At 71.2% G+C, this 57,199-nt stretch carries 49 protein-coding genes, 1 tRNA gene and 2 pseudogenes (1 of these 52 cut by a window edge); 24 read left to right on the top strand and 28 right to left on the bottom strand.

The window, feature by feature from the left end; translation table 11 throughout:
- Positions 1–53, top strand: the final stretch of a protein-coding gene (gene soxR, locus AQJ91_RS44495) for a redox-sensitive transcriptional activator SoxR (RefSeq protein WP_067034728.1). 424 nt of this gene lie to the left of the window's left edge; 53 of the gene's 477 nt are visible here — the last part of the coding sequence; the start codon falls outside the window, past its left edge; it ends in the stop codon at positions 51–53.
- Between the two features lie 248 nt (positions 54–301).
- Entirely contained in the window at positions 302–751 is a 450-nt protein-coding gene (locus AQJ91_RS51330) for a hypothetical protein (protein ID WP_234383409.1), read from the top strand.
- Here the strand turns inward: AQJ91_RS51330 and AQJ91_RS44485 are convergent.
- Positions 693–1,298, bottom strand: a complete 606-nt coding sequence (locus AQJ91_RS44485; RefSeq protein ID WP_067034722.1) for a hypothetical protein — start codon at positions 1,296–1,298, stop codon at positions 693–695. The two genes, AQJ91_RS51330 and AQJ91_RS44485, sit on opposite strands and share 59 nt — an antisense overlap.
- 221 nt (positions 1,299–1,519) lie before the next feature.
- Between AQJ91_RS44485 and AQJ91_RS44480 the strand changes: the two genes are divergently transcribed.
- Complete coding sequence (locus AQJ91_RS44480) at positions 1,520–4,303, top strand: penicillin acylase family protein (RefSeq protein ID WP_079085673.1); 2,784 nt, start codon at positions 1,520–1,522, stop codon at positions 4,301–4,303.
- 18 nt (positions 4,304–4,321) lie between these two features.
- On the opposite strand, the gene AQJ91_RS44475 is transcribed toward AQJ91_RS44480, so the two are convergent.
- Both AQJ91_RS44475 and AQJ91_RS44470 read right to left on the bottom strand, forming a co-directional pair.
- Positions 4,322–5,638, bottom strand: coding sequence for a serine-threonine protein kinase (locus AQJ91_RS44475; RefSeq protein ID WP_067034720.1), 1,317 nt, complete (start codon positions 5,636–5,638; stop codon positions 4,322–4,324).
- Between the two features lie 118 nt (positions 5,639–5,756).
- Positions 5,757–6,995, bottom strand: a complete 1,239-nt coding sequence (locus AQJ91_RS44470) for an exo-beta-N-acetylmuramidase NamZ family protein (protein ID WP_067034717.1) — start codon at positions 6,993–6,995, stop codon at positions 5,757–5,759.
- A 189-nt stretch (positions 6,996–7,184) separates the two neighbouring features.
- On the opposite strand from AQJ91_RS44470, the gene AQJ91_RS44465 reads away from it, so the two are divergent.
- From AQJ91_RS44465 to AQJ91_RS44455, 3 genes are read left to right on the top strand one after another with little or no spacing between them, the layout of a single operon-like run.
- Positions 7,185–7,958, top strand: coding sequence for an SDR family oxidoreductase (locus AQJ91_RS44465; RefSeq protein WP_067034714.1), 774 nt, complete (start codon positions 7,185–7,187; stop codon positions 7,956–7,958).
- Positions 7,955–9,625 carry a class I adenylate-forming enzyme family protein gene (locus AQJ91_RS44460; protein WP_067034737.1) on the top strand — a complete coding sequence of 557 codons (1,671 nt, stop codon included), beginning with the start codon at positions 7,955–7,957 and terminating at the stop codon, positions 9,623–9,625. Before AQJ91_RS44465 ends, AQJ91_RS44460 begins: the two co-directional genes overlap by 4 nt.
- 24 nt (positions 9,626–9,649) lie before the next feature.
- Positions 9,650–10,243, top strand: coding sequence for a TetR/AcrR family transcriptional regulator (locus tag AQJ91_RS44455; protein WP_067034711.1), 594 nt, complete (start codon positions 9,650–9,652; stop codon positions 10,241–10,243).
- 139 nt (positions 10,244–10,382) lie between these two features.
- Here the strand turns inward: AQJ91_RS44455 and AQJ91_RS44450 are convergent, their stop codons facing one another.
- From AQJ91_RS44450 to AQJ91_RS44440, 3 genes are all read right to left on the bottom strand, one after another.
- A complete protein-coding gene (locus AQJ91_RS44450; protein ID WP_067034709.1) occupies positions 10,383–11,633 on the bottom strand; it encodes an acyl-CoA dehydrogenase family protein in 1,251 nt (416 codons plus the stop codon).
- A gap of 5 nt (positions 11,634–11,638) precedes the next feature.
- Positions 11,639–12,673 carry a phosphotransferase family protein gene (locus AQJ91_RS44445; RefSeq protein WP_067034734.1) on the bottom strand — a complete coding sequence of 345 codons (1,035 nt, stop codon included), beginning with the start codon at positions 12,671–12,673 and terminating at the stop codon, positions 11,639–11,641.
- 186 nt (positions 12,674–12,859) lie between these two features.
- Positions 12,860–13,156 (bottom strand): hypothetical protein, encoded by a 297-nt coding sequence (locus AQJ91_RS44440; protein ID WP_067034706.1) that lies wholly within the window; start codon positions 13,154–13,156, stop codon positions 12,860–12,862.
- A gap of 113 nt (positions 13,157–13,269) precedes the next feature.
- On the opposite strand from AQJ91_RS44440, the gene AQJ91_RS44435 reads away from it, so the two are divergent.
- Positions 13,270–14,235, top strand: a complete 966-nt coding sequence (locus tag AQJ91_RS44435) for an NADP-dependent oxidoreductase (protein ID WP_067034705.1) — start codon at positions 13,270–13,272, stop codon at positions 14,233–14,235.
- Positions 14,236–14,332: 97 nt separating this feature from the next.
- Here the strand turns inward: AQJ91_RS44435 and AQJ91_RS44430 are convergent, their stop codons facing one another.
- The 4 genes from AQJ91_RS44430 to AQJ91_RS44415 all read right to left on the bottom strand — a co-directional run bounded on the left by AQJ91_RS44430 (position 14,333) and on the right by AQJ91_RS44415 (position 17,228).
- The gene (locus AQJ91_RS44430; protein ID WP_067034704.1) at positions 14,333–14,662 is read right to left on the bottom strand and encodes a DUF202 domain-containing protein; all 330 of its coding nucleotides are present in this window, start codon (positions 14,660–14,662) and stop codon (positions 14,333–14,335) included.
- Positions 14,659–15,051 carry a YidH family protein gene (locus AQJ91_RS44425; RefSeq protein ID WP_067034702.1) on the bottom strand — a complete coding sequence of 131 codons (393 nt, stop codon included), beginning with the start codon at positions 15,049–15,051 and terminating at the stop codon, positions 14,659–14,661. Before AQJ91_RS44425 ends, AQJ91_RS44430 begins: the two co-directional genes overlap by 4 nt.
- Before the next feature lie 466 nt (positions 15,052–15,517).
- On the bottom strand, positions 15,518–16,033 hold the full coding sequence (locus tag AQJ91_RS44420; RefSeq protein ID WP_067034699.1) for an NUDIX hydrolase: 516 nt from the start codon (positions 16,031–16,033) through the stop codon (positions 15,518–15,520).
- A gap of 280 nt (positions 16,034–16,313) precedes the next feature.
- Complete coding sequence (locus AQJ91_RS44415; RefSeq protein WP_199848190.1) at positions 16,314–17,228, bottom strand: DMT family transporter; 915 nt, start codon at positions 17,226–17,228, stop codon at positions 16,314–16,316.
- Positions 17,229–17,582: 354 nt separating this feature from the next.
- On the opposite strand from AQJ91_RS44415, the gene AQJ91_RS44410 reads away from it, so the two are divergent.
- The 4 genes from AQJ91_RS44410 (at position 17,583) to AQJ91_RS44395 (ending at position 21,544) form a co-directional block, all read left to right on the top strand.
- On the top strand, positions 17,583–18,533 hold the full coding sequence (locus AQJ91_RS44410) for a hypothetical protein (RefSeq protein ID WP_067034696.1): 951 nt from the start codon (positions 17,583–17,585) through the stop codon (positions 18,531–18,533).
- Between the two features lie 36 nt (positions 18,534–18,569).
- Entirely contained in the window at positions 18,570–20,123 is a 1,554-nt protein-coding gene (locus AQJ91_RS44405; protein WP_067034693.1) for an APC family permease, read from the top strand.
- 85 nt (positions 20,124–20,208) lie between these two features.
- The gene (locus AQJ91_RS44400; protein WP_067034691.1) at positions 20,209–20,934 is read left to right on the top strand and encodes a molybdopterin-dependent oxidoreductase; all 726 of its coding nucleotides are present in this window, start codon (positions 20,209–20,211) and stop codon (positions 20,932–20,934) included.
- Positions 20,918–21,544 carry a cytochrome b/b6 domain-containing protein gene (locus tag AQJ91_RS44395; protein ID WP_067034689.1) on the top strand — a complete coding sequence of 209 codons (627 nt, stop codon included), beginning with the start codon at positions 20,918–20,920 and terminating at the stop codon, positions 21,542–21,544. Before AQJ91_RS44400 ends, AQJ91_RS44395 begins: the two co-directional genes overlap by 17 nt.
- A 793-nt stretch (positions 21,545–22,337) precedes the next feature.
- On the opposite strand, the pseudogene AQJ91_RS44390 reads toward AQJ91_RS44395, so the two are convergent.
- Both AQJ91_RS44390 and AQJ91_RS44385 read right to left on the bottom strand, forming a co-directional pair.
- Positions 22,338–22,766, bottom strand: a pseudogene (locus AQJ91_RS44390) (zinc-binding dehydrogenase); the annotation flags it as partial.
- A gap of 226 nt (positions 22,767–22,992) precedes the next feature.
- Positions 22,993–23,583: a gluconokinase gene (locus AQJ91_RS44385; RefSeq protein ID WP_067034687.1), complete on the bottom strand. Its 591-nt coding sequence runs from the start codon at positions 23,581–23,583 to the stop codon at positions 22,993–22,995.
- A gap of 150 nt (positions 23,584–23,733) precedes the next feature.
- On the opposite strand from AQJ91_RS44385, the gene AQJ91_RS44380 reads away from it, so the two are divergent.
- Positions 23,734–24,435, top strand: coding sequence for a FadR/GntR family transcriptional regulator (locus AQJ91_RS44380; RefSeq protein ID WP_067034684.1), 702 nt, complete (start codon positions 23,734–23,736; stop codon positions 24,433–24,435).
- A gap of 7 nt (positions 24,436–24,442) precedes the next feature.
- Here the strand turns inward: AQJ91_RS44380 and AQJ91_RS44375 are convergent, their stop codons facing one another.
- The 4 genes from AQJ91_RS44375 to AQJ91_RS44360 form a co-directional block, all read right to left on the bottom strand.
- Complete coding sequence (locus AQJ91_RS44375) at positions 24,443–24,862, bottom strand: YchJ family protein (RefSeq protein WP_067034680.1); 420 nt, start codon at positions 24,860–24,862, stop codon at positions 24,443–24,445.
- Positions 24,863–24,866: 4 nt separating this feature from the next.
- Positions 24,867–26,210: a M1 family metallopeptidase gene (locus tag AQJ91_RS44370; RefSeq protein ID WP_067034677.1), complete on the bottom strand. Its 1,344-nt coding sequence runs from the start codon at positions 26,208–26,210 to the stop codon at positions 24,867–24,869.
- A gap of 74 nt (positions 26,211–26,284) precedes the next feature.
- Positions 26,285–30,139, bottom strand: a complete 3,855-nt coding sequence (locus AQJ91_RS44365) for a Pls/PosA family non-ribosomal peptide synthetase (RefSeq protein ID WP_067034674.1) — start codon at positions 30,137–30,139, stop codon at positions 26,285–26,287.
- Between the two features lie 271 nt (positions 30,140–30,410).
- Positions 30,411–30,495: transfer RNA gene (locus tag AQJ91_RS44360), tRNA-Leu, on the bottom strand.
- A gap of 190 nt (positions 30,496–30,685) precedes the next feature.
- On the opposite strand from AQJ91_RS44360, the gene AQJ91_RS44355 reads away from it, so the two are divergent.
- From AQJ91_RS44355 to AQJ91_RS44345, 3 genes are all read left to right on the top strand, one after another.
- Positions 30,686–32,011 (top strand): M20/M25/M40 family metallo-hydrolase, encoded by a 1,326-nt coding sequence (locus AQJ91_RS44355; RefSeq protein ID WP_067034672.1) that lies wholly within the window; start codon positions 30,686–30,688, stop codon positions 32,009–32,011.
- Positions 32,012–32,140: 129 nt separating this feature from the next.
- Positions 32,141–32,374 (top strand): chaplin ChpH, encoded by a 234-nt coding sequence (gene chpH, locus AQJ91_RS44350; RefSeq protein ID WP_067034670.1) that lies wholly within the window; start codon positions 32,141–32,143, stop codon positions 32,372–32,374.
- Between the two features lie 127 nt (positions 32,375–32,501).
- A complete protein-coding gene (locus AQJ91_RS44345; protein WP_067034668.1) occupies positions 32,502–33,428 on the top strand; it encodes a chaplin in 927 nt (308 codons plus the stop codon).
- A gap of 70 nt (positions 33,429–33,498) precedes the next feature.
- Here the strand turns inward: AQJ91_RS44345 and AQJ91_RS44340 are convergent, their stop codons facing one another.
- Entirely contained in the window at positions 33,499–33,687 is a 189-nt protein-coding gene (locus AQJ91_RS44340; protein ID WP_005485166.1) for a DUF5703 family protein, read from the bottom strand.
- A gap of 47 nt (positions 33,688–33,734) precedes the next feature.
- Here AQJ91_RS44340 and AQJ91_RS44335 point away from each other — a divergent pair, with 47 nt between their 5' ends.
- Complete coding sequence (locus AQJ91_RS44335) at positions 33,735–34,487, top strand: hypothetical protein (protein ID WP_067034663.1); 753 nt, start codon at positions 33,735–33,737, stop codon at positions 34,485–34,487.
- Positions 34,488–34,557: 70 nt separating this feature from the next.
- Here the strand turns inward: AQJ91_RS44335 and AQJ91_RS44330 are convergent, their stop codons facing one another.
- Positions 34,558–37,317 carry a helix-hairpin-helix domain-containing protein gene (locus AQJ91_RS44330; protein WP_234383408.1) on the bottom strand — a complete coding sequence of 920 codons (2,760 nt, stop codon included), beginning with the start codon at positions 37,315–37,317 and terminating at the stop codon, positions 34,558–34,560.
- On the bottom strand, positions 37,314–38,297 hold the full coding sequence (locus AQJ91_RS44325; RefSeq protein ID WP_067034661.1) for an aldo/keto reductase: 984 nt from the start codon (positions 38,295–38,297) through the stop codon (positions 37,314–37,316). The genes AQJ91_RS44330 and AQJ91_RS44325 overlap by 4 nt, the downstream gene beginning before the upstream one ends.
- Positions 38,298–38,465: 168 nt before the next feature.
- On the opposite strand from AQJ91_RS44325, the gene AQJ91_RS44320 reads away from it, so the two are divergent.
- Together AQJ91_RS44320 and AQJ91_RS44315 are read left to right on the top strand one after the other, a co-directional pair.
- The gene (locus AQJ91_RS44320) at positions 38,466–39,521 is read left to right on the top strand and encodes an LLM class F420-dependent oxidoreductase (protein WP_067034659.1); all 1,056 of its coding nucleotides are present in this window, start codon (positions 38,466–38,468) and stop codon (positions 39,519–39,521) included.
- 253 nt (positions 39,522–39,774) lie between these two features.
- A complete protein-coding gene (locus AQJ91_RS44315; RefSeq protein WP_067034657.1) occupies positions 39,775–40,563 on the top strand; it encodes a hypothetical protein in 789 nt (262 codons plus the stop codon).
- A gap of 2 nt (positions 40,564–40,565) precedes the next feature.
- Here AQJ91_RS44315 and AQJ91_RS44310 read toward each other — a convergent pair.
- Positions 40,566–41,528, bottom strand: a pseudogene (locus AQJ91_RS44310) (magnesium and cobalt transport protein CorA).
- A 62-nt stretch (positions 41,529–41,590) separates the two neighbouring features.
- Here AQJ91_RS44310 and AQJ91_RS44305 point away from each other — a divergent pair.
- The 4 genes from AQJ91_RS44305 (at position 41,591) to mshC (ending at position 45,071) form a co-directional block, all read left to right on the top strand.
- Positions 41,591–42,277, top strand: coding sequence for a histidine phosphatase family protein (locus AQJ91_RS44305; RefSeq protein ID WP_067034654.1), 687 nt, complete (start codon positions 41,591–41,593; stop codon positions 42,275–42,277).
- Between the two features lie 85 nt (positions 42,278–42,362).
- Positions 42,363–42,953: a DUF3090 domain-containing protein gene (locus AQJ91_RS44300; RefSeq protein ID WP_067034652.1), complete on the top strand. Its 591-nt coding sequence runs from the start codon at positions 42,363–42,365 to the stop codon at positions 42,951–42,953.
- The gene (locus tag AQJ91_RS44295; protein WP_199848189.1) at positions 42,917–43,747 is read left to right on the top strand and encodes an SCO1664 family protein; all 831 of its coding nucleotides are present in this window, start codon (positions 42,917–42,919) and stop codon (positions 43,745–43,747) included. The genes AQJ91_RS44300 and AQJ91_RS44295 overlap by 37 nt, the downstream gene beginning before the upstream one ends.
- Before the next feature lie 94 nt (positions 43,748–43,841).
- The gene (mshC, locus tag AQJ91_RS44290) at positions 43,842–45,071 is read left to right on the top strand and encodes a cysteine--1-D-myo-inosityl 2-amino-2-deoxy-alpha-D-glucopyranoside ligase (protein ID WP_067034639.1); all 1,230 of its coding nucleotides are present in this window, start codon (positions 43,842–43,844) and stop codon (positions 45,069–45,071) included.
- Positions 45,072–45,143: 72 nt separating this feature from the next.
- On the opposite strand, the gene AQJ91_RS44285 is transcribed toward mshC, so the two are convergent.
- Together AQJ91_RS44285 and AQJ91_RS44280 are read right to left on the bottom strand one after the other, a co-directional pair.
- Complete coding sequence (locus AQJ91_RS44285; protein ID WP_067034636.1) at positions 45,144–45,719, bottom strand: hypothetical protein; 576 nt, start codon at positions 45,717–45,719, stop codon at positions 45,144–45,146.
- Between the two features lie 35 nt (positions 45,720–45,754).
- Positions 45,755–47,485, bottom strand: coding sequence for a S8 family peptidase (locus tag AQJ91_RS44280; RefSeq protein ID WP_067034634.1), 1,731 nt, complete (start codon positions 47,483–47,485; stop codon positions 45,755–45,757).
- Between the two features lie 258 nt (positions 47,486–47,743).
- On the opposite strand from AQJ91_RS44280, the gene AQJ91_RS44275 reads away from it, so the two are divergent.
- A complete protein-coding gene (locus tag AQJ91_RS44275; protein ID WP_067034626.1) occupies positions 47,744–48,682 on the top strand; it encodes an SMP-30/gluconolactonase/LRE family protein in 939 nt (312 codons plus the stop codon).
- Between the two features lie 90 nt (positions 48,683–48,772).
- Here the strand turns inward: AQJ91_RS44275 and AQJ91_RS44270 are convergent, their stop codons facing one another.
- The 6 genes from AQJ91_RS44270 to AQJ91_RS44245 all read right to left on the bottom strand — a co-directional run bounded on the left by AQJ91_RS44270 (position 48,773) and on the right by AQJ91_RS44245 (position 55,899).
- A complete protein-coding gene (locus AQJ91_RS44270; RefSeq protein ID WP_067034623.1) occupies positions 48,773–49,765 on the bottom strand; it encodes a PAC2 family protein in 993 nt (330 codons plus the stop codon).
- Between the two features lie 177 nt (positions 49,766–49,942).
- Complete coding sequence (locus AQJ91_RS44265; protein WP_067034620.1) at positions 49,943–50,614, bottom strand: FadR/GntR family transcriptional regulator; 672 nt, start codon at positions 50,612–50,614, stop codon at positions 49,943–49,945.
- Positions 50,615–50,783: 169 nt separating this feature from the next.
- A complete protein-coding gene (locus AQJ91_RS44260; RefSeq protein WP_067034618.1) occupies positions 50,784–52,400 on the bottom strand; it encodes a glycerol-3-phosphate dehydrogenase/oxidase in 1,617 nt (538 codons plus the stop codon).
- 19 nt (positions 52,401–52,419) lie between these two features.
- Positions 52,420–53,979: a glycerol kinase GlpK gene (glpK, locus tag AQJ91_RS44255; RefSeq protein WP_067034615.1), complete on the bottom strand. Its 1,560-nt coding sequence runs from the start codon at positions 53,977–53,979 to the stop codon at positions 52,420–52,422.
- Between the two features lie 78 nt (positions 53,980–54,057).
- Positions 54,058–54,852, bottom strand: coding sequence for an MIP/aquaporin family protein (locus AQJ91_RS44250; protein WP_067034613.1), 795 nt, complete (start codon positions 54,850–54,852; stop codon positions 54,058–54,060).
- Between the two features lie 282 nt (positions 54,853–55,134).
- Positions 55,135–55,899 (bottom strand): IclR family transcriptional regulator, encoded by a 765-nt coding sequence (locus AQJ91_RS44245; RefSeq protein WP_067034611.1) that lies wholly within the window; start codon positions 55,897–55,899, stop codon positions 55,135–55,137.
- Positions 55,900–56,182: 283 nt separating this feature from the next.
- Here AQJ91_RS44245 and AQJ91_RS44240 point away from each other — a divergent pair.
- The coding region (locus AQJ91_RS44240) for a homocysteine S-methyltransferase family protein (protein ID WP_199848188.1) at positions 56,183–57,199 on the top strand (1,017 nt) is incomplete at its 3' end.

Genomic DNA, 57,199 nt, shown 5'->3' with positions numbered 1-57,199 from the left:
TCGCGGGCTCACGCCTGATGGTGGAACGGAAGGGGAGCGCGGGGAGGAGGTAGCCCGCGGACAGCCGGATCCGTCTGCCTGCGGGCGGTTGTGCCGTTTGGGGTGGCGCCCGTCCCAAGGAGAGGCGGCACCCCGTCAGCGCCGGGCTGCGTGCCCCCCGCACCACCACCGGGTACTGACAAACCCGGCCTCACTCGAACTCCGTCCCACCCTTCCGCGTCAGATACGCCGGACGCACGGCCTTGGCGACAGCCCTCCCCCCAGTCACCGGGTCCCCACCCACTTCGAGGACCACGCCGCCGTGATGCGCCGCCTGCTGCCGCAGACCGCACGGGCGATGGCGGACGGCAGCATGGAAGGCGTCGGCTCGGGCACCAACGGCCTGAGCCGCGTGGACTGGCGGGCGCGGCCCGCAGACCAGGCGGCCGCCGTCGAGACGTTCGTCCTCGCCTGGTGGCAGGACGTCCTCACGACACCCGAGCCGCCGTACCCAGTCCACGACGTGTTCGAGACGTGCGCCACGATCCTGGGAGACATGACCCCGCTGCTCGACCGCTTCGACGCGCATCCGGTGACGGACACGCATCTCGTGAGCTGCGCCGACACCTGGCTCTACGACCTGATCACCGACTGCTCGCAACGGCAGCGCCGACAAAGGGGGGTGCGGCATCCCCGGCGCACCCCCGTCGTACCTAGGCGGACACCAGCAGTCGCCGTCCGCGCCTGGACTCGGCCAGGGCCTCGGGCGTGAGCACCGGACGCGGTACCACGATTCCGCAGTCCGTGCAGACCGGGCCCGACGACGGTTCATGGGCCAGGTCGTACTTCCAGATCAGGCGCTCCCTGCCGCACACCGGGCACTCCGCACCCGGTTCGCGTTCCAAAGCGGAGATCAGCCGGCGCAGCACCTCGGCCAGTGGTTCATGGGGGTGGACACGCGGGTCGTCGCACCAGGCGACACCGAAACCGCCCCAGGTCAGGCGGTGCCAGTCGTCCACGCTGCCCGGCCTGCGCAGCCCGTCGTGCTTTTCCTTCCGGCGCCGCTCGGCGAACTCGACCTCGTAGGCCAGCCAGACCGAACGCGCCTCTTCCAGCTCGTCCAACGCGGCCACGAGCCGCGCAGGATCGGGGGACCGGTCCTCCGGACCGAACCCTGCCCGGGAACACAGATGGTCCCAGGTCGCCCTGTGCCCGTAAGGAGCGAACCGCTCAAGGCACTTGCGCAGTGAGTAGCGCCGCAGCGCCAGGTCGCACCGCGGATCTCGCACCTGTCTCGCCAGACTCCGGAAACCGGCCATCGCCCTGCACCTCCGTCACACCTGCACCTGCACTTCGGTCACTTCGGCGTCGTCGAACGGACGTCGCCGAATAGACGTATCGACAAGCGATTTGGCTCCATCCGATTTCCGATGACCTCCATAAGCCGGTCGCGGTGACTTCAAAAAGTGACGCATGTTCATCTTCAATCTCGGGGATACCGGCGGTAACGTCCGGCCCACCCCCGTCGGTAGGAGCTGCCATGCCACGGCGTCCCTCACGCACCGTCCTTGACAGACTGAGAACTCCCCGCGCAATCCCCGGGTTCCTGAAGACCGCATCCGTATGCGCACTCATGGCCGGTCTTTTGACTCCTGTTTCCCAAGTGGCGGCCGCGGCCGAGGTCACAGCCGCGAACGACTACTGCGGTAACCAGTGCTCCGACATCCTGCCGCCGGGCCAGAACGGCAACGCCACACTCGCCCAGATCCTCCTCAACCAGGCTTTCGGCACCCAGCCCGACCACGCCGGGGACCAGCTCGGCCCGTACGCCAACCTGGCCAAGGGCTACCCGACGCTCACCAACGCCACGATCAACACCTTCTTCAACGACGCCTCGTTCGGCGTCCCGTCCGATCAGGTCGCCTCCACCGTGAAGCCGGCCGGCCGCGGCGACGTGACGATCGTCCGGGACAAGAAGACAGGCGTGCCGCACATCACCGGCACCACCAGATACGGCACGGAGTTCGGTGCCGGGTATGCGGCGGCTGAGGACCGGCTGTGGCTGATGGACGTCTTCCGGCACGTCGGCCGCGGTCAGTTGACCCCCTTCGCCGGCGGCGACCCCTCCAACCAGGGCCTGGAACAGGAGTTCTGGCGCCACGCCCCGTACACCGAGGCCGATCTCCAGGCGCAGATCGACAACGCCGTCGCCACCAACGGCGAACGCGGCCGGCAGGCACTCGCCGACGTCAACGCCTACATCGACGGCATCAACGCCTACATCGACGCCTCCGACAGCGGCCGCTACTTCCCCGGCGAGTACGTCCTGACCGGCCACAAGGACTCCGTCACCAACGCAGGCACGATCGAGCGCTTCAAGCCCACCGACCTGGTAGCGCTGGCCTCGGTGATCGGCGCGCTGTTCGGCTCCGGCGGCGGGGGCGAGGTCAACAACGCGATCTCGCTGCTGGAGGCCCAGGAGAAGTACGGCGTGGCCGAGGGCACCAAGGTCTGGGAGTCGTTCCGCGAGCGCAACGACCCCGAGGCGGTCGTCACCGTCCACGACAAGAGCTTCCCGTATGCCTCGAAGCCCGACGACCCGCAGGGCGAGGCCCTGCCGGACGCCGGTTCGGTGGCCGAGGAACAGCTCGTCCACGACCGTACGGGCAGCGCGGCCGGTTCCGCCGCCGCGACCGCCTCGACGACGGCGACGAAGACGGCCATGTCCTCCGCGCGGCGCGGTATGTCCAACGCCCTCGTGGTGAGCGGCGAGCACACCGCCAGCGGCCACCCGGTCGCCGTCTTCGGCCCGCAGACCGGCTACTTCGCGCCGCAGCTGCTGATGCTCCAGGAGATCCAGGGACCGGGCCTCAGCGCCCGCGGCGCCTCCTTCGCCGGTCTGAGCATGTACGTCGAGCTCGGCCGCGGCCAGGACTACTCGTGGAGCGCGACGACCTCCGGCCAGGACATCATCGACACCTACGCCGTCGAGCTGTGCCAGGACGACTACCACTACCTGTACCGCGGCACCTGCACGGCGATGGAGAAGGTCGAGCAGAAGAACGCCTGGAAGCCGACCACGGCCGACGGCACCGCGGCGGGCTCGTACACGATGCGGGTCTGGCGCACGGAGTACGGCCCCGTCTCGCACCGCGCGACCGTCGACGGCAAGAAGGTCGCCTACACCACCTTGCGCTCGTCCTTCCTGCACGAGGCCGACTCGATCATCGGCTTCCAGATGCTCAACGACCCGGATTATGTGAAGGGACCGCAGGACTTCCAGAACGCGGTGCAGCACATCAACTACACCTTCAACTGGTTCTACGCCGACTCCGAGCACACCGCGTACTACAACAGCGGCGACAACCCGGTGCGGGCGACCGGCGTCGACGCCGAGTTCCCGGTGTGGGCGCGGCCGGCGTACGAGTGGCGGAACTGGAACCCGACGACGAACACCGCGCAGTACACCCCGGCGTCGGCCCACCCCAACTCCATCGACCAGGACTACTACATCTCCTGGAACAACAAGCAGGCCAAGGACTACACGACCGCGCCCTGGGGCGACGGGTCCGTGCACCGCGGCAACCTGCTCGAGGACCGGGTGAAGAAGCTGGTCGATGCGGGCGGCGTGACCCGGGCCTCGCTGGTGAAGGCGATGGCCGATGCGGGTCTCGCCGATCTGCGGGCGGAGGACGTACTGCCGGACCTCCTCAAGGTCGTCAACAGCACGCCGGTCACGGACTCCACGGCCGCGGCGGCGGTGAGCAGACTGCAGACCTGGCTGACGGCGGGCGCCAAGCGCACGGAGACGTCGGCGGGTTCGAAGAGGTACGCCGACGCCGACGCGATCCGGATCCTGGACGCGTGGTGGCCGCTGCTGGTGAAGGCCGAGTTCGAACCCGGCCTCGGCAGCGACCTGTACACGGCCATGACCGACAACCTGCCCATCGACGAGTCCCCGTCGGCCGCACACGGCCCGACCGGCTCCCATGCCGGAAGCTCCTTCCAGTACGGCTGGTGGAGCTATGTCGACAAGGACATCCGGGCGGTGCTCGGTGAGTCGGTGCAGGGACCGCTCGCCCAGAAGTACTGCGGCGGCGGCAGCCTGAGCGCCTGCCGGGACCTCCTGATCAGCACCCTGAAGGAGGCCGCCGGCAAGACCGCGGCGCAGGTCTACCCCGGTGACGAGCAGTGCTCGGCCGGCGACCAGTGGTGTGCCGACTCGATCGTCCAGCGCGAGCTGGGCGGCATCAAGCACGGCAAGATCAGCTGGCAGAACCGGCCGACGTACCAGCAGGTGGTGGAGTTCACGTCGCACAGGTGACGTACGGCTGGCGGCGGGTCAGCGGATGCGGCCCGCCGCCAGCACCACCCGTGCCAGCTCCCTGTGCACGATGTCGCTGTGCGCCCCGGCCGGCGGCCCACCGCGCTTCACCACCGCCGCCGCGTCGATGTTCACGCACCCCGACGCGGGCAGCTTCGCCGTCAGCGCCTCGGCCAGGGTGAACGCCCGCGTCCCCGGCACCGCCTGCACCCCGTCGTGCCCCATCGCCCCCCACTTGGCGCCCAGCGTCCGCCCGATGTCCAGGGCCATGACCCCGCGCGCGTCGCCCGCCATGCGCGAGGCCAGCGGATACATGGTGCTCAGCGCCGAGTCGTGGCGGGAGTAGCAGCACACCAAGGGGCCGTCGATGCGGTTCTGCTGGCCCTGCAGCACACCGCCCGCGCGCGGGTCGTGCGGCAGCCGGGCCGCGAACGCGTAGTGCGAGAAGGCCCCTTGGAGCAACGTCACCGACTTCACCGTGCGCACCCCCTCGGGCAGCCCGCGCAGCGCGAACGACACCAGTCGCCCGCCGAAGCTGTGCCCGACGAGGTGCACCCGCACCTTCGGTGCCCGCGTGGCGAGTTGCCCGACCACCCGGCCGAGCCCGCGCTCGCCGACCGTTCCGGCGCGCCGCTTCATCGCGTAGTACGTCGCCTGCCGCAGCAGCTCGTGCGCGCCGTCCCACGGGTTGGGCAGGCTGAACGAGGCCGCCCCGGCCGGGGCTTCGAAATGCGCCAGCGCCTGCGCGAACTCCTCGCACAGCGCCGCCGCGGACCCCGAGAACATGTCCGGCTCGTCCTGCGGCACGCCCTCCACCAGGGTGTCCGCGGTGAACAGCGCCTGCGGCCCCGGCGGTACGACGTCCACCAGCATCCGTACCAGCCGCCTGAACTCCTCCAGCTCCGACTCCTCGCGCGGCTGCTGGTCCAGCAGCCGCGCGATCTGGTCGATGACGGTCGCCCGCCCGGGGAACGTCTCCAGCAGCGCGTGCCGCGTGTCCTTGTCGAGCGCCGGCCGTCGGGGCGTCTCCGCCGCCACGGCCCGCGGGAAGTCCGGGATCGGCTCGTCGGAGAAACGCATCGACGGCCAGACCACGCCCACGTACCCGATCCTGGCGTCCGGAGCGAGTTCCGGGACCGGCGCGAAGAAGCGGTCGTAGAGCCGCGTCGCCCCCGAGCGGTCGTTGTTCCAGCCGTGCGCGAAGACCACCAGGTCATGGATGCCGCGTTCGGTGACCTCGGTCAGCAGCCGGTCCCGTCTCCCGCGGTCCGGGTCTCCGTCGGCGTCGAAGGTCAGCTCCCAGTAAGGAGTCACGCTCACTGCCGGATCCGCCATGACAGGCCCCCTCGTCCCCGTAGAGGTGCGATACGGGCGCATCGTCCTGCTACCGGGCGAGATTGGCCATACGTCGTCACTCATCCGGAGGAGTCACTGGGAGCAGTCACTTGGCGCGTCACTTGTAGAGGAGGTACTCCCTCCGTACCCGCCGGAACGCCGCCAGCTCCTCCTGCCAGCCCGCCACCACCTCGTCGGCACTCGCACCGGCGTCGATCATCGTGCGCACCCGGGTGGAGCCGGTGAGCTTGTCGATCCAGTGGTCGGAGCGCCAAGTGAAGCCGCTCCACACCTTCCTGGCGGTCACCAGCAGCGCGATCCCCGTGCGCACGGGGTCGTACGCGGCCCGGTCGTGCACATGGATCTGTACGCCCCCGATGGTCCTCCCCTGGAACTTCGAGAACGTGGGCGCGAAGTAGGCCTCCCTGAAGTGCACGCCGGGCAGCCCGAGTTGGTTGGCCTCGGCGGCCCAGCGCCCGTCGATGCCCTCGGCGCCGAGCAGTTCGAACGGCCGTGTCGTGCCGCGCCCCTCCGACAGGTTCGTGCCCTCGAAGAGACACGTCCCCGAGTACACCAACGCGGTGTCCGGCGTCGGCATGTTGGGGCTCGGCGGCACCCAGGGCAGCCCTGAGGCGTCGTAGAACTCCGACCGCTTCCACCCCGACATCAGTACGGTCTCCAGCGGCACCGGCGTGGTCAGGAACTCCCCGTTGAACAGCCGCGCCAGCTCCGCGACCGTCATGCCGTGCACCTGCGAGATGGGCTGCCGTCCGACGAAGGTCGCGAACTCCTTGTGCAGGACCGGGCCCTGGGCCGCGCGTCCGGTCACCGGGTTCGGGCGGTCCAGCACGACGAAGCGTTTGCCGGCCAGCTGGGCGGCCTCCATGCAGTCGTAGAGGGTCCAGATGTACGTGTAGAAGCGGGCGCCGACGTCCTGGATGTCGAAGACGACCGTGTCCACGCCGGACGCGGTGAAGATGTCGGCGAGGGGGCGGCCGCTCTTGAGGTACGTGTCGTAGACCGGGAGGCCGGTCGCCGGGTCGTCGTAGCGGCCCTCCGAGCCGCCTGCCTGGGCCGTGCCGCGGAAGCCGTGTTCGGGACCGAAGACGGCTCGTAGGTCTACTCGGTCGTCTGCGTGCATGGCGTCGACGATGTGGTGAGCGTCGCGGGTGATGCCGGTGGGGTTGGTGACGATACCGACGCGCCGGCCGTTGAGGAGTGCGTAGCCTTCGGCTGCCAGCCGCTCGAATCCGGTACGGGGTTTTCGGTGGCGTTCGGCCGTGGCCGCGGGGGGTGCTGCGGAGAGTGATGCTGCTGCCGTTGTCGCTGCGAGTAGGGCTCGTCTGGATAGGCGCATGGCGTGCACGGTATGCGCTCCCGCAGGTGGTGTGGAGGCCGCGGGTTGTCTGTGGCTGGTCGCGCTCACGCGGCGGAGCCGCAGATTGATACAGCCCCGCGCCCCTTGGGGCGCCATCTCATCCCTTTCCTGTTACATACCGACCGGTTAGTCTGGGCCTCGCAGGTGAGCCGCAGTCGAAGGAGACCGATGGTGGAAGCCGTTCAAGGTGCCGGTGTGGTCGTCACGGGGGCCGGGGGTGGCATCGGTGCCGCTCTGGCTCGTCGCTTTGCCGCCGAAGGGGCCCGGGTCGTCGTCAACGACCTGGACGCCCAGAGGGCCGAGGCCGTTGCCGGGGAGATCGGTGGGATCGCGATTCCCGGTGACGCCTCCGCCATCGTCGGCGACGCCCGCGAGGCGCTCGGCGGCACCGTCGACGTCTTCTGCGCCAACGCCGGCGTCGCCTTCGGCGGCCCGGACCCCGTCGAGCTGGCTGACCCCAAGGCCTGGGAGCTGTCCTGGGACGTCAATGTCATGGCACACGTGCGTGCCGCCCATGAACTGCTTCCCGGCTGGCTGGAGCGGGGCAGCGGCCGGTTCGTGTCCACCGTGTCCGCCGCCGGGCTGCTGACCATGATCGGCGCGGCGCCCTACAGCGTCACCAAGCACGGTGCGTACGCCTTCGCCGAGTGGTTGTCGCTGACGTACCGCCACCGCGGTGTCAAGGTGCACGCCATCTGTCCGCAGGGTGTCCGCACCGACATGCTGGCCAACACCGGCAGTGCCGGCGACCTGGTGCTCCAGCCGACCGCGATCGAGCCGGACGACGTCGCGGAGGCTCTGTTCAAGGGCATCGAGGAGGATCGGTTCCTGATCCTGCCGCACCCCGAGGTCGCCGAGTACTACCGGGTGCGGGCCGCCGAACCCGACCGCTGGCTCAGCAACATGAACCACATCCAGCAGAAGTGGGAGGCGAGCCGGTGACCGACTCCCGGTACGCGGCCAAGCCCTGGGTGGCGCTCCTCAGTGACGCGCAGCGGGCTCCGATCGACCCCGTAGACTCCCTGGTGCACGCCCTGCGCCGGGCCGTCGCCGAGACTCCGGACCGCACCTTCCTCGCCTACTTCGACGGGCGGCTCACCTACCGCGAGGTGGACGAGCTCAGCGACTCCGTCGCCGGGCATCTGGCCGCCCGCGGCCTGGAGCGCGGCGACCGGGTGGCCATCCTGCTGCAGAACTCCCCGCACTTCGTGCTCGCCCTTCTGGGGGCCTGGAAGGCGGGGGCGACGGTCGTGCCCGTCAACCCCATGTACAAGGCCGGCGAGGTCACCCACGTCCTGCGGGACGGCGAGGTGGCCGCGCTGATCTGCGCCGACCGGGCCTGGGAGTCGTATCTGCGCGAGACGGCCGCCGACTCGCGCGTGCGGATCGTGCTCACCGGGTGTGAGTTGGATTTCCAGACTCGTAACGACGCGCGCGTGCTCACCTTCGAGCGGCTGCCGCAGGCCGCCGACGCCGATGACCTCACGGCCGTGGCCCGCGCCGGTCACAAGGCGCCCGAGGGGCGGGATCCGGGCCCGTCCGACATCGCCCTGATCAGCTACACCTCGGGCACCAGTGGCGCCCCCAAGGGTGCCACCAACACGCACGGCAACATCATGTACAACGCCGAGCGGCAGCGGACCGGCCTGGGGCTGCCCGAGGCGCCCGTCTACTTCGCGCTGGCGCCGCTGTTCCACATCACCGGGATGGTGTGCCAGCTCGGCGCCTGTCTCGACAGCGCGGGCACACTGGTGCTGGCGTACCGGTTCGAGGCGGGTGTCGTCCTCGACGCGTTCGCCGAGCACGGCCCGCACTACACCGTCGGCCCGTCGACCGCCTTCATGGCGCTGGCCGCCCACCCGGCCGTCACCCGCGACCACTTCGCCTCCTTCCGGATGATCTCCTCCGGCGGCGCCCCGGTGCCGCCCGCCCTGGTGGAGAAGTTCCGGGCCGGCTTCGGGCCGTACATCCGCAACGGCTACGGACTGACCGAGTGCACCGCCCCCTGCGCCTCCGTCCCGCCCGGCCTGGAGGCGCCCGTGGACCCGGCCTCCGGGACGCTGGCCGTGGGGCTGCCCGGCCCCGACACGGTCGTACGGATCGTCGACGACCTGGGTGCGGAGGTGCCCTTCGGCGAGCAGGGCGAGATCGTCGTCCGCGGACCGCAGGTCGTCCCCGGCTACTGGCGCCGTCCCGACGCCACCGCCGAGACCTTCCCGGACGGCGAGCTGCGCACCGGCGACATCGGGTTCATGGACACCGAGGGCTGGCTGTACGTCGTCGACCGCAAGAAGGACATGATCAACGCGTCCGGTTTCAAGGTCTGGCCGCGCGAGGTCGAGGACGTGCTCTACACGCACCCGGCGGTGCGCGAGGCGGCCGTCGTCGGGGTGCCCGACGGGTACCGCGGGGAGACCGTCAAGGCGTACATCAGCCTCCGTCCGGGTGCCGAAGAGGACCCCGATGCGCTCGCCGCGTACTGCAGGGAGAGACTGGCCGCCTACAAATATCCGCGGCAGGTGGAGATCCTGCCCGACTTGCCGAAGACGGCGAGTGGGAAGATCCTCCGTCGGGAACTTCGTACGCACGCGCACGACAAGCAGAAGTGAAGCTGAAAGGCAGGTGGCGGCACAGTGCCCAGGACGACCGACGGAGACGGTGCGCCCGTCCCGCAGCGGCTGCTGGCCGCCGCCACCCGGCTCTTCGCCGAGCAGGGCTACGACCGCACCTCCGTGCAGGAGATCGTCGAGGCGGCGGGCGTCACCAAGGGGGCGCTGTACCACTACTTCGGCTCCAAGGACGACCTCCTGCACGAGGTGTACGCGCGCGTGCTGCGCGTCCAGCAGGAGCGCCTGGACGCCTTCGCGAACGCCGACGAGCCGATCGAGAAGCGGCTCAGAGGCGCCGCCGCCGACGTCGTCGTCACCACGATCGAGAACCTCGACGACGCGATGATCTTCTTCCGCTCCATGCACCACCTGAGCCCGGAGAAGAACAAACAGGTGCGCGCCGAGCGCCGCCGCTACCACGAGCGCTTCCGCGCGCTGATCGAGGAGGGCCAGGAGGCCGGCGTCTTCTCCAAGGCGACCCCGGCCGACCTGGTGGTCGACTACCACTTCGGCTCCGTGCACCACCTGTCCACCTGGTACCGCCCCGACGGCCCGCTCAGCCCTCAGGAGGTCGCCGACCATCTGGCGGACCTGCTGCTGCGGGCGCTGCGCCCGTAGTCGGTCGGTCCCGGGCGGCGGAGAAGCCCGCGCGGGCCCAGTGCCGCCTCGCGGTGACCAACGAAAGCTCGGCAGCGGCACCTCGGGGAACGGGGCCGGTGCGGGCGTGGGGGACGCCCGCACCGGCCCCGCACGCTGCCTACAGGTACTTCTTCAACTCCCGCCGCGCCAGCGACCGCTGGTGCACCTCGTCCGGCCCGTCGGCGATCATCAGCGTCCGCGCTCCGGCGTACAGCTCGGCCAGCGGGAAGTCCTGGCTGACACCGCCCGCGCCGTGCAGCTGGATCGCGCGGTCGATGATGCCGACGACGGTGCGGGGCGTGGCGATCTTGATGGCCTGGATCTCCGTGTGAGCGCCCCTGTTGCCGACGGTGTCCATCATCCAGGCCGTCTTCAGGACCAGCAGCCGCAGCTGCTCGACGGCCACGCGCGCGTCGGCGATCCAGTTGTGGACCACGCCCTGCTGGGCCAGCGCCTTGCCGAAGGCGTCGCGGGAGACCGCCCGCCGGCACATCAGCTCGATCGCCCGCTCGGCCATGCCGATCAGCCGCATGCAGTGGTGGATCCGGCCCGGACCGAGGCGGGCCTGGGCGATGGCGAAGCCGTCGCCCTCCTCGCCGATCAGGTTCGACGCCGGTACGCGCGCGTGGTCGAAGATCACCTCGGCGTGGCCGCCGTGGTAGTGGTCCTCGTAGCCGAAGACCTGCATCGCGCGCTTGACCGTCACGCCCGGGGTGTCGCGGGGGACCAGGATCATCGACTGCTGACGGCGGATGTCCGGGCCGTCCGGGTCCGTCTTGCCCATCACGATGAAGATCCCGCAGTCCGGGTTCATCGCCCCGGAGATGTACCACTTGCGGCCGGTGATGACGTACTCTCCCCCACTCTCGGCTCCGCTCGAGCGGGAGGTGCCCCCCTCGTCCCGCTCGATGAGGGTGGTGATGTTGGTGGCGTCGGACGAGGCCACCTCGGGCTCCGTCATGGCGAACGCCGAGCGGATCTCGCCCGCGAGCAAGGGCTCCAGCCACTGCTTCTTCTGCTGCTCGTCGCCGAACTGGGACAGCACCTCCATGTTGCCGGTGTCCGGTGCCGCGCAGTTCAGCGCCGTGGGCGCCAGCTGCGGGGAGCGGCCGGTGATCTCGGCGAGCGGCGCGTACTGGAGGTTGGTGAGTCCGGCGCCGTACTCGGAGTCCGGGAGGAAGAGGTTCCACAGGCCCTGCCTGCGCGCCTCCGCCTTGAGCTCCTCGACGACGGCCGGTGTGTCCCACGGGGAGGCCAGCTGGGCGCGTTGCTCCTCCGCCACGGCTTCGGCCGGACAGACGTACTCGTCCATGAAGGCGAGCAGCTTGGCGCGCAGTTCCTCGGTGTGTGCGTCGAACGCGAAGTCCATGCCGGTCAGCCTTCCTGGAGTCCTGCTTTGAGAGTGGTCAGGCCGTGCTCGATGAAGACGGGGACCAGGTCGCCGATGCGGTCGAAGCCGCGGCCGACCGTCTGGCCCAGCGTGTAGCGGTAGTGGATGCCCTCCAGGATCACGGCGAGCTTGAACCAGGCGAACGCCGTGTACCAGGAGACCGCGGAGACGTCCCGCCCCGAGCGTGCGGCGTACCGCTCGACCAGGTCGGCCGGATCAGGGTGTCCCGGGGCCTCGGCGGTCGTGGAGACGGGGGAGTCGGGCATGTCCAGCGGCATGCTGTACATCACCAGCAGACCCAGGTCGGTGAGCGGATCGCCGAGCGTCGACATCTCCCAGTCGAGGATCGCCTTGATCCGGTCATCGTCCCCGATCAGGACGTTGTCGAGGCGGTAGTCACCGTGCACGACGGCGGGCGCGGGAGACTGGGGCAGCTGTCGACCCAGCGCCGCGTGCAGCTCGTCGACGCCGTCCAGCTCGCGGTTGCGGGAGGCGTCCAACTGCTTGCCCCAGCGGCGCAGTTGGCGGTCCAGGAAGCCCTCGGGGCGGCCGAAGTCCGCGAGGCCCACCTCGGCGGGGTCCACCGCGTGCAGGTCGACGAGGGTGTCCACCAGCGACAGGACCGCGCCCCGGGTGCGCTCGGCGCCGAGCGGGGCGAGCTGGTCGGCCGTGCGGTACGGGATGCCCTCGACGAACTCCATGACGTAGAACGGCGACCCGAGCACCTCCTCGTTCTCGCACAGCAGCACCGGCCGCGGCACCGGCACGTCCGTCGGGTGCAGCGCGCTGATCACCCGGTGCTCGCGCTTCATGTCGTGCGCGGTGGCCAGGACATGGCCGAGCGGGGGACGCCGTACGACCCACTTCGAGGCGCCGTCGGAGACCGCGTAGGTGAGGTTCGACCGTCCACCCTCGATCAGCCGGCCGGTGAGGGGGCCGTGGACGAGGCCGGGCCGCTCGCGGTCGAGCAGTCCGCGCAGCCGGTCGAGATCGAGGCCGGGCGGATGGTCGGGGCTCATCATCGCTCCTACGGGCAGGTGAACGGGACTCGACTTATGATGCCGACCAGTCGGTATGCCGTCCAGTGTGCGGGGTGAACGTGATCTGAGCCACGATAGGCCGACAGCTCCCCGCGCCGGGCGGCGGGGAGCTGTCGGGGGTGACTCTCGGCCAGGGATGGCCGGTGCCGTACGGGCGGACCGGCGTCAGTGGTCGTCCCAGTGGCCTTCGTGCGCGGCGTGGCGGTGACCGTCGTGCAGGTAGTCGACGTGGTCGCCGTGCAGCACGCTCTGGTGCCCGCAGTCGGCGCCGTGCCGGTGCTCGTGGCCCTCGTGGGCGACGTGGTCGTCCTGCTCGCACTCGTCCCAGTGGCCGCCGTGCTCGCGGTGCAGATGCCCGTCGTGCGCGTAGTCGACGTGGTCCTCGTGCGGCACCTCGATGTGCCCGCAGTCCGGGCCGTGCGCGTGCCTGTGGGCGGGGTGTTCCACGTGGAGGGTGGTCATGGTGCTCACCTTCGGAGGTGCGGGTGAATGACGTCGGACAGGGTGCCACGCGAACGGCGCATATCCGGTCATTCGGCTTGCGTGGCGTCCGGGTACCCCGGAGGGTCGGAGCCATGAAGGGCATCAGCTACTCAAGCTACGGCGGTCCCGAGGTGCTCGCATACGGGGAGGTGCGCGACCCGAAGGTCGGCCCCGACTCGGTGCTGGTGAAGGTGCGGGCGGCGGCCGTGAACCCCGTCGACTGGAAGTGCCGCGAGGGGTATCTGGACGGGATCCTCGAGCCGGTGTTCCCGGTGGTCCCGGGCTGGGACGTCTCCGGGGTCGTGATCCGGCCGGGGGTGTCCGTCACGGAGTTCGGCGTCGGTGACGAGGTCATCGGGTACGTCCGCGAGGACCTCCTCTCTCGCGGCACCTTCGCCGAGTACGTCGCCGCTCCCCTGCGCACCCTCGCCCGCAAGCCGCGCAACCTGTCCTTCGAGGAGGCGGCCGGGCTGCCGCTGGTGGGACTGACCGCCTACCAGGTGCTCGTCAAGGTCCTCCAGATCAGACGCGGCGAGACCGTCCTCGTCCACGCGGCGGCAGGCGGGGTCGGGTCCATCGCCGTCCAGCTCGCCCGTCACCTCGGCGCCCGGGTCATCGGTACGGCGAGCCGGGCCAACCACGACTTCGTGCGCGGCCTGGGCGGTGAGCCCGTCGAATACGGCGAGGGTCTGGGCGAACGGGTGCGCGGGCTGGCGCCCGAAGGCGTGGACGCGGCGTTCGACACCGTCGGCGGCGAGTCGCTCAGGGTCTCGGCGAACCTGCTGGCGCCGGAGGGCCGGCTGGTGTCGATCGCCGACGCGGACGTCTTCGACTACGGCGGGCGGTACTACTTCGTGCGGCCCGACGCGGAGGATCTGCTGCGGGTGTCCGAGCTCGCGGAGCAGGGCGCGGTGTCCGTGCACGTGTCGGAGACGTTCCCGCTGGAGCGGGCGGCGGACGCGCACCGGCTGAGTGAGCAGGGGCGGACGCGGGGGAAGATCGTGGTGACGGTGGACTGGGAGACGGAGGGCGGGGGCGGGGGCGGCCAGGGGCGTTGACGTGCCGGCCGACCCCGAAGGCAACCGGCGGTGTACCGCAGGACGTCGCCGTGGCCGACCGACCGACCGACCGACCGACCGACCGCACCGCACCGCACTAGAACACGAGCGCCGCCGCGCACACCGCCAGGGCCACGATGCTCAGGACCGTCGCCGTGGCGTGCCGGGGCGCGAGTGCCGGGGGCTCGGGGGACGCGGCGAGGGTACGGATGCGGTGGTGGGCGATGCGGAGGAAGCCCAGCCACACGGCGATGCACAGGGCGCAGGCGATGATGCCGGCCGGTTCGGCGCCGCCGTTCAGCGTGGTCTTCACGGCGAGTACGGCGGCCACGGTGCTCGACAGTGTCGTACGCCGCCAGGCGAGCCGCGTCCGCTCGGGCTGCAGCCCCGGATCCCGGGCCGGTACCGGGGCGGTCTCGGCGCTCACCCCTCCCACCCGACGAGCACGACGACCACCATGGCGAGGGCCACGACCGCGACCACGACGCTCAGCAGCGCCGGGAACCGGGACACCGGCAGATCCTCGCCGCGGCGCATCGCCCGCTCGCAGCGCACCCAGTGATTGACGGCCCGCAGGGAGCACAGCACACCGGCCGCGAGCAGCGCGAGCGCCAGCCCGACGCGCCAGCCCCAGCGCAGGTCCGGCAGGAACTGGTCCACGGCGAAGCCGCCGCCGATCAGGGCGAGGGCGGTGCGCAGCCAGGCGAGAAAGGTGCGCTCGTTGGCCAGTGAGAACCGGTAGTCGGGGGTACTGCCGTCTTTCCGGACCTGCTCGGGCACGAACCACAGCCGGACGTTCCGTACGAATCCGATCACGCGTACGACCCTATCCGGCAGGCGATCCGGGGGCGCTGCCAGTGCCGCCCGCTACCTTCGGGGCGTGGATGTTCCCACGTCACTGGCCGCGTATGCGATGCCCGGACACGGCCTCGCCCCGGCCGAGCACCAGCTCGACCTGCCCGGGTTCTGGCCGGTGTACCGGATACCGCTGTGGGACGGGCAGATCCTGTGGGTGGTCCACCGGAACTTCCCGGACGACGCGGCGACGGACTACCTGCTGACCCACCCCGACCGCCCCCGGGAGACCCACCTCGCCTCGATCGACGGACACCACACCGGGCCGGGGCTGTCCTGGCCCGACCTGCTCGCCGCCGCAGCGGCCCCCGAGGCGGCCGAGCGCCTGCTGGGCAACCCTTCCGGGCGAGCCCCTTCTGGGATGCGCAGGGCGCCAGTCCGCTCAGTGGTGGCAGCGGCGACCCCGGCCCGGTCCGGGCGTCCGTGTTCAGCCCGCCGTCCGATACGCCCTGAGCCGCTCCCAGGCCGCCAGCCCGTCCGGCACCCACGCCCACTGCGCCAGCCGCCGCTCCACCTCGCCCTCCGGCAGGAAGTCGTGCCACGCGACCTCCTCCACCTGCGGATTCACCGGCAGCTCGCAGCGCACCTCGTACACCGCCGACCACCAGGTCTGCCCGGCGCCGTCGTCGTACAGGAACTTGAAGAGGAACTCGGGGCGGGGCAGACCGGTGACACCCAGTTCCTCCGACGCCTCGCGCAGCGCCGCGTCGTCGTAGGACTCACCCGCGCCGACGACACCACCGACGAACATGTCATAGAGGGAGGGGAAGACCAGCTTGGTCGGGGTGCGGCGATGGACGAAGACGTGGCCCTCGGCGTCCCGGGCCTGGATGAAGACGCAGCGATGGCACAGGCCCTCGGCGTACGCCCGGCCGCGTGGGGACTGCCCGATGACCTGGTCGTTCTCGTCGACGATGTCGAGGATTTCGTCAGCAGCGCTCATGGGGCCATCCAAGCAGGGACGCGGGCGGTCCCGTCGGCGCGGCCGCGTCCCGAAGCAGGTCGCGGTGCACGGGCGCGAGGACCCGGGCAAGTTCAAGCACGGCGGCTGGCGAATCGGGGATCACCACACCGGAGACAGGCCCGAAAAGCGACCGCCGGCGCCGACCGCATCGGGACACGCGGGCCACCGAATAGTCCGCGGCCGGCTGCCGGCCGGTCAGGACCTCCATGAGGCCGCCCTCGGCGAACCGCCGGCCGCTCACCCGCGCCGGCGCGGGCCGTCAGCGTGACTGCAGGGCCGGCGTCCGCCGCGCCTCCGTCGTCCCGCACGGCATCGCCGGATGCAGGCCGAGCAGGATGATGCCGATCACGACCGCCGCGAGCCCGGCCGCCTCCCAGGCCAGTGCTCCGGGGTCGGTGCGCAGCCGGTCGCCGAGGAAGCCCACTCCGCAGGCGATGCCGGCCAGCGGCTGGGCCGCGGTCAGGGCGGGCAGGGACATGCGCAGGGACGCTGTTTCGAACGCGCTCTGTACCAGGATCAGACCGGTGACGCCGAGTACCAGCACGGCGTACGGCTGCCAGCCGGTCAGGACCTCCATGAGGCCGCCCTCGGCGAACCGCTGGCCGCTCACCCGCGTCAGCGCGTCCTGCACGCCGTAGAGAAGACCGGCGGCAAGCGCCAGCAGGACCGGGCCGGAGCTGAGGCGCGAGCGTTTCGCGTACGTCGTCAGCAGCAGGGCCAGGCCGAGCATGGCGCCGATGATCAGCCAGGGGCGGAGTGGGTCGGCGACCGGGGTGCCGCCGCGCGGCTCGCCCGCCACGATGAACGCCGTCACCCCGCCCGCGAGCAGCGCGAGGCCCGCCCAGCCCTGGCGGCCCAGAGGTTGTTTGGTCTGGCGGCGGGAGAGGGCCAGCGCGAAGAGCAGGTTCGTTGCGAGCAGCGGCTCCACCAGGGAGATCTCACCCTGGCCCAGTGCCATCGCGCCCAGCGCCATGCCGACCGCCATCAGCCCGATGCCGCCCAGCCAGCGCGGCACCTTCACCAGGTCGAGGAGGATCCGGGGCGAGAGGAAGTCGTTCAGCGGGGCCCGCTGGGCTGCGTTCTGCTGGAGTACGAAGCCGAAGCCCAGGCAGCAGGCAGCGCTCACGGCGAGTATCAGAACCTGAACCGACACGCTGCGTACCTCGATGATCATCGGCGGGCCACGGGGTGCGTGAGGGCCGACTCTAGCGTGTCCGGGCCCGGCGTGGCTGTCCCGTAATGGTCCGCTGCCCACGCCGGCTGCGCCATGGCGTACGCCACATAAGCCATATATTCCCTCGTGGGCGAAGGTCCCAGGAGCCACAACTGTCCCTTTCGTAACGGAAGTTGACGCGTGTAACGCATCTGCGGCCCTTGACGGAAAGCGTTGGCTGCGGGTTTGCTGTGCGTGATCAACTGATGGCAGCGCGAATGCAGCCCGAACACCCGCCCCCCTTGCCGCCCCCTTGCGACCCCCTTTCCGCCCCCGTACCGACGACGAACCGCGTCGCGTGAGGAAGTCTCCGCGGTGTCCCCACCTCCGCCACCCTTGGGCCGTGGCCGCAGACGCGCGGCCCACACTCTGGACGCAGCACTCGACGACGGCGAACTCGCCGCCGCCCGCACCGCGTTGGCCCAGGGACGGTGGCAGACCACCCGCTCGTTACTCGCCCGCACCGGCGACGAATGGGACCGGCGGGGGCATCGGGTCACCGTCCTCGCCCTGGAGCCGCACGCCGCCGCCTGGGCCCGGGACTGGCTGCTCGCCGAACCCGACTCCGGCGACGCCGCCGCCCTGCTCGCCCTCGCCCAGGTGCAGCGCGCCTTACGCGGCAAGGAGAAACCGGTCCGGGCCCGCGAGGCCTGTCACGCCGCAGCCGCCCTCGCGCCCGCCGACCCCACACCATGGCTCGGGCTGCTCATGCTGGAGCGTGCCCTGGGCGCCGAGGAGGAGGTCTTCCGGCTCTTCGGAGAGGTCCGCGGCCGCTACGCCGACCACCATCACGCCCACCACCTGATGGTCGCCCGGCTCGCCGAGCGTCACGCCGACGCCGGCCCGGACCCGCTGCACGAGGTGTACGACTTCGCCAACGGCGCCGCCGACCGCGCCCCCGCCGACTCCCCGCTCGCCATCCTGCCGGTCGTCGCGCACGCCGAGCGCTACCGCGTCCTCGCCGCCACCGGGCACGAACCCGCCGACCCCGCCGTCTCCGGACACTGGACCGGGCGCCGGGCCCGGCAGGTGATGAAGGCCGCCTTCGACTGGTGGCTGGAATGGGAGCACGAAGGACACCCGCGCCGCCTGGTCGACCTCAACTTCCTCGCCCACGCCAAGGTCTGCGAGGGCCGCGGAGCCGAGGCCGCCGCCCTGTTCCACCGCATCGGCGGACATGTCACGCCGGTGCCCTGGTCGTACCCGGACCGCGACCCCTACCCCGCCTTCCGTACCGCCCGCGCCGGAGCACTCGGCACGGCCTGAACGCCCCCCGGAAACCCTACGAAGGACGGTCTTGCGATGACGACGGGCAGTTCCAGCACGAGCAGAGTCACCGCCGACGGCGGCGGCATCAGTACGTTCAAGGGGCAGGAACGGGCTCTGCGCGCCGATCGCCTCGGCACCGGGGGGCTGCTGCTCTCCGTTCTCGCCGCGACCGCCCCCCTCATGGTCGTCGCGGGTGTCATGCCCACCACATTCGCGGTGATGGGCATCGTCGGACAGCCCCTCCTCTTCGTGGTCCTCGGCATCGTCCTCGCCCTGTTCAGCGTCGGCTACGCCGAGATGAGCCGGCACGTCCACAACGCCGGCGCCTTCTACGCGTACATCTCCCGCGGCCTCGGCGGCACCGCCGGCGCCGGTGCCGCCCTGGTCGCGCTCGTCGCCTACAACGCGCTCCAGGTCGGCATCTACGGCATCTTCGGCTTCGAGGTGTCCGGTCTGTTCGCCACCTATCTCGAGGTCGAGATCGCCTGGTGGGTTCCGGCGCTCGTGGCCGTGCTCGCCGTCGGGCTGCTCGGCTGGCTGAAGATCGACCTCAACGCGCGCGTGCTCGGCGTACTGCTGCTCATCGAGGTCGCCCTGGTGGTCATCTTCGACGTGGCCGCCGTGTCCGACCCCGGCCCTGAGGGCCTCTCGCTGCACGCCTTCAACCCGGACACCCTTTCCGGCGCGGGCATCGGCACCGCCCTGTGCTTCTGCGTCGCCGCCTTCCTCGGCTTCGAGCAGGCCCCCGTCTACGCCGAGGAGACCAGCCGCCCGCACGTCCTCGTACCCCGGGTGATGTTCCTGGCCATCGGCGGCATCGCCGTCTTCTACACGCTCACCTGCTGGGCGATCACCGTCGCCACCGGGCCCTCGGCCGTCATCGGCACCTCGCAGGAGCAGAGCGCCGGGCTGCTCTTCTTCCTCACCGGCGACCTGCTCGGCGGCACCTTCACGGACGTCCTGCACATCCTGTTCGTGACCGGCATGTTCGCGGCCATGCTCAGCTTCCACAACGTCGTCGCCCGCTACGCCTTCGCCATGGGCCGCGAGGGCCTGCTGCCCGCCGCCTTCGGCCGCACCAGCAGCGCCAGCGGCGCCCCCGGCACCGGCTCCCTGCTCCAGACCGGGATCTCCCTGCTGGTCGTCGCCGCGTTCGCGCTCACCGACGACAAGCCGGCCGGCGACCCGACCGCGCCCGTCCTGCACCTGTTCACCTGGATGGGCAACATCGGCGCCCTCGGCGTCACCCTGCTGATGGCCGTCGCCTCGGTCTCCGTCATCGCTTTCTTCGTCCGCCGCGGAGCCGCCGGCGCCCAGTTCTGGCGGCTGGCCGCCGCCGGGCTTGCCACCCTCGCCCTGCTGTTCATCATCGGCTACACGGTGAAGGACTTCGACGTCCTCGTCGGCGCGGGCCCCGGCTCGTCCCTCAGCTGGATCCTGCCCGGCATCATCGGACTCGCCCTGGTCGTAGGCCTGCTCCAGGGCCTGGTCCTGCGCTCCCGCGCCCCCCACGTGCACGCCCGCATCGGCCTCGGCAACGAGGCGTTCCAGCTGGAGAAGGCGGCGGCCGGACCGAAAACCCCATGAGAACCGCGTAAGAAGTGGTTACGGAACCCTGACGAGCACCCTCGACCCCTGGTCCCGCACGGGTCGAGGGTGCTCGAATGAACAGGTGAACGACGAATCGGCAGAGGAACGCGGCAAGCCCATCGGCCGCCGCGTCCTCCTCGGCACCCTCGGCCTGGGCGCCCTCGGCGTGGTCACCGCGCCCACCCTGCAGCGCGGCCTGGAGTCCTTCCTCGCGAGCGCCGCCGACACGGACCCCACCGGCCTGACCGAACTGCTGCCCAACGGCGGCGGCTTCCGCTACTACTCGGTCGCGTCGTCCGTACCCCACAAGAACGCCACCAGCTACCGCCTCAAGATCGACGGCCTGGTCGACCGCCCCCGGACCTACACCCTGGCGGACCTCCGCGCCCTGCCGCAGACCCGGATGGTCCGCGACGTCCAGTGCGTCACCGGCTGGCGGGTCCCCGACACCCCGTTCGAGGGGGTGCGCCTGTCCCGGCTCCTCGACGCCGCGGGAGTGCGCCAAGAGGCCGGGGCGGTGCGCTTCACCTGCTTCGACGGCACCTACACCGAGAGCCTCACCCTCGACCAGGCCCGCCGCTCCGACGTCCTGGTCGCCCTGCGCATGCAGGACAAGAACATCGGCCACAGCCACGGCGGCCCCGTCCGCCTCTATGTGGCGCCCATGTACTTCTACAAGTCCGCCAAGTGGCTCTCCGGCATCACCGTCACCGAGGACGTCCGCCCGGGCTACTGGGAGGAGCGCGGCTACGACGTCGACGCCTGGGTGGGCCGCTCGAACGGACGCGACGATGAGCCTACGAGCTGACACCCCCGCGCCCGCGACGACCGGGATCCGCCGCTTCAGCCGCGCCGAACGCTGGGTGCACCGCACGACGGCCGCGCTGATGGGCATCTGCGTGCTGACCGCCGCCTGCCTCTACGTCCCCCAGCTCGCCGAACTAGTCGGCCGCCGCGAACTGGTGGTCCGCGTCCACGAATGGGCCGGACTCGCCCTGCCCGTACCGGTACTGGCGGGCCTCGTCTCCCGCGCCTTCCGCTCCGACCTGCGCTTCCTCAACCGCTTCGGCCCGCACGACCGCCGCTGGCTGCGCGCCGCCCTGCACCGCGACAAGCGCCCCGCGTCCCGGCCGGCGGGCAAGTTCAACGCCGGGCAGAAGATCTACGCCGCCTGGATCGCCGGCGCGACGCTGGTCATGCTCGGCACCGGCCTGCTGATGTGGTTCACCCACCTCACACCTCTCCAGTGGCGCACCAGCGCCACCTTCGTCCACGACTGGCTGGCCCTGACGATCGGCATCGTCCTCGCCGGTCACATCGGGATGGCGCTGGGGGACCCGGAGGCACGGCGGGGCATGCGGACGGGGTCGGTGAGCCGGGAGTGGGCGGAACGGGAGCATCCGCTGTGGCGTCCCTGACCTGACTACGGGCACTCCTCGGATGCCTCAAGTCCCCTCATGACGGGCCTGTCCGGCCCGTCCGGGAAGCGGTGTCGCCCAGGCTCACGTGTTTCCAGCCATGGTCACAGGTCCTCTCATGCGTCCCATCTGACCCGCTGTCAGCTCCCTTCGCATCCCGGGGGAACCTCGCGGTGAGCCGGAAGCTGCCGCTGGGTGGGGGCGAGACGGCCCGCACCGCCTGTGCCCGTGGTCTGCTGCGTACGGGCGTGGTGGAGAAAACAGGCCGGACACTGTCGACGGCTGCGCTGGCGCAGCGGGTGGACTGGGCTGCCCGTCTGGTCTCCGGCATGCCCGCCGATCTGCTGGCCGTGCACTGGAATGCCGCCGATGTGGACGCGCTCGCCTCCGGCGTGGACGCTGAGGGACGGACACTGCCGTCGAACGCGTGGATGGCCCTACGCCGGCTGGGCTGGACCGTCGCCTCGGCCGAGGGTGGCTCTACCGGCTCTACCGGCTCTACCGGCTCTACCGGCTCTACCGGCTCTACCGGCCCCTGCGGGCCAGCGTCCGGAGGGTCACGCACCCACGGGCCGGAGACGGCTGCCCCGCGCAGCCCACCGGCACCAGGCGTGACAACGATCAGCACACCCACCAACCGGCACAAGCCACGAGGAGCGGCACGGGGCGCAGGATTCCACCTGCACGCCCATGCCACCCCTCCACGGTGGACAGAACCCACACCAGACACCATGTCTCACATGGGATCACTTAGCTGATCAGAGACGCTGCGGAGGCAGTGGCCAAAGGTTGCTCAAGAGGCGAAGTCCAGCAGCACCTTGCAGGCCCGGCTTCTCCGGTCCGCGGCCAGCGCGAAGGCCGACTCGGCCTGCCGCACCGGCACCACCGCACTCACCAGCCCGCCGAACAGCGCCTCGCCCGCCGGGAGTTCCAGCGCGTCGTCGAACTCCCCGTCGAACCGGAACGCCCCCCGCAGCTCGATCTCCCGGCTGACGACGAGGTTCCCGGCGAAGGGCGACTGCCCCGGCGGCAGCATCCCGAGCTGCACGACCACACCCCCGCGCCGTACCAGCCGCAGACAGGTGTCCAGCCCGGCGGCCACTCCCGACGCCTCGACCGCCACGTCCACCTCCGACGGCCACCCGGCGTCGTCCGGATCACCGGCCTGTACGGTGGTGTCGGCGCGGGTCCGTCGCCCTGCACGCCGTGCGGCGGGCCGGAGAGGTCGCAGGCTTGCAGGGCTCTGGGTGGGCCGGGGTAGCGTCAGCGTGATGGTTCAGGGCTTCCCCGTCGCCTCTGGCCGCATCCACAGGCCAGGTCGTGAGGGACTCCGCCCGCCCGCCCGGCTCGGACCACGGACGCGATCCGTGTCGCCGCCCGGGATGCGAAAGCGGACGACCAGTGCGCCCAAGACCGTTCGGGGCGCGCCAGTGGGCGAACTCACCCGCTCACTGCCCCGGAACGGTTCCCTTGCAGGTACGGGCAGAGAGCCCGGGGTCACCAAGTGGCCCCGGGGGGCTCTGTGGGGTCGGCTCGGGGAGGGCCGTCACGGCCCGATGGGTGATCTCCTCGGGGCTGCCCGCGACGTCCACGACGACGCCCGCCTCGTCCGGCTCCAGCGGCTGGAGCGCGGCGAACTGGGAGTCGAGCAGCGCCGTCGGCATGAAGTGCCCCTGCCGGTGCGCCATCCGGTCCTCGATGAGCGCGCGGTCGCCCGCGAGATGCACGAAGACCACGCCGGGCGCGGCGGCCCGCAGCCGGTCGCGGTACGACCGCTTCAGTGCCGAGCAGCTGACCACTCCGCCGAGCCCCGCCCGCCCGTGGGCCCAGCTGCCGATGGCGTCCAGCCAGGGCCACCGGTCCTCGTCGCCGAGCGGGGTGCCGGCCGACATCTTGGTGATGTTGGCCTGCGGGTGGAAGTCGTCGCCCTCGGCGTACGGAACGCCGAGCCGGGCCGCGAGCAGGGGACCGATGGTGGTCTTGCCGGTGCCCGCGACGCCCATGACCACGACGACATGGGGGGTGCGCAGCTGCTGCATCGTGCTCTCACTGTCTGCTGTCTCCGTCGACACAACGTGGCGCCGTGGGGCGCCGACGCAACTGAAACCGATTAGGTACGACTAATTCAAGCCCCTGTGGCAAATAAGTCAGACTTTTTGTTCCCGTGATGTGCCGCGTACGCTGAGTGCATGAGCACACCGGGTCGGGGGCTGCACGGCCATGTACTGGAATCCCTCGGTCCCGCGATCACCGCGGGCGAGTACCCGCCGGGCAGCGTCCTGCGCACGGACGAGCTGGCGCAGCGCTTCGATGTGTCACGCTCGGTGATGCGTGAGGCGGTCCGGGTCCTGGAGTCCATGCACCTGGTCGAGTCCCGCCGCCGGGTGGGCGTGACGGTCCGTCCCAAGTCCGAGTGGAACGTCTACGATCCGCAGGTCATCCGCTGGCGCCTGGCCGGCGCCGACCGCCCCCAGCAGCTGCGCTCGCTGACCGTGCTCCGCTCGGCGATCGAGCCGGTCGCGGCGGGCCTGGCCGCCAAGCACGCCACGGCCGACCAGTGCGCCGAACTCACCGAGTGCGCCCTGGGCATGGTGGCCAACTCCCGCGGCCACCAGCTCGAGGGGTACCTCGTGCACGACGTCACCTTCCACCGCGTGATCCTCAACGCCTCCGGCAACGAGATGTTCGCCCGCCTCGGTGACGTCGTCGCCGAGGTCCTCGCCGGCCGCACCCACCACGAGGTCATGTTCGAGGACCCCGACCCGGCCGCGGTCACCCTGCACGTCCAGGTCGCGGAGGCCGTGCGCGCGGGCGACGCGGTGCGCGCGGAGCACCTGACCCGCGAGATCACGGTCGGCGCCCTCCAGGAGCTGGACATCCTGGCGCCGTAGGGACCGGCTAGCTCAGGAAGTCCCCGTCCACGTACACCCACGCCCCGTCCACGCGCTCGAACCGGCTCCGCTCGTGCAGCGACCCGCCCCGGAACGACGCCCGGAAGGTCACGGTCCCCGTGGAGTGGAACGCGGACCCGTCGCTCGTACCGAGGATCTCAAGACCGGTCCACCGCATCCCCGGATCGAAGTCCACCCGCGCCGGCCGCGTCCGCGGATGCCAGGTCCGCAGCAGATACGCCTCGTCCCGCTGCACGAAGGCGCAGTAGCGGGACCGCATGAGCGCCTCGGCGGTCGGCGCGGCGGCGGCACCGATGGGGGTCCCCCCGGTCGAGCTTGTTCGAGACTGGGGGAGATAGCGGCCGCAGCACTTGGCGTACGCCTCGGGCAGCCCGCACGGGCAGGAACGCGTGGTCATGGCGCCCATTCTGCTAGACGGCCGCCCGCGTCTCCGGCATGGGCAGCGGCGGCAAGGCCGTTCCGTACACCCACGCCTCGAACAGGTCGTCCAGCGGCTCGGGCGCGAACCGGCCCACGTACGCGGTGAACGACGTGGTCGTCACCGCCCCGCCCCGGTGCAGCCCCGCCCAGCCACGCAGCATGCGGAAGAACGCGATGTCGCCCAGCGCGCACCGCACCGCGTGCAGGGTGAGGCCGCCGCGCTCGTAGAGCCGGTCGTCGAACATCGACTTGCGCCCGGGGTCGGCCAGCCGCAGATCCTGCGGCAGCGACGACAGCAACCGGTGTGCGGCGGCCGCCAGTTGCTGCGCGCTGCGCCCGCCCGACCGCTCCGACCACAGCCACTCCGCGTACTTCGCGAACCCCTCGTTCAGCCAGATGTGCCGCCAGTCCGCGATGGACACGCTGTTGCCGAACCACTGGTGCGCCAGCTCGTGCGCCACCAGCCGCTCCGAACCCCGCGCGCCGTCCACGTGGTTGGCGCCGAACAGCGACAACCCCTGAGCCTCGACGGGCACATCGAGCTCCTCCTCGGTGACGACGACCGCGTACTCGTCGAAGGGGTACGGGCCGAACAGCTCCTGGAAGAGGTCCATCATGGCGGGCTGACGTGCGAAGTCCCGTGAGAACCGGGGGAGCAGATCCGCCGGGATGTGCCCGTGCTGCGGTACGCCGCCCAGGCCCGGGTCGCCCAGCAGCACCGTCTGGTACTTGCCGATCGACAACCCGACCAGATAGCTGGACGTCGGCGCCGCCTGCTCGTACACCCAGGTGGTCGTCGAGGCCTTCGTCGTCCGGGTCAGCAGCCGCCCGCCCGCCACCACCGCGTACGACGACGGTGTGGTGACCGAGATCTGGTACGACGCCTTGTCCGCGGGCCGGTCGTTGCACGGGTACCAGGACGGCGCCCCGATCGGCTGGCTCGCCACCAGCGCCCCGTCCTCCAGCTCCTCCCAGCCCAGCCCGCCCCACGGGCTGTTCACCGGCTTGGGATTGCCCGACCAGTGCACCTCGACCGTGAAGGCGGCCCCGGCCCGGACCGGCTTCCCGGGGCGGATCCGCAGCCTGCCGCCGCGGTGCGTGTAGTGCGGCTGGCGGCCGTCCACCCGCACCCGCCCGATCTTGAAGTCGCCGAGGTTCAGCACGAACTCGGTGAGCGGGGAACGTCCCGCTATGGCGTTGATGCGGGCCGTCCCCGACAGGCGGTTCGGGCCCGGGCGGTAGTCCAGCGCGAGCTCGTAACGGTGCACCCGGTAGCGGGGGTCACCGTGGTCCGGGAAGTACGGGTCCGTGCCCGCCGCCTGCTGAACTGCCACTGCCGCGTCTGCTCCCTGCGCTGTGCTGCCACTCCGTGCCGGTGCCCCGCCCGCCGACGCCGGGTGACCGCCGCTCAGGGGCGCCATGACTCGATCGGGTTGCCGAGCCAACGGGTGTCGTCGGGGACGGACTCCGCGGCCATGACGAGCGATGCGGGACCCAGTGTCGTGCGGGCCCCGATCGTGCTGCCCGGCAGCACGATCCCGCCAGGACCCAGCGTCGCGCCCTCACGGAGGACCACAGTATCCGTCCGCAAGATCCGGTCGTGGAAGAGGTGCGTCTGGAGCACACAGCCCCGGTTCACGGTGGCGGCGTCCTCCAGGGTCACCAGATCCGTCTCCGGCAGCCAGTAGCTCTCCACCCACACGCCCTTGCCGATCCGCGCGCCCAGCCCCCGCAGCCACGCCGTCAGCACCGGCGTACCCGGCACCGCCCCGGCCAGCCACGGCACGGCCAGCACCTCCACAAAGGTGTCCGCCAGCTCGTTGCGCCACACGAACCCGCTCCACAGCGGATGCTCCCCGCCACGGTGCCGCCCCACAAGCGCCCACTTGGCGACGATCGAGACGGCACCGGCCACCGCCCCCGCCCCGAGCAGCACCAGCCCGGACAGCAGCGGGGCCCAGACGCCCAGCGCACACAGCGCCGCCACGGTCAGCACCGCCAGCCCCGCCGAGCCGAACACCGGCACGATCCGGCACAGCTCCACCAGCGCCCGCGCCCACAGCAGCTGGGCCGGCGGATCGTACGTCCGGCTCTGGTCACCGCCGGCCGCACTCCGCGGCAGCCTGACCGGCGGCAGCCCCAGATACGAGGTGCCCTTCTTGGCCTTCTTCGGCGTCGCGGACAGTACGCCGACCAGCCCGCCGTCCGGCACGGTCCGCCCCGGCGCGGTCATCCCGGAATTCCCGAGGAAGGCCCGCCGCCCGATCTCCGCCCGCCCGATCCGCATCCAGCCACCACCGAGCTCGTACGGCGCGGTCAGCGTGTCGTCGGCCAGGAACGCCCCCTCGCCGACCGTGGTCAGGCTGGGCAGCGCGAGGACGGTCGACACCTCGGCGCCCTTGCCGACGCGCATCCCGAGCAGCCGCAGCCACACCGGCGTGACCAGCCCGGCGTACAGCGGGAACAGCGTCTCCCGGGACCGGTCCATCAGCTGCGTGACCGTCCAGGCCTGCCACCCGACCCTGCTGTGCGTCGGATGCGTGCCCTCACGCAGACCGAGGCTCAGCAGCCGTACGGCGAGGAGGATCAGCAGCGCGTACGTCAGCCCGAAGACGAGCGTCGCCGGTACGAGCGCCGACGCGGCGCCCTGCACCACCGAGCCCGGGGTGATGAAGATCCACGCCACGAGGAGCGCGACCGCCCCCGCCACCACCGGCAGCGCGGTCAGCGCGAAGCCGCTCAGGCCGTACATCACACGCCAGTACGTGCCCCGGCGCGGCCGTTCCTTGGGCCAGTTGCGCTTGGCCTTGCCGAGCTTCACCGCGGGCGCGCCCGCCCACCGCTGACCGGTCGGGATCTGCCCGGTGACCGCCGAACCGGGCGCCACCTCGGCCCGCTTGCCGACGCGGGCGCCCGGGAAGAGCACACTACGCGTGCCGACGACGGCATGCGCGCCGACCTTGACCGCGCCGATCTCCAGCCGGTCGCCGTCCAGCCAGTACCCGGACAGGTCCACCTCGGACTCGACGGCCGCGCCCCGCCCCAGCTTGAGCAGGCCGGTGACCGGCGGCAGCGAGTGCAGATCGACGTCCGGCCCGACCTTGGCGCCCAGCGCCCGCGCGTACCGCTCCAGCCAGGCCCCGGTCAGCGAGGTCGCCCCGCTGAACTCGGCCAGCCGCTCCGCGGCCCACAGCCGCAGATGTACGCCCCCACCGCGCGCGTACCGACCGGGCTTCACCCCGCGCAGCAGCAGCCGCGCCCCGCCCGCACCGATCGCGAGCCGCCCGGGCGGACTGAACAGCACCAGAGCACCGGCCGCGACGAGCCACCAAGGCGCGGTCGGCAGCCAGGAGTACGTGGGCAGCAGGTTCCCGGCCGCGGCCAGCGCCACCGTCCAGCGCAGCCCGAGCAGCGTGAACAGCGGGACCAGCAGCACAAGTTGGATGACCTGGGCGCGCATCGGCACCGGAGCGATCGTGCGCCGGGCGCCGTCGCCCTGCGCGGACTCCTCCAGCCGACGGGCCAGCTTGCGCAGCACCGCATGCTGGTAGATGTCGAGGACGGCGGCGCTCGGGTAACGCGTGCGCAGCCGGGTCGTCAGCTGGGCGGCGGCGAGACTGCCACCCCCGATGGCGAAGAAGTCGTCCCGCGCACTCGACACGGGGATGCCGAGCACCTCGGTCCACTGCTCGGCGAGCCACGCCTCCGTGCCGTACAACTGCTCGGCCGGGCCACCCGTTTCGAGCCCCTCCAACGGCCACGGCAGCGCGTTCCGGTCCACCTTGCCCGAGGTGCGCGTCGGCAGTTCGCCGACCGGCGCGAGCAACGGCACCAGCGCCGCGGGCAGTTCGGCACGCAGCTTCTCGACGGCGGCCGTCTGGTCCCAGCCGTCCTGTGTGACGACGTACCCCACGAGGAGCTGGTTGCCGCCGCGGGCGGTCCGTACGGCGGCGGCGGCCCCCGCGACACCCGGCAGCGCCTGCAACGCGGCGTCGACTTCCCCCAGTTCGATGCGCCGCCCGCCCAGTTTGATCTGCTCGTCGGCCCGCCCGAGGAAGACCAGCCCCTCGGGCTCCGCCTTGACGAGGTCACCACTGCGGTACGCCCGCTCCCAGCCCAGCGACTCAAGAGGCGCGTACTTCTCCGCGTCCTTCTTGGCATCCAGATACCGCGCCAGCCCGACCCCGCCGATCACCAACTGACCGCTGCCGCCCATCGGCACGGGCTCCCCGGCCTCGTCGACGACGGCCAGTTCCCAGCCGTCCAGCGGCAGCCCGATCCGGATCGGCTCCGCACCGCTCATCAGCGACGCACAGGCCACGACGGTCGCCTCGGTCGGCCCGTACGTGTTCCAGACCTCGCGCCCCTCCGTCACCAGCCGCTGCGCCAGCTCGGGCGAACAGGCCTCACCGCCGAAGATCAGCAGCCGTACGTCGTTGAGGGCCTCCGGCTCCCAGAGCGCCGCCAGCGTCGGCACCGTCGACACCACGGTGATCTCCTGCTCGACCAGCCACGGCCCGAGATCCGCACCGCTCCTGACCTGCGACCGCGGCACCGGCACCAGACAGGCCCCGTACCGCCAGGCCAGCCACATCTCCTCGCAGGACGCGTCGAAGGCGACGGACAGCCCCGCCATGACCCGGTCCCCGGGCCCGATGGGCTCCTCGGCGAGGAACAGCGCCGACTCGGCGTCCACGAACGCGGCGGCGCTGCGATGACTGACGGCGACACCCTTGGGCTTCCCGGTGGAACCGGACGTGAAGATGATCCAGGCATCGTGCTCGGCACCGGGACGGGCGGCGGGGGCGTCGCCGCGGCCATGGACGGTGAGCTCGTGCCCGGCCCCGACGACGGCCCGTACGTCCGCCTCCCCGAACACCAACTCGGCCCGCTCGTCCGGATCCTCCGCGTCCACCGGCACATAGGCGGCACCCGCGGCGAGCACGGCGAGGATCGCCACGTAAAGATCATTGGTGCCGGACGGGACCCGCACCCCGACCCGGTCCCCGAGCCCGACCCCAGCCTCTGCGAGGTGCCGCCTGAGCCGCTCCACCTCGACGGCCAGCGCACGGTAGGTGAGCCGCGTCGTGCCGTCGTCCAGGGCGAGTTCGTCCGGATACGACCGGACGGACGCGTCGAAGACGTCGACGAGCGTGCGCGCGGAGGCCGCCGGTCCCCCGGAGAAACGTGCCCGGTCACCGAACCGCTCACGGATCTCTTCGTCGAGCAGACCGAGAGCACTGCTCTCGTGTATGGCTGCCATCGGGTCCTCGCGTCTCGATCCCGGAAGCCTCCGGGGCGCTGGCGGGCCCGCAGGTCTGCCTGGGGTTGTCCGGCTCCAGCTCCGTAACAAGCCGGAAATTTTAGTACGACGCTAGGTTCGGGCCCCCCGGATCGCCACTCGGAACGGCCGTCCGGGGCTGCGCGGGGGCGGCGGCAAGGGGGCTGACCTGGTGATCTTCGACCGGGCGAGACTTGCCCCACACAACGGGCGAGGGCCGCGACCTCACGGTCGCGGCCCTCGCCATGTCAAGTGTCCGAGGGGGGACTTGAACCCCCACGCCCGATAAAGGGCACTAGCACCTCAAGCTAGCGCGTCTGCCATTCCGCCACCCGGACAAGGTGTCTGTCGTGCGGGGGTTTCCCCCGGCGGCGACAGAGAAAACATTACCAGGCTTTCGAAGGTGGCCGATCACCCGCCGGTCCCGGCGTGAACGGCGTGTGACGGCCCGGAGCCCGTCTTGGGGCGGGACCGGCCGGGGGAGGAGGATGAGGGGAACCGGCAGCAGTGACAGCGGGAGGAAGCAGCGTGAGCGACACGGACACAGCCAGGAGCGTCACCGGCGAGGACGAGGTCGTGGACCTCTGCCGCGAGCTGATCCAGATCGACACCAGCAACTACGGCGACCACTCGGGACCGGGCGAGCGCAAGGCGGCCGAGTACGTCGCCGAGAAGCTCGCCGAGGTGGGGCTCGACCCGAAGATCATCGAGTCGCACAAGGGGCGCGCCTCCACGGTCGCCCGCATCGAGGGCGAGGACCCGTCCCGGCCCGCGCTGCTGATCCACGGCCACACCGACGTCGTGCCGGCCAACGCCGACGACTGGACCCACCACCCCTTCTCCGGCGAGATCGCCGACGGGTGCGTGTGGGGGCGCGGGGCCGTCGACATGAAGGACATGGACGCGATGACCCTGGCGGTCGTACGCGACCGGCTGCGCAGCGGCCGCAAGCCGCCGCGGGACATCGTGCTCGCGTTCCTCGCCGACGAGGAGGCCGGCGGGACCTACGGCGCCCGGCACCTCGTCGACAAGCACCCGGACCTCTTCGAGGGCGTCACCGAGGCGATCGGCGAGGTCGGCGGGTTCTCCTTCACCGTCAACGAGAACCTGCGGCTGTACCTGGTGGAGACCGCCCAGAAGGGCATGCACTGGATGCGGCTCACCGTGGACGGCACCGCGGGCCACGGCTCGATGACCAACAACGACAACGCCATCACCGAACTGTGCGAGGCCGTCGGACGGCTCGGCCGGCACACCTGGCCGGTGCGCGTGACCAAGACCGTGCGGTCCTTCCTCGACGAGCTCTCCGACGCGCTCGGCACCGACCTCGACCCCGAGAACATGGATGAGACCCTCGCCAAGCTCGGCGGCATCGCCAAGATGGTGGGCGCCACGCTCCGGAACTCGGCGGCGCCCACCATGCTCGGCGCCGGCTACAAGGTCAACGTCATCCCGGGCCAGGCCACCGCGCACGTCGACGGCCGCTTCCTGCCCGGTTACGAGGAGGAGTTCCTCGCCGACCTCGACCGCATCCTCGGCCCGCGCGTGCGGCGTGAGGACGTGCACGCGGACAAGGCGCTGGAGACCGACTTCGACGGCAAGCTCGTCGACGCCATGCAGCTGGCGCTCGGCGCCGAGGACCCGATCGCCCGGGCCGTGCCCTACATGCTGTCCGGCGGCACCGACGCCAAGTCCTTCGACGACCTCGGCATCCGCTGCTTCGGCTTCGCGCCGCTGCAGCTGCCGCCGGAGCTGGACTTCGCCGGCATGTTCCACGGCGTCGACGAGCGGGTGCCCGTGGCGGGGCTGAAGTTCGGCGTGCGGGTGCTCGACCGGTTCCTCGACGCGTCCTGAATTCGCCCGCGCGTGCGGAATTGACTGAGAAGAGTGAATGCACTCATAAGTTCGTAGCTCCATTACCCGCTCCTCGTTACAGGTGATGCGATCCGCTACTTGGGATCGCATTGCCAACAAGGAGGAAGAATGATCAAGAAGGTCGTCGCCGCTGCGGCTGCCACTGGTGGCCTGGTTCTCGCGGGTGCGGGCCTTGCCGTTGCCGACTCGGGTGCTCAGGGTGCCGCCGCGCACTCCCCGGGCGTCCTGTCGGGCAACGTCCTGCAGGTTCCCGTTCACGTCCCCGTGAACACCTGCGGCAACACGGTCTCCGTGATCGGGCTGCTGAACCCCGCCTTCGGCAACACCTGCATCAGCAACTGACGTTGTGCCGCGCCCCTTGAAGGGGCTGAGCCCGTTGGCCCCGGAGCGCACGCCATGCGCTCCGGGGCCGACCGGCCTTTCGGAATACAGGAATTTCGGGACAAGGTCGAAGGCAGGTAATTCAGCAATGCGACAGGTCACCCGCAAGGGTCTGATGACCGTGGCGGCCGCGACCGGCGTGATCGCCGCCGCGGGCAGCGCCGCTTACGCAACCGGCTCGGGTGCGAGCGGCTCCAGTTCGAACTCGCCCGGCGTGCTGTCGGGCAACACGGTGCAGGCGCCGGTGCACGTGCCGGTGAACGTCTGCGGCAACACCGTCAACGTCCTCGGGCTGCTCAACCCGGCGATCGGCAACAGCTGCGCCAACCAGAGCGGCGGCAGCGGCTCGTCCAGCGGCTACGCCGACTCCGGCGGCGGTTCGTCGGCCGGCGGATACGCCAGTGACTCGCCCGGCGTGCTGTCGGGCAACACGGTGCAGGCGCCCATCCACGCGCCGGTCAACGTCTGCGGCAACAGTGCCGACCTCATCGGCGTCGGCAACTCCAGCACGAGCAACAGCTGCGGCAACGGCAGCACCGGTGGGGGCGACACCCAGCCCGGGACGCCGGACCAGCCCGGCAACTCCGGCACCCCCGAGCAGCCAGTCACCCCCGGCACCTCTGGCGACTCGGCGACCCCGGCGAACCCCGTGAACCCCGTGACCCCGGCGACCCCGGCGACCCCGGCGACCCCGGCGACCCCGGCGACCCCGGAGACCCCGGAGACCCCGGAGACCCCGGAGACCCCGGCGACCCCGGAGGCCCCGGAGGCCCCGGAGACCACGGCGAACCCGGTCGAGCCGACCCAGCCGGCCTCCCTGGGCACATCGCCCACCACGGGCGGCGAGACGCGGAGCGGCAACCAGCTGGGCGCGCAGGCGGTCACCCAGCCACAGGGCGCCGCCCAGCTCGCCCAGACCGGCAGTGACCTGCCGATGGGCCTCCTCCTGCCGGCCGGCGCGGGGGCACTGCTCGCGGGCGCGGTGCTGTACCGCAAGGCGCGGGCCTCGGCGTAGGCACCGGCGCAGCCGTCGAACGGAGCGGGCCCCGCATTGGCGGGGCCCGCTCCGTTTCCGTCCGCTCATCTCACCATGTGGCGCGCACCTGGCGGATGATCCGCCGGCGCAATCGCACCCTGCGGCTGCCGTCGCGCAGCAGGCTCAGGCGGTCCAACTCCCAGTGTCCGTACTCGGCATGGTCCGTCAGCAGGCGTGTGGCGTCCTTGCGGGAGACCCCGCGCGGTACGTACACGTCGACAAATTCGTATTCCGGCATCGCATCTATTGTGCAAGCAGAGGCCCCGGACGGATAGCGTCTGCACTATGTCTGATGCTGCGCAGCCCACCGCTGCCGAGGTACGCGCCGCCGCCGAGGCGGTCAAGACGGCGCTCGACCGCCACCTGGCCGCGGTCGAAAGCCGGTCGGGTGAGGACGACCCCACCGTCTACGAGGCGTTCAACGAGCTGGCCGCGGCCGCCGAGGTGTACGACGAGCTGCTCTACGACCGTTACGACGAGGTCACCCCCTTCGAGATCCCCGGCACCGAGGACTCCCTGCCGCCGTACACGGGTCCCGAGGAGCCGAACGCCCTGAGCGTGCTGATCCGCCGCGACTACGCCGTGGCGGAGCCGCAGCGGCTGCTGGCGCACGCCCAGCGGATCGAGGCGGCGGACTACGAGGACGGCGCGGCGGGCGCGGAGGCGGCCGGCACGGTGCACGGGGCGCTGGGCATCCTGTTCGGCGAGTTCGAACCGGACGAGATCGCCTCCCGGCACAAGGAGTTCGGTCTCGAGGAGGGTGACTCCACGCTCTGGGTGACCGCCGCGGACGAACCGGCCGAGCCGGGCGAGTGGCTGGAGGCACCGTTCGAGTCGGCCGACCCGCAGCGGGTGGTGTGCCGTTTCGACGTCAGCGCGGTCTTCGACGACGAACTGGACGACGAGATCGACGACGCGGACGTGGACACGGACGCGGATACCGACGAGGACGTCGAGGACGTCGAGGACGTCGAGGACGAGCTCGACGCGGACCTGGACGAGGACGAGGACCTGGAGCCGCTGGACGCGGATCGCTGAGCGGAGCCGACTCCTGCCGCAACGGCGGTGGTCACGGAGGGTCGTCCCTCCGTGACCACCGCCGTTGCCGTCAGCTCTCCGTCGGGACCTGAGGGGCGAGCAGGGTGGGCAGGCGGGTGGTGCGGGGCTTCGGTGGGACCTCGGACACCGCGCGCGGGAGCGCCTGGTCCACGCCGTGGACCACCGAGAGGTGACGGTCCGCCCGCCCGAACGCCGTGTAGACCCAGGGACGGCTGAGGGCCTGCGCGGCGTCGCCGGGCAGCACCACGACCACCGCGGGCCACCGGCAGCCCACCGCCTGGTGCGCGGTCAGCGCCCAGCCGTGCCGCACGGACTGCTCCACCCGGTCCTTCGGTACGACGACGGCCTCGCCGGCGCAGGACAGGTGCAGCCCGTCGGCGTCGGCCTTCACCACGTGGCCCGGCAGCGTACGGCCCGGCGCGGGGGAGTAGGCGATCCGGTCGCCGGGGTCGAAGCCGCCGAACCGGCCGGGGCCCGGGTTGAGCCGCTCCTTGAGGGCGGTGTTGAGCGCACGTGTGCCGGCCGCGCCGCCATGGCCCGGCGTGATCACCTGGGTCTCCTCGGCCGGGACGCCGATCGCCCGCGGCACCGAGTCGGCGACCAGTTGCACGGTCCGGTGCACGGCCTCGCCCGCGTCCCGCACCGGCACGATCACGACCTCCTTGCCGGGCGCTTCGACCTGGTTCAGCTCACCGATGCCGATACCGGACACCAGCTCGCCCAGCGGCCCGGGATCCGGCCGCCGCGAGGTGACCTGCGGGCAGACCCGTGCGGCCAGCACATCGGCGAACACCCGCCCGGGCCCCGCCGACCACAGCACCCCGGGATCCCCGGCCAGCACCAGCCGGGCCCCGTCCGGCAACGACTCGGCGATCAGCGCGGCCACCTCGACATCCAGCTGAGGCGCATCGAGCACCACCAGCAGGTCAAGATCCAAGGCCCCGTCGGCATCCCGGCCGGGGCCTTCGGCACCGGCCAGCAGCCCGGCGACGGTGGCAACACCGGACTGTCCCGAAACGGCGCGGCCGACCGGAGCGTGGGCGTCCGGCGTCCGGCCGTCCGACGTCCGGTTGTCCGGCGCGAACTCGACCGCGGCGAGCCCGTCGGGCGTGCGGCTGCCCAGCGCGGGTCCGCCTGGCGATGAAAGGCCCGGGGCGGGGCTGGCCGGCGTGGAGCTGTCGGGTGTGGTTCCGCCCGGTGAAGAACTGCCCGGTCGGCTGGACGCGCTCATCAGCGCCGCGAAGCGGTCCCGGCCGATCGGGCTGTGTGCGGCCGCCCAAGCACGCAGCCCCAGGGCCTGCGCCGTGCGCAGCAGTGCGGCCGGCTCGGTCAGGGACGCCTCGCCGCCGGTGTGGAGGACCAGGCCGTTCGCCGCGACCGCGCGGATCAGCTCACCGGCGGAGCCCTCGGCGGTGGCCCGCTCCCAGTCCTCGGCCGAACCGTCTTGCTTCGGCACGGAGTCGATCAGCCGGGCCAGTCCGTCGGCGAGGCTCTCCTCCGCGAGGGCGTACCGCTCCAGACCGACGAGGATCCGGACCGGGCGTTCCTCGTCCTTGCCCTCCTCCGCCTCGTCGTCCCGGCGGACCGGCGCCCCGGGTTCGTCCAGGGCGTCCTGGAAGACCAGGGCGTCGCCTTCCGCGATCGCGTTCTGCACGGCCGTATCGGCGTCCGGCACACCCCGCTGGGCCAGCGCAGCCGTGAGTGTCGGCATCTCCAGCGCGGTGTGCCCGGCCAGGGCCGCCTGCTCCAGCAGCCAGACGGTGACGGCACGGCCCCGCCGCTCGTCGTCCGGTCCGCACTCCGCGCCGAGCAGCGCCCGCGCGAACCCGTCGGCCTGCTCGGGCCGTACACCGGCGACGCGCAGCAACTGCCAGGGGTCCTCCCGCAACTGCTCGCCCGCGCCCTCACCGAGGACCGTGGCGACCTGCGGTGCGAGCGCGTCCGGTGCACCGCCGTCGGTCAGTACGCGCCGTACGGAATCGACGGTCTCCGGCGACGCGGTGGCCGCGGGGGCTTCGGCCGCGACCGGCTGGGGCCGGTGCACCGGCTCGGGGGCGGGGCGGCGCGGTGCGGGCTCCGGCTCGCTGAACACCGCGGCAACGGGCTTCGCACCGCTCTCCACGGCCCGTACGGCGGCCAGCAGATCGGCGGCCTTCCCGCTGAGCTTGGTCCCGGCCTCGATGGGCCCCTGCCTCTCGGCCTTCCGCCGCTCGATCCGCTCCCGCTCCAGCCGCTGCGCCGCGATCTCGGCCTCGGCCTCGGAGAGCTGGGCCGCGGTCCTGCCCTCGTCGGCGTCGGCTGCGGAGTCCTGCGCCGCGACGTGGGCTTCGGATTCTCGGGTCGCGGTGGTGTGTTCGCCGTCCTGGGCTTCGGATTCTCGGGTCGCGCCCGCGCGTTCATCGTCCTGGGCTTCGGGCTTTCGGGTCGCACCCGCGCGTTCATCGTCCTGGGCTTCGGGCTTTCGGGTCGCACCCGCGCGTTCATCGTCCTGGGCCTCGGACCCTCTGGCCGCACCCGCCCGTTCGCCGTCCTCGCCCGTCGGCTCCTGGCCCGGCGTCCCGTCTTCCCCGGCGTCGGCCACGGAGTCCCCCGCCCCGGCCTCACCTTCACCGCCGTCGACCTCGGACCCGTGACCCGTGGTCCCGGCCTCCCCGCCCTCAGCTCCCGGCGCCTCCCTCGCGTCCGCGCCCCCGGCGTCCGCCGCCGACTCCACCTCACGGCCCCCGGCCAGGTCACCGCCTCCCGTGGCAGGAAGGGCGCCGGTGTCCTCCGGCGGGCCGTCCTGCGTGGTCTCGGGCTCCGTGCTCACAGCGTGCTCCAGTCGTGATCGGGATAGCGGTGCACGGGCGCCGACACGTCGTCGAGCGCCCGGCAGATCTCGTCAGGAAGACTAAGCGCCTCCACTGACAATGCCGCCGTGAGCTGCTGCGCGTTGCGCGCGCCGACGATGGGCGCGGCCACCCCGGGCCGGTCCCGGACCCAGGCGAGGGCGACCTGGAGCGGCGTCACCGCCAGCCCGTCCGCCGCGGTCTGCACGGCGTCCACGATGCGGCTCGCCGTGTCGTCGAGGTACGGCGCGACGAACGGTGCCAAGTGCTCCGACGCGCCGCGCGAGTCGGCCGGTGTCGCGTTGCGGTACTTGCCCGTCAGGACGCCGCGGCCCAGCGGGGACGACGGCAGCAGGCCGATGCCCAGGTCGAGGGCGGCCGGCAGCACCTCGCGTTCTACGCCGCGCTGGAGCAGCGAGTACTCCAGTTGCGTGCTCGCCAGCCGCGTCCGCACCCCCGGCGCCGCCAGCTGCCAGGTCGCCGCCTTGGCGAGCTGCCAGCCGCAGAAGTTGGAGACACCGGCATACCGCGCGCGCCCGCTGCCGACCGCCAGGTCGAGGGCGTGGAGCGTCTCCTCCAGCGGCGTGTCCGGGTCGAAGGCGTGGATGTGCCACACGTCGACGTAGTCCGTGCCGAGACGGGCGAGTGAGGCGTCGAGCGCGGAGAGCAGGTGGCCGCGGGAGCCGTCGAAGCGGCGGTCCGGGTCGGGGACCGAGCCCGCCTTCGTCGAGATGACCAGGTCCCGGCGCGGGACCAGCCCTTCTATGAGCTGGCCCAGCAGATACTCGGCCTCACCGTCGCCGTACACGTCCGCCGTGTCGACGAGCGTGCCGCCCGCCTCCCAGAACGTCTTCAAGAGGTCCGCGGCGTCGTGCTCGTCGGTGTCCCTGCCCCACGTGAGGGTGCCGAGTCCGATACGGGACACACGCAGGCCGGTGCGGCCGAGATGCCTCTGCTCCATGAACGCCGAGATTACTGGCCAGAACCTGTCGTGTGGGGGCCTGTGGACAACCAGTTTCCCCGAGTGGAACAGGCGTTGGCGCGGGAGTCCGGCGTCACTGCCCAGGGCCCGGCGCGTCCGCTAGTGTCTCCGGAACAGGGACGTTACTGATCGGTAAGGGGATCGGCCATGCAGCTCGGGATCAACCTCGGCTACTGGGGTGCCGGAATGGACGCGGACAATCTCGCCGTCGCGCAGGAGGCCGACCGGCTGGGGTACGCCGTGTGCTGGGCCGCCGAGGCGTACGGCTCGGACGCGGCCACCGTGCTCACCTGGGTCGCCGCCCAGACCGAGCGCATCGACGTCGGCTCGGCCATCTTCCAGATCCCGGCCCGCCAGCCGGCGATGACCGCGATGACCGCCGCCACTCTCGACTCGCTCTCCGGCGGGCGCTTCCGGCTCGGCCTCGGCGTCTCCGGGCCGCAGGTCTCCGAGGGCTGGTACGGCGTCAAGTTCGACAAGCCGCTGGCACGCACGCGTGAGTACGTCGAGATCGTCCGCAAGGCCATGACGCGCGAGCGGCTGTCCTACGAGGGACAGCACTGGACGCTGCCGCTGCCCGGCGGCCCGGGCAAGCCGATCAAGCTGACCGTGCACCCGGAGCGCGAGCACATCCCGCTGTACATCGCCGCGATCGGCCCGAAGAACCTCGAGCAGACCGGCGAGATCGCCGACGGGGCTCTTCTCATCTTCCCCTCCGCCGATCATCTCGAGGACACGGCGATCCAGTACCTGCGCGCCGGGCGCGAGAAGGCCGGCAAGACGCTCGACGGGTTCGACGTCTGCCCGACCCTGCCGCTGGCCGTCGGCGACGACAAGGACGTGGCCGCGCTCGCCGACACCTTCCGCCCGTACACGGCGCTGTACGTCGGCGGCATGGGCAGCCGCAAGCAGAACTTCTACAACCAGCTCGCCCAGCGCATGGGGTACGAGAAGGAGGCCGCCGAGATCCAGGACAAGTACCTGTCCGGCGACAAGCAGGGCGCCGCGGCCGCCATTCCGCACGACCTGATCGACAAGACCACACTGCTCGGTTCCGTCGACCGGATCGCGGACCGGATGCAGGCCTACGCCGCAGCCGGGGTCACCACCCTGACCCTGGCTCCCGCGGGCTTCACGCTCGACGAGCGGATCGCCTCGCTGCGGGCCGGCACCGAGGCGATGGAACGCGCCGGGCTCGCGTAGCACGGCGTACACCAGGCGGAGATTTCCGCGGCCGTGGTGGGGGCTCGGGGGTCTTCCCCGCCACGGCCGTCACGCGGAACAACGCGCTGGAGCCCTCGTGGTTACGCCCCCGTCGTGACCCCGGCCGTCCTCCTTTTGGCGGAGTTGTCCGATACAACTGTTGCAGCACCTCTCTCGCCGCATTTGACTCGTTCTTTGCGGAATCCCGCGGAGACCGAGCAGTCCTGCAGAGCCCTGCAGAGAGGTGCCCACGATGCTTTCGGCCAAGAGCCTGTTCGAAGAGATCCTCGACAACGACGAGTCCTTCCGCCTGTTCTGCTCCATCGCGGCCAGCGGGGAGTCCCAGGGCGGCTGGGAGAACGCCCGCATCGCCACGCTCGTCCCGGACAGCGAGCGTGGACTCGCCCCCAAGATCACCCGGCACGGCGCGGACGAGGACAAGCACGGGCGGATCTTCAACGCCCTGCTGAAGAAGCGCGGCCTCGAACCCGTCCCCGTCCCGCCCGAGACCGACTACACGATGCTCCTCGAGCGGCACGGCATCGGACTCGCCCACGAGAAGCTCAAGAGCGACGCACCGCTCACCGTCCAGGACATCGTCGCCTACCTGTCGCACAGCCGGGTCACCGAGCAGCGCGCCTTCGAGCAGATGGAGCTGCTGCGCAAGCACTTCGCCGACCACCCCGACCTCGGCCGCGCGGTCAAGATGATCTCCAACGACGAGGACAACCACCTGGCCTACTGCCACGAGGAACTGCTGCGCTTCGCCGCCCAGGGACACGGCCGGGCCATCCAGCGCACGCTGCGCGAGTGCGCGCTCGCCGAGATCCGGATCTACCGGGACGTCAGCCTCGCCGTCATGACCCACATGGGCCGCATCCTCGGCTGGCCGCGGCCCAAGGCGGCGGTCCTCGCGGCCGGCATCCACGCCGTGTACGCGTGGGAGCGGGCCGCGGGCTGGCGGCGGATGGTGAGCCTGAAGATGCCGGAGCGGCGCGACGCGCTGGGCGGACCGGCGACCTCGGCCCCCGAGTTCGCCTGAAGCTACAGCCAGCCCCGGCTCTTGAACAGCCGGTACAACAGGACCTCGAGGACGGCCATGGCCGCGATCAGCGCCGGATACGACCATCCCCAGCGCAGCTCCGGCATGTGGTCGAAGTTCATGCCGTAGACCCCCGCGATCATCGTGGGGATCGCGGCCATGGCCGCCCACGCGGAGATCTTCCGCATGTCGTCGTTCTGCCGGACGCTCATCTGCGCCAGATGCGCCGAGAGGATGTCGGAGACCAGCCGGTCCAGGCCGTCCGCGGACTCGTTCACGCGTGTGAGGTGGTCGCTGACGTCCCGGAAGAAGGGCTGTGCCTTGTCGTTCACGAACGGCGCCGCCGCGCTGTACGGGTCCGCCAATTAGAGGGCGCGGACACGTACAGCGCGGCGGCGCTACGGCAACGGTGATCTGCCGCTTGAAGGTTTGGAGCTCTCTCCCGGAGTCCGGGAGACTCCCTTCTGGATCGCTCCGAAGGGTTTGACGGCGCGTGCGTCCGTCCGTACGACGATCCTCCCGACCGCCGGGCAGGTCGACGACCCGCCATGTGCCGCCAACGGGTTGGTCGTTGACGGCGAGCTCATCGTACCGTATGTGCCACGCACCGCACCCGCGCCGTGACGGACCGTCATCACGAAGCCGTCCCCGATGAAGATCATGACCTCGCCGGCGGAGACGACGTCGCTCTTCGGCTCGTAGCCGACCGGCCTGAGCACCATGAACAGCGAGTCGTCGTACACCTCCAGCTTGGGCCGCTGATGTGCCTTCAGGGCGTCCTCGACGGCCAGCGGGTGCAGCCCGAAGTCCTCCGTGACCCGGTCGAACTCCTTCTCCGTGGGCTCGTACAGACCGATCCACACGAACGCGCCAGACTCCAGACGGCACAGGTCCAGGGCGGCCGAGATGTCCTCGGGACCCTCCGTCCGCCGCCCGTCCCGGTAGATGGCGCAGTCGACGATCACGGAGCGTATTCTCCCGCCATCCGGCGCCGAACGCAGCCCGTGGTACGCCTACGCTGGGCCGCATGCCCACGTTGATCCTGGTCCGGCACGGACGTTCCACCGCCAACACCGAAGGCCTGCTTGCCGGGTGGACGCCCGGCGTCGCCCTCGACGAACGCGGGGCCGCGCAGGCCGCCGCGCTGCCCGGTCGGCTCGCCGGGCTGCCGGTCTCCGAGGTCGTCACCAGCCCGCTGCAGCGCTGCCAGGAGACGATCCGGCCGCTGCTCGACGCCCGTCCCGAACTGCGCGCGCACACCGACGACCGCATCGGCGAGTGCGACTACGGCGACTGGTCCGGCCGCAAGCTCGCCGAGCTCATGGACGAGCCGCTGATGGAGGTCGTCCAGGCGCATCCGTCGGCGGCCGCGTTCCCCGGCGGCGAGTCGATGCGGGCCATGCAGACCCGGGCGGCCGAGGCCGTACGCGAGTGGAACGCGCGCGTGGAGCGCGATCACGGCGCCGACGCCGTGTACCTGATGTGCTCGCACGGCGACATCATCAAGTCGTTGGTCGCGGACGCACTCGGACTTCATCTCGACCTCTTCCAGAGGATTTCCGTCGAACCGTGTTCCATCACGGCGATCCGCTACACACGCCTGAGGCCGTTTCTCGTCCGGCTCGGGGACACCGGTGATCTCGCGTCCCTGATACCGCGCGAGGACCCGCCGGCCGGCGACGCCCCGGTAGGGGGCGGTGCGGGCGCACCGTGATCGTCGGGCGCAGTAGGGTGAAGCGGTTCACACAAGCGCGTTCCCGCACACACGCACGTACTCACGATTCCAATGGAGACAGGACGTGTCCCGTCAGGTGTTCCTCTACGACCCTCCGGACCGCTTCGTGGCCGGTACGGTCGGACTGCCCGGACGCCGTACGTTCTTCCTCCAGGCCACGGCCGGCTCCCGGGTGACCAGCGTGGCGCTGGAGAAGACCCAGGTCGCCGCGCTCGCCGAGCGCATGGACGAACTGCTCGACGAGGTCGTACGGCGCAGCGGCGGAAGTGCCGCCGTCCCGGCCGTGGTGCCCACCGAGGTGGCCGACACCGCCCCGCTGGACACCCCCGTCGAGGAGGAGTTCCGCGTCGGCACCATGGCCCTTGCCTGGGACGGCGAGGAGCAGCGCATGATCGTCGAGGCGCAGGCCCTCGTGGAGCTCGACGCCGACTCCGAGGAGGATCTCGCGGAGGCGGAGGAGCGGCTGCTCCAGGACGAGGAGAACGGTCCCCCGATGCTGCGGGTCCGGCTCACCGGCGCGCAGGCGAGGGCCTTCGCCAAGCGCGCCCTGGACGTCGTCAACGCCGGGCGGCCGCCGTGTCCGCTGTGCAGCCTCCCGCTCGACCCGGAGGGACATGTATGTCCGCGCCAGAACGGATACCGCCGCGGAGCGTGACGGCCGACCCGAGCCCCGCCGACCTGCTCGCCGAGGGCGAGCTGACCGTGCGCGGGCGGATTCGTGAGGCGTCCAACGCCGCGCTGTTCTGCACGGTCGCGCACGACGGGCGCGAGGTGTCCTGCGTGTACAAGCCGGTCGCCGGGGAGCGGCCCCTCTGGGACTTTCCCGACGGGACGCTCGCGCAGCGCGAGGTCGCCGCGTACGAGGTCTCCGAAGCGACCGGCTGGGGGCTCGTACCGCCCACCGTGCTGCGGGACGGGCCGTACGGCGAGGGCATGGTCCAGCTGTGGATCGACGTGACCCCGGAGGCCGAACTGCTCGCCCTCGTCGACGCCGAGGAACCCGAGCCGGGCTGGAAGGCGATCGCGTTCGCCGAGGTCGGCGACGGGAAGACGGCCCTGCTGGTGCACGCCGACGACGAGCGGCTGCGGAGGCTCGCGGTGCTCGACGCCGTGATCAACAACGCGGACCGCAAAGGCGGCCATCTGCTGCCCGACGCCGAGGGCCGCCTCTACGGCATCGACCACGGGGTCACCTTCAACGCCGACAACAAACTCCGGACACTGCTGTGGGGATGGGCGGGCGAGCCGCTCACGGGGGAGGCGGTCGAGGTGCTCGGCTCAATGCGGGAGGCACTGAAGGAGGGCGGGGCGCTGGCCGTACGGCTGTCCGCGCTGATCACGGCCGCCGAGGTCGACGCCACACGCGCGCGTGTCGGGGCGCTGCTGGCGTCCGGGAAGCATCCGGAGCCGAGCGGGGAGTGGCCGGCCATTCCCTGGCCGCCGGTCTAGCGGCACAATGGGCGAGGTCCCACAAGAGTGCCCTCTCGGCCATCCGGCCTGGTCCGGTTCGTATACGGAACATCCGTCCGGTTAGGCTCATGACATGTATGCCTGGCCCGCTTCTGAGGTCCCCGCCCTGCCCGGTCAGGGCCGCGACCTCCGGATCCACGACACCGCGACCGGCGGTCTGGTCACCCTCGACCCCGGTCCCGTCGCCCGTATCTACGTCTGCGGCATCACCCCGTACGACGCCACCCACCTGGGACACGCGGCGACCTACAACGCGTTCGACCTCGTACAGCGCGTGTGGCTCGACACCAAGCGGCAGGTTCACTACGTCCAGAACGTCACCGACGTGGACGATCCACTCCTGGAGCGGGCCGCACGCGACGACATCGACTGGGTCGCCCTCGCCGAGAAGGAGACCGCCCTCTTCCGCGAGGACATGACCGCCCTGCGCATGCTGCCCCCGCGGCACTACATCGGCGCGGTCGAGGCCATACCCGGCATCGTGCCGCTCGTCGAACGGCTGCGGGACGCCGGCGCCGCCTACGAACTCGAGGGGGACATCTACTTCTCCGTCGAGTCCGACCCGGACTTCGGCAAGGTGTCGGGCCTGGACGCGGCCGCCATGCGGCTGCTGTCCGCCGAGCGTGGCGGCGACCCCGACCGGCCCGGGAAGAAGAACCCGCTCGACCCGATGCTGTGGATGGCAGCCCGCGAGGGCGAGCCCAGCTGGGACGGCGGTTCCCTCGGGCGCGGCCGGCCCGGCTGGCACATCGAGTGTGTCGCCATCGCCCTCGACCACCTCGGCATGGGCTTCGACATCCAGGGCGGCGGCTCCGACCTCGCCTTCCCGCACCACGAGATGGGCGCCTCCCATGCCCAGGTGCTGACCGGCGAGTTCCCCATGGCCAAGGCATATGTGCACGCCGGCATGGTCGCCCTGCACGGCGAGAAGATGTCCAAGTCCAAGGGCAACCTCGTCTTCGTGTCCACGCTGCGGCGCGACGGCGTCGACCCCGCCGCCATCCGGCTCGCCCTGCTCGCCCACCACTACCGGGCCGACTGGGAGTGGACCGACCAGGTCCTCGAGGACGCCGTCACCCGGCTCGGCCGGTGGCGGGCGGCCGTGTCGCGGCCCGACGGGCCGTCCGCGGACGCGCTCGTCGAGGAGATCCGCGACGCCCTCGCCGCCGACCTGGACGCCCCGGCCGCGCTCGCCGCGGTCGACCGCTGGGCGGCCGCACAGGAGGAGCGGGGCGGCACCGACATCGGCGCCCCCGGCGTGGCGAGCCGCGCCGTCGACGCGCTGCTGGGCGTGGCCCTGTAACGCCCGATGGCATGAGTGAGGGCGCTTCCTCCCCGCGGAGGAAGCGCCCTCACCCGTTGGTTCAGCCGCCGGTCAGATCCGCTGGATCCGTACGCTGCGCAGGACGCTCGGCGACTGGGTGTCCCAGACACCGATCATCTGGTGGCCGAACGCGAAGGCCTGCTGGATCTGCTGGTGGATCTGCGGGTTCGGGTTGTTCAGGACCCGGAACTGGTTGTTGATCCGCAGGAAGATCTGATGCGGCTGGCCCTGCAGCGGGTGGACGATGTCGACGAAGCCGTTCGCCACTCCGGAGGCGAGGGCCTGCGCCTGCATCTGCTGGACGACCTGCTGCACCGCGGCGAGCGCGACCTGCTGCAACTGCTGCTGCGCCTGCTGTTCGGCCTGCTGCGCCTGCTGGTCCTGCTGCTGCCCGAACGGCTGTTGCTGCTGGCCGAGCTGCTGGAGCAGCTGCTGATACGGCTGCTGCTGACCGAGCTGCTGGAGCTGCTCCAGGGAGCCGCTCATGCCGTACGGCTGCTGCTGGCCCATGCCCTGCTGGCCGAAGCCCTGCTGCCCGAACGGCTGTTGCTGCTGGAACGGTGATGTGCTCGGGTACTGCTGGCCTTGCTGCTGTCCCATGTGACTCATCTGCGGGGTGGTGCTCATGCGGGTGCCACCTTCCCTTGATGTGATGGGCTGCGTCAGCCGGTGATCACCAGGCCGACGATCTCGTCGTCCGAGAACCACACTCGGACATCGGGCCGTCCCCCCGCGAAGGCGGTGTGGACCGCCTGGCGGATGTCGGGGGACGGGTGGTTCAGGTTCCGCCAGTCGCCGGCCACGAACAGCCGGAGCCTGGGCGGAAGTTCACGGGGGTATGGCAGGAGCTCGTCCCAGTACCGTTCGGCCCGGCCGGAGCCGACCGCCTGCGGCAGCAGACGCGTGACCGCCGCCTTGATGTCGGGCCGGCTGCCGATCCGTTGAGAGGCGGGCCGGCCCGGCGCGTCCTGCTGCGGGGACCCCGTGGCCCGCAGCACCTCACGGGCACGTTCCGGGGACATCGGCGGCTGGCCGGCCGCCCTGAGCATGCCGTGCAGCGCGGCCAGCGCGCCGACCACCACCGGGGAGGCGGAGGAGGTCCCGGAGAACGTGTCCGTGTACCAGGCGATCTCCTCGGGCCCGCCCTGCAGATCCCCGGGCCGGTCCCAGAAGCCGCCGGTGGTCGTGACCTCGCGTCCCCAGCCCTGGGCGTCCACGCGGGCGCCGTAGTTGGAGAACGCCAGCCTCGACCGGTCCGGGCCGTGATCGCGGCCGTGAGTGCCGGGCGGCGGGGCGCCCGCGCCGACCAGGACGGCGCCGGAGGACTGGTTGGAGGGGTTGTACGGGTTGCGCCACCACTCCGGGAACTCGTCGGGGCGGCGCTCGTAGACCGCGTCGTCGAGCGACTCGGCGCCATTGCCCGCGGCCGCCACGACGAGGACGCCGCGGGCGGTGGCGTAACGGACGGCCGCGAAGTCGTCCGGCCACCACTCCAGCGCGATGTAGCCGCGCTGGTCGTCGCGCTCGGCGAACTCGAACCGCGGCCCCGGCCGGTGCAGTTCGACCAGCACGAGGTCGCCGGGGCCCAGCCGGTCCGCCGCCGCGTGGATCGCGGCCGCGGTACCGATGCCCTGGAAGGACGCGGCCGCGGTCACCGCGTCCGGCACGATGCCGGTGACGCCGTACTCGTTGCGGTCGCCGCCGATCACGCCGATCACGGCGGTGCCGTGGTTGCGCCAGGCGATGTCGGTCAGCGGGGTGCCGACCACGACGCCGGCCAGCTTGGCGGCCAGGTCCTCGTGGCCCAACTGCCAGGAGCCCTCCACGTCGATCACGGTCACGCCCTGACCGGTGCCGCCGCGCCGCTGCCAGGCCCACCGGGCGTCGATGCCCTCGGGCGCGGGCCGCAGATAGCCCTGCCGGCTGCTGAAGTCGGGTGTGACCGGCGCGCCTTCCTTGAGGCGCCCGGTGTCCTCCCCGATCTGCCCGAAGGAGGCCGGTACGGCGCCCGGCTTGACGTACGCCGTGTCGATCCCCGGCAGCGCGGCGATCCGTGAGCGCAGCTCCTCGGCGCGGCTCTCTCCGCCCCGCACCCGGTAGAAGAGCGCCAGGTCGGGCACGTTCTCGGTGCCGGGCGCCGCGGACTGCTGGAGGCGCTCCTCGCTGCCGAACAGCGGTTCAAGGGCGAGCTGTTCGTCACTGAGGAACATGTTGAGAGCCGAGACGTCGGCGCCCGCCGCCGACCGTACGCCCTCGGCCTGGGCCCGCAGCCGGGCCTCGGGACGGGCGACGACGATCAGTTCCCGCTCGGTTCCTCGATAGGTGTATCCCGCTCCGTCGGGGCCCGGCCCGGATGCCCCCGGGCCCTGCGCCGGCTGTACCTGGTCGCTCATCGGGTACCGCTCCCTTCGGTCCGTGCGGGTGCGCCATCGGGCCCCGACCAAGCACGCCTGCGGCGGTCCGTCCAGACCGTCTTCACCAACTCGGTTTGAAAACAAGTTGAATTGGGTAACGTGTGCAATCCGTCCGGAAGCAGATGTCACGGTACAATCCGGCCAAAGGCTGCGGAGGTGCCTGTCATGTGATGGGGTGAGAGCGCCTGTTGACCTGTACGGCCGGCCTTCGCCGGCCCCTTCGCGGAAGGACGCACAGTGGTATCCGCAGAACGTTCCTTCGCACGTCGAAGACTCCTCACCGCGACCGCCGCCCTCTCCGGAGCGGCGCTGCTGGGCGGCACCGCCCACGCGGCCGAAACGCCGAGGAAGGCGTGGCCCACCCAGTTCCCGCTGCCCAACGGCTTCCGGCCCGAGGGCATCGCCACCGGCACCGCCCCGTTCGCCTACTTCGGCTCGCTCGCCAACGGCGACATCTATCGCGCGAACCTCGCCACCGGCCGTGGCTCCGTCATCAGCAAGGGACTTGGCGCCGGGCACCCCTCCATCGGCCTGAAGATCGACCGGCGCGGCAGGATCTTCATAGCCGGCGGCGACAGCGGCGAGATCCGCACGGGCCGGATCGAGAAGGTGTACGCCACCGGCGGCACCTTCGTGAACGACGTGATCCTCACCCCGGACGCCGCCTGGTTCACCGACTCCTTCAAGGCGCAGCTCTACCGGCTGGCCCTCGACCGGCACGGCGCCCCCGGCGACGTCAGGACCGTGCCGCTGAGCGGTGACTGGCAGCAGGGCGCCGACTTCACCGCCAACGGCATCGAGCGCACCCCCGACGGCAGCGCCCTGCTGGTGGTGAACGCCTTCGCCGAAGGCGGCACCCTCATGCGGGTCGACCCACGCACCGGAACCGCGGCCGCCGCGGACCTCGGCACGGCCAGGATCCCCAACGGCGACGGCCTGTTGCTGCTCGGCCGCACCCTCTACGTCGTCCAGCAGGCACAGAACGCGGTCGACGTCTTCCGGCTGAACGCGGCCGGCACCAAGGGCACCGCGATCGCCCGCATCACCGACCCGCGGTTCCGCATACCGACCACGGTCGCGGCGTACGGCGACCGTCTCTATCTGCCCAACGCGCGCTTCGACGTGGAGCCGACACCGGACACCGAGTACGACGTGGTCGTGGTCGACCAGGTGTAGCTCCGGGTGCGGCTCCGGCCACGGACGCGGCAAGGGCGGTGCGCGTGACGCACACCGCCCTCACCGGACCCCTTGAATCCCTCGGATCCCTCAGTCCTCTGACGACTCCTCGTCGTCCGGGCCCAGGCCCGGCCCCGGCCCCGGCCTGGGTGGCTTCGGCGGCCGGGTGAGTCCCGGGTTGTCCCGCAGATACGAGCCGTCCCCGCCGTCCGCCGTGGCGTGCCCGCCGGGAGTCGGGCCGCCGCCGTCGCGGCGCCGCAGATACCGCTCGAACTCGCGGGCGATCGCCTCGCCCGACGCCTCCGGCAGCTCCGCGGTGTCCCGGGCCTCCTCCAGCGTCTGCACGTACTCCGCGACCTCGCTGTCCTCGGCGGCCAGCTGGTCCACGCCCACCTGCCAGGCGCGCGCGTCCTCGGGCAGCTCGCCCAGCGGGATGCGCACGTCGATCAGGTCCTCCAGGCGGTTCAGGAGAGCCAGCGTCGCCTTCGGGTTCGGCGGCTGCGACACATAGTGCGGGACGGCGGCCCACAGGCTGACGGCCGGCACGCCCGCGTGCGTGCACGCCTCCTGGAGGACGCCGACGATGCCCGTGGGGCCCTCGTACTTGGTCTCCTCCAGGTTCATCCGCCGGGCCAGGTCCGCGTCGGATGTCGTCCCGCTGATCGGGACCGGACGCGTGTGCGGGGTGTCGCCCAGCAGGGCGCCCAGGATGACCACCAGTTCCACGCCCAGTTCGTGGGCGAAGCCCAGCAGCTCGTTGCAGAACGAGCGCCAGCGCATGGACGGTTCGATACCTCGGACGAGTACGAGATCGCGCGGCTTCTCGCCGCCGACCCTGACCACCGACAACCTTGTCGTCGGCCAGGTGATCTTCCGTACTCCGGCGTCCATCCACACCGTGGGCCGGTTGACCTGGAAGTCGTAGTAGTCCTCGGCGTCCAGCGCCGCGAACACCTCGCCCTTCCATTCCCTGTCCAGATGCGCGACCGCGGTGGAGGCGGCGTCGCCGGCATCGTTCCAGCCCTCGAACGCGGCCACCATGACCGGGTCGATCAGCTCGGGAACCCCCTCGAGCTCGATCACCCAGCGCCTCCTTCCGACGTGCCCTCGCGTACGCCCCAACCTTACGGCGTCCGGCGGGGGCGACCGCAGCCCCCTTGCACGGGGGAGTGAACGGATCACTGCCCCGATCCCCACCCCAGAACACCCCTCAGCAGAGGTCCGATCTCCGGCGAATACCGGTCGAACCGGACCGTCGCCTCACAGCGAGGCCCGCAGCCACTGCTCCACGCTCGCGATGTGCACGGTCGCCCACGACCGTGCCGCCTCCGCGTCCCGGTCCCGCAGAGCGGTCAGGATCGCCCGGTGCTCGTGCAGTGTGCGGCTGACCGCGTCCTCCTGGGTCAGGCCGCGCCAGATCCGGGCCCGGGTGGTGGGGCCCGACAGGCCGTCAAGGAGTGAGCAGAGCACGGAGTTTCCGGAGCTCTGCACGATGCCCCGGTGGAACTCCAGGTCAGAGGCGACGAGTTCCTCCACGGACGGCTCGTCGCCGAGCTTGTCCAGCTGGGCGGACAGCGCGTCCAGCTGTTGCTCGCTGATCCGCAGCGCCGCCATCGCCGTGGCCGCCGGTTCCAGGATGCGGCGTACGGCCAGGAACTCCAGGACCGTGTCGTCACGGTGGAAGTCGACGACGAAACTCAGCGCCTCCAGCAGGAGTTGCGGATCGAGGCTCGTGACGTACGTGCCGTCGCCCTGCCGCACGTCCAGGATCCGGATCAGGGACAGGGCGCGCACCGCCTCCCGCAGGGAGTTGCGGGACAGCCCGAGCTCGGCGGCGAGCTCGCTCTCCTTGGGGAGCCGCTCGCCGGGGCGCAGCGCGCCGGAGACGATCATTCCCTTGATCTTCTCGATCGCCTCATCGGTGACTGCCATGGCCGGCCTCCCTGTCGTTCAGACATCCGATGTCTCATGCCATTATGGGGTACAGGGGCGTGAACGGACGCCGAATGCTCAGGCCAGACCATTGCCTCCGGGTCCGCGATCACGGCATGCGAAAGGGGCGGCCCCGTCGGCGTGGGGCCGCCCTCTCCCGTCGTACCGCCTACTTCTTGTCGAGCAGGTCCTGCACCTTGCTCCGCACGTCGTCCGTGGCCAGGCCGCGGATCGTCAGCGTCGTACGGCGGCGCAGCACGTCGTCCGGCGTCTCGGCCCACTCGTTGTCGCGGGCGTAGACGACCTGCGCCCAGACCTCCGGGGCGTCGGGGTGGACGCGCTCGCCGAGCTCCGGGTTCTCGTTCGCCAGGCGGGCGATGTCGAAGGCCAGGGAGCCGTAGTGCGTGGCCAGGTGCTTGGCGGTGTCGGCCGCCATGCGCGGGCCCGGCGCCGGGTGGTCGGTCAGCAGGCGGTGGGCGATCGCGCGCGGGTTGGCGACACCCGGCAGCGGCAGCTTCTTCGGCAGCGAGGAGATCGGCTCGAAGTCTTCGCCCAGCGGGTGGCCCGGCAGCGCCTCCAGCTTCTTCATCACCGTACGGCCGATGTGCCGGAAGGTCGTCCACTTGCCGCCCGCGACGGACAGCATGCCGCCCTTGCCCTCGGTCACGACGGTCTCGCGCTTGGCCTTCGCCGTGTCACCGGGGCCGCCCGGCAGCACCCGCAGACCCGCGAAGGAGTACGTGATCAGATCACGGCTGAGCTGCTGGTCGCGGATGGAGAACGCGGCCTCGTCGAGGATCTGCGCTATGTCCTTGTCGTCGACCGCGACATCCGCCGGGTCGCCCTCGAACTCCTCGTCGGTGGTGCCGAGCAGCAGCATGTCCTCCCAGGGGAGGGCGAAGGTGATCCGGTACTTGTCGATCGGCGTCGCCAGCGCGGCCTTCCACGGCGACGTCCGCTTCAGGACCAGGTGCGCGCCCTTCGACAGCCGGATGGACGGCGCCGCGTTCGGGTCCTCCATCCTGCGCAGGTGGTCGACCCACGGACCGGTCGCGTTGAGCACGAGGCGGGCGTTGACGCCGAACTCGTCGCCCGACGTACGGTCCTTGAGGTCCGCGCCGGTCACCCGGCCCTTGGTGAAGCGCAGGCCGGTCACCTCGGCGTGGTTCAGCACGACCGCACCCGCCTCGACGGCCGCACGGACCGTCATCAGCGCCATGCGCGCGTCGTTCATCTGGTCGTCGCCGTACACGGCCACGGCCTTGAGGTTGTCGGTACGCAGCTCGGGCACGTCCTGCGCGGCCTTGGCGGGGGAGAGCAGGTGCCCGACACCGTCACCGAACGCTGACAGCATCGAGTACGCGAAGACACCCGCCCCGAGCTTCGCCGCGCCGTGCGGCCCGCCCTTGTACACGGGGAGGTAGAACGTGAGCGGGTTCGCCAGATGGGGAGCCACCTGGCGGGAGACCGCACGGCGCTCGAAGTGGTTCTCCGCCACCAGCTTCACCGCGCCGGTCTGCAGGTATCGCAGACCGCCGTGGAGGAGCTTGGAGGAGGCGGACGAGGTGGCGCCGGCGAAGTCACCGGCGTCGACCAGAGCCACCCGCAGGCCGGACTGCGCGGCGTGCCAGGCGGTGGAGATGCCCAGGATGCCGCCGCCGATCACGAGAAGGTCGTACGACGCCTTGGCGAGTTGCTCCCGGGTCTCGGCCCGGCTCGGGTTGGAGCCGGAGGCCGGGCGCGTACCCAGGGCAGTCACGGACTGCAGGGTGGACTGAGTGGTCATGTCGGGTTCTTACTCCTCGTCAGTCTTCGTCGGCGATCCAGCCCATGGTCCGCTCGACGGCCTTGAGCCAGCTCTTGTACTCACGGTCGCGGGTCTCCGCGTCCATGCGGGGGGTCCACTCGGCGGCCCGGCGCCAGTTCGCGCGCAGGTCGTCGGTGCTGGTCCAGAAGCCGACGGCGAGACCGGCGGCGTAGGCGGCGCCGAGGCAGGTGGTCTCGGCGACCATCGGGCGCACCACGGGGGCGTCCAGGAAGTCCGAGAGGGTCTGCATCAGCAGGTTGTTGGAGGTCATGCCGCCGTCGACCTTGAGGGCGGTGAGCTCGACACCGGAGTCCTTGGTCATGGCGTCGCTGATCTCACGGGTCTGCCAGGCAGTGGCCTCCAGGACGGCGCGCGCGATGTGCGCCTTGGTGACGTACCGGGTGAGGCCGGCGATCACACCGCGGGCGTCCGGGCGCCAGTACGGCGCGAACAGACCGGAGAAGGCCGGCACGAAGTACGCGCCGCCGTTGTCCTCGACCGAGAGCGCGAGGGTCTCGATCTCGGCGGCGGTGGAGATCAGGCCCATCTGGTCGCGCATCCACTGCACCAGCGAACCGGTGACGGCGATCGAGCCCTCCAGGGCGTAGACCGGCTTGTCGTCACCGATCCGGTAGCCGACCGTGGTCAGCAGGCCGCTGTAGGAGTTGATGATCTTCTCGCCGGTGTTCATGAGCATGAACGTGCCGGTGCCGTACGTGGACTTGGCCTCGCCCTCCGCGAAACAGGTCTGGCCGAACAGGGCCGCCTGCTGGTCGCCGAGCGCGGACGCGACCGGGATGCCGCCGAGCAGCTCGCCCAGCTTGCCGCCCTTGATCTCGCCGTAGACCTCGGCGGAGGAGCGGATCTCGGGGAGCATCGCCAGCGGGACGCCGATGGACTCGGCGATCTTGTCGTCCCACTCCAGGGTGTGCAGGTTCATCAGCAGGGTGCGGGAGGCGTTGGTCACGTCGGTGACGTGGTGGCCGCCGTCGACACCACCGGTCAGGTTCCAGATGACCCAGCTGTCCATGGTGCCGAAGAGGATGTCGCCCGCCTCGGCGCGCTCCCGCAGACCCTCGACGTTGTCGAGCAGCCAGCGGGCCTTCGGGCCGGCGAAGTAGGAGGCGAGGGGCAGACCGGTCTCACGGCGGAAACGGTCCTGCCCGACGTTGCGGCCGAGCTCCTTGCACAGGGCGTCGGTGCGGGTGTCCTGCCAGACGAGGGCGTTGTGGACGGGCTCACCGGTGTTCTTGTCCCAGAGCAGTGTGGTCTCACGCTGGTTGGTGATGCCGATGGCCTTGATGTCGTCACGGGTGATGCCGGCCTTCTCGATGGCTCCGGCGACGACCTCCTGGACGTTGGTCCAGATCTCGGTGGCGTTGTGCTCGACCCAGCCCGGCTTCGGGAAGATCTGCTCGTGCTCCTTCTGGTCGACGGAGACGATACGGCCGTCCCGGTCGAAGACGATGCAGCGGCTGGAGGTCGTGCCCTGGTCGATGGCTGCAATGAACGGCCCATGGCCGTGGGATGCGATGCCGGCGGTGTGCGCGTCGGTCACTGTGTGCTCCTGAGGTTCCGTGGCTGAAGAGCTGTACGTACGGGGCGTGCTGCGAGGCTCGGTGAAAGCCGGATGCCGTTAAGCAAAAGCGATCTTGTAGATGCCCGCAGCGACCGCGCCGCCGATCAGCGGACCGGCGACCGGCACCCAGGCGTAGCTCCAGTCGGAACCGCCCTTGTTGGGCAGGGGCAGCAGGGCGTGCACGATGCGCGGACCGAGGTCACGGGCCGGGTTGATCGCGTAGCCGGTGGGGCCACCGAGGGACAGACCGATCGAGACGACCACGAGCGCGGTGATCAGGGCGCCCACGGTGCCGAGGCCGTTGCCGTTGTCGTTCAGACCCTGTGTGAGCACCGCGAGGACCAGCACGATCGTGCCGATGATCTCGGTGGCCAGGTTCTGTACGGCGTTCCGGATCTCGGGGCCGGTGGAGAAGATGCCCAGGACCGGGCCCGCGCCCTTCTCCTGCGCCTCGACGGCCTTGACCTTCGTGGCCTGCGCGCCCGGACCGCCGACGATCTCCTTGTCGGTGAGGTGCGCGTGGAACTGGCCGTAGTAGGCGACCCAGACCAGGGCCGCGCCGATCATGGCGCCGAGCAGCTGTCCGGCCCAGTAGGTCGGGACGTTGCTCCACTCGCCGTCCTTGATGGCGATACCGACCGTCACGGCCGGGTTGAGGTGGGCGCCGGAGAGCGGCGCCGAGGTGTACACGGCCGTGAGAACGGCAAAACCCCACCCGAAGGTGATGGCGAGCCAGCCGGCGTTACGTGCCTTGGAGGCCTTGAGCGTGACAGCGGCGCAGACGCCGCCACCGAGCAGGATGAGTATGGCGGTACCGATGGTCTCGCCGATGAAGATGTCGGAGCTGGACACCCGCGACTCCTTTGTCCTTCGTCCAGGGGAAGTGCGATACGGCCCTTGGCGTCGTCACACTCTAACGCGTGTTTGCCGGTAGGTGTTCGACAATGTCGACCGATGGACGGGAGTCTTGCCTCGCCGTTACAGGTGCGTCAAGAGTTCTGTTGGCGAAAACACGATCGTTACTGATCGGTGCGAGTTATCGATCTCGGTCGACAGAATCATGTGATATGTCCGCACAAGGGTATGCCGAGGGTCGGGGCGCCGCTGTGGCGTCCCGACCCTCGACCGTGTACGTCAGAAGCGCCCGGCGCCCAGATCCCGCGACACCGCGCGGCCGCAGTCCCGCACCGCCGCGACCAGGTCGGGGCGCAGCTCGCCGTCCCGGCACAGCCGCTCCACGGCGCCGGTGATACCGACCGCTCCGACCGGCATCCGCCGCCGGTCGTGGATGGGCGCGGCGACGGAGGCGACGCCCTCCCAGGTCTCCTCGACGTCCGCCGCGTACCCACGCGCGCGCGTGAAGTCCAGGAGCTGCTCGAAGGAGTCCAGCTCGCACACGGTCCGGTCCGTGAACGCCTTGCGGTCGGCCTCGATCGCCTCGCTGTGCGCGACCGGGTCGTACGCCGACAGGACCTTGCCCAGGGCCGTGGAGTGCAGGGGCTGCATGGCCCCGATCTCCAGCACCTGCCGGCTGTCGTCGGGCCGGAAGACGTGGTGCACGATCAGTACGCCCTGCTGGTGCAGGACCCCCAGATAGACGCTCTCGCCGCTGGACCGGGCCAGATCGTCCGTCCACACCAGGGCGCGCGCCCGCAGCTCGTGGATGTCCAGATAGGTGGTTCCCAGGCGCAGCAGCTCGGCGCCCAGCTGGTAGCGGCCGGAGGCGTCGTCCTGCTCGACGAAGCCCTCCTGCTGGAGGGTGCGCAGAATCCCGTGGGCGGTGCCCTTGGCGAGCCCCAGTGACGAGGCGATGTCCGACAGCCCGAGCCGACGCTCGCCGCCCGCGAGGAGCCGCAGCATCGCGGCCGCCCGTTCGAGCGACTGGATGTTCCGTGCCATCGCCGTCCTGCCTCCGTCCCCTTCGACCGTCGCCCCGCGACGTCGCTGCCACTGTTCGGCAATGTCGAACACTACCGGTCCATGCCGACCTCCCGCCAATGGTCGGTCAGACCTGTCGCGTCACTCGTATCCCGACGACGATCCGGAGGTCATCCTTGTCCGCCCCGTGGACGCCTTGTCCACCCGGGCCCCGACCTGACCTAGTCTTGCGACGTGCGCCCTCGTGGTACGTGGCCACGGGTGGCGCAAAGCCGACAGCCGTCGCACTCCAGGGAGCCCCTATATGGCCTCGTCGCCGCTGACCCCTTCCGCCGACAGCCGGACCCGTGTGTCCGCGCTCCGAGACGCGCTCGCCAGCCGTGTGGTGGTCGCCGACGGGGCGATGGGCACCATGCTCCAGGACCAGGACCCCACCCTCGAGGACTTCCAGAACCTCGAGGGCTGCAACGAGATCCTGAACCTGACCCGCCCCGACATCGTCCGCGCCGTCCACGACGCGTACTTCGCGGTGGGCGTCGACTGCGTCGAGACCAACACCTTCGGGGCCAACCACACGGCCACGGCCGAGTACGACATCGCCGACCGGGTCTTCGAACTGTCCGAGGCGGGCGCCCGTATCGCCAGAGAGGTGGCCGACGAGTACGCCGGCCGCGACGGCCGCCGGCGCTGGGTGCTCGGCTCGGTCGGCCCCGGCACCAAGCTGCCCACCCTCGGCCACATCGGCTACGCCACGATCCGCGACGGCTACCAGGCGAACGCCGAGGGCCTGCTCACCGGCGGCGCCGACGCCCTGATCGTCGAGACCACGCAGGACCTCCTCCAGACCAAGGCCTCCGTCCTGGGTGCCCGCCGCGCCATGGAGGAGCTCGGCGTCGAGGTGCCGCTGCTGGTGTCGATGGCGTTCGAGACGACCGGCACGATGCTGCTGGGCTCGGAGATCGGCGCCGCCCTGACGGCGCTGGAGCCGCTGGGCATCGACATGATCGGCCTCAACTGCTCCACCGGCCCGGCCGAGATGAGCGAACACCTGCGCTATCTGTCCCGCCACTCCCGCACCCCGCTGCTGTGCATGCCGAACGCGGGCCTGCCCATCCTCACCAAGGACGGCGCCCACTTCCCGCTCGACCCCGAGGGCCTGGCCGACGCGCAGGAGAACTTCGTCCGCGGCTACGGGCTGCAGCTGATCGGTGGCTGCTGCGGCACCACGCCGGAGCATCTGCGGCAGGTCGTCGAGCGGGTGCGGGATCTGACCCCGGCTGAGCGCAGCCCGCGTCCGGAGCCGGGTGCGGCGTCGTTGTAT

It is taken from the genome of Streptomyces dysideae, from assembly GCF_001514305.1.
GTDB lineage: Bacteria > Actinomycetota > Actinomycetes > Streptomycetales > Streptomycetaceae > Streptomyces > Streptomyces dysideae.
Note: the sequence above shows the minus strand (reverse complement) of the source record. Positions and strands in the feature narration are given on the sequence as shown.

Coding starts and splice junctions, on each gene's coding strand:
- AQJ91_RS44485 (WP_067034722.1), bottom strand. CDS start 1,298: ATGGCCGGTTTCCGGAGTCTGGCGAGACAGGTGCGAGATCCGCGGTGC.
- AQJ91_RS44480 (WP_079085673.1), top strand. CDS start 1,520: ATGCCACGGCGTCCCTCACGCACCGTCCTTGACAGACTGAGAACTCCC.
- AQJ91_RS44475 (WP_067034720.1), bottom strand. CDS start 5,638: ATGGCGGATCCGGCAGTGAGCGTGACTCCTTACTGGGAGCTGACCTTC.
- AQJ91_RS44470 (WP_067034717.1), bottom strand. CDS start 6,995: ATGCGCCTATCCAGACGAGCCCTACTCGCAGCGACAACGGCAGCAGCA.
- AQJ91_RS44465 (WP_067034714.1), top strand. CDS start 7,185: ATGGTGGAAGCCGTTCAAGGTGCCGGTGTGGTCGTCACGGGGGCCGGG.
- AQJ91_RS44450 (WP_067034709.1), bottom strand. CDS start 11,633: ATGGACTTCGCGTTCGACGCACACACCGAGGAACTGCGCGCCAAGCTG.
- AQJ91_RS44445 (WP_067034734.1), bottom strand. CDS start 12,673: ATGAGCCCCGACCATCCGCCCGGCCTCGATCTCGACCGGCTGCGCGGA.
- AQJ91_RS44440 (WP_067034706.1), bottom strand. CDS start 13,156: ATGACCACCCTCCACGTGGAACACCCCGCCCACAGGCACGCGCACGGC.
- AQJ91_RS44435 (WP_067034705.1), top strand. CDS start 13,270: ATGAAGGGCATCAGCTACTCAAGCTACGGCGGTCCCGAGGTGCTCGCA.
- AQJ91_RS44420 (WP_067034699.1), bottom strand. CDS start 16,033: ATGAGCGCTGCTGACGAAATCCTCGACATCGTCGACGAGAACGACCAG.
- AQJ91_RS44415 (WP_199848190.1), bottom strand. CDS start 17,228: ATGATCATCGAGGTACGCAGCGTGTCGGTTCAGGTTCTGATACTCGCC.
- AQJ91_RS44405 (WP_067034693.1), top strand. CDS start 18,570: ATGACGACGGGCAGTTCCAGCACGAGCAGAGTCACCGCCGACGGCGGC.
- AQJ91_RS44395 (WP_067034689.1), top strand. CDS start 20,918: ATGAGCCTACGAGCTGACACCCCCGCGCCCGCGACGACCGGGATCCGC.
- AQJ91_RS44385 (WP_067034687.1), bottom strand. CDS start 23,583: ATGCAGCAGCTGCGCACCCCCCATGTCGTCGTGGTCATGGGCGTCGCG.
- AQJ91_RS44380 (WP_067034684.1), top strand. CDS start 23,734: ATGAGCACACCGGGTCGGGGGCTGCACGGCCATGTACTGGAATCCCTC.
- AQJ91_RS44375 (WP_067034680.1), bottom strand. CDS start 24,862: ATGGGCGCCATGACCACGCGTTCCTGCCCGTGCGGGCTGCCCGAGGCG.
- AQJ91_RS44365 (WP_067034674.1), bottom strand. CDS start 30,139: ATGGCAGCCATACACGAGAGCAGTGCTCTCGGTCTGCTCGACGAAGAG.
- chpH (WP_067034670.1), top strand. CDS start 32,141: ATGATCAAGAAGGTCGTCGCCGCTGCGGCTGCCACTGGTGGCCTGGTT.
- AQJ91_RS44345 (WP_067034668.1), top strand. CDS start 32,502: ATGCGACAGGTCACCCGCAAGGGTCTGATGACCGTGGCGGCCGCGACC.
- AQJ91_RS44340 (WP_005485166.1), bottom strand. CDS start 33,687: ATGCCGGAATACGAATTTGTCGACGTGTACGTACCGCGCGGGGTCTCC.
- AQJ91_RS44335 (WP_067034663.1), top strand. CDS start 33,735: ATGTCTGATGCTGCGCAGCCCACCGCTGCCGAGGTACGCGCCGCCGCC.
- AQJ91_RS44325 (WP_067034661.1), bottom strand. CDS start 38,297: ATGGAGCAGAGGCATCTCGGCCGCACCGGCCTGCGTGTGTCCCGTATC.
- AQJ91_RS44320 (WP_067034659.1), top strand. CDS start 38,466: ATGCAGCTCGGGATCAACCTCGGCTACTGGGGTGCCGGAATGGACGCG.
- AQJ91_RS44315 (WP_067034657.1), top strand. CDS start 39,775: ATGCTTTCGGCCAAGAGCCTGTTCGAAGAGATCCTCGACAACGACGAG.
- AQJ91_RS44305 (WP_067034654.1), top strand. CDS start 41,591: ATGCCCACGTTGATCCTGGTCCGGCACGGACGTTCCACCGCCAACACC.
- AQJ91_RS44295 (WP_199848189.1), top strand. CDS start 42,917: ATGTCCGCGCCAGAACGGATACCGCCGCGGAGCGTGACGGCCGACCCG.
- mshC (WP_067034639.1), top strand. CDS start 43,842: ATGTATGCCTGGCCCGCTTCTGAGGTCCCCGCCCTGCCCGGTCAGGGC.
- AQJ91_RS44285 (WP_067034636.1), bottom strand. CDS start 45,719: ATGAGCACCACCCCGCAGATGAGTCACATGGGACAGCAGCAAGGCCAG.
- AQJ91_RS44280 (WP_067034634.1), bottom strand. CDS start 47,485: ATGAGCGACCAGGTACAGCCGGCGCAGGGCCCGGGGGCATCCGGGCCG.
- AQJ91_RS44265 (WP_067034620.1), bottom strand. CDS start 50,614: ATGGCAGTCACCGATGAGGCGATCGAGAAGATCAAGGGAATGATCGTC.
- AQJ91_RS44260 (WP_067034618.1), bottom strand. CDS start 52,400: ATGACCACTCAGTCCACCCTGCAGTCCGTGACTGCCCTGGGTACGCGC.
- AQJ91_RS44245 (WP_067034611.1), bottom strand. CDS start 55,899: ATGGCACGGAACATCCAGTCGCTCGAACGGGCGGCCGCGATGCTGCGG.